The sequence below is a fragment of the Streptomyces sp. NPDC054849 genome (assembly GCF_053610945.1).
Window position 1 is genome coordinate 1 of the sequence record NZ_JBSGZI010000069.1, and the last position, 43,661, is coordinate 43,661.

At 71.2% G+C, this 43,661-nt stretch carries 40 protein-coding genes; 20 read left to right on the plus strand and 20 right to left on the minus strand.

Annotated features, from left to right (window positions below; all coding sequences use genetic code 11):
- Nucleotides 1-47: 47 nt before the first annotated feature.
- Together typA and ACWGIF_RS25730 are read right to left on the minus strand one after the other, a co-directional pair.
- Complete coding sequence (gene typA / locus ACWGIF_RS25725; RefSeq protein ID WP_453500870.1) at nt 48-1,952, minus strand: translational GTPase TypA; 1,905 nt, start codon at nt 1,950-1,952, stop codon at nt 48-50.
- Nucleotides 1,953-2,297: 345 nt separating this feature from the next.
- A complete protein-coding gene (locus tag ACWGIF_RS25730) occupies nt 2,298-4,646 on the minus strand; it encodes an ABC transporter family substrate-binding protein (protein ID WP_453500871.1) in 2,349 nt (782 codons plus the stop codon).
- Between the two features lie 348 nt (nt 4,647-4,994).
- Here ACWGIF_RS25730 and ACWGIF_RS25735 point away from each other — a divergent pair, with 348 nt between their 5' ends.
- The 6 genes from ACWGIF_RS25735 to ACWGIF_RS25760 all read left to right on the plus strand — a co-directional run bounded on the left by ACWGIF_RS25735 (nt 4,995) and on the right by ACWGIF_RS25760 (nt 11,923).
- Complete coding sequence (locus ACWGIF_RS25735; protein ID WP_453500872.1) at nt 4,995-5,216, plus strand: hypothetical protein; 222 nt, start codon at nt 4,995-4,997, stop codon at nt 5,214-5,216.
- Nucleotides 5,217-5,323: 107 nt separating this feature from the next.
- On the plus strand, nt 5,324-6,148 hold the full coding sequence (locus tag ACWGIF_RS25740; protein WP_453500873.1) for a hypothetical protein: 825 nt from the start codon (nt 5,324-5,326) through the stop codon (nt 6,146-6,148).
- 1 nt (nt 6,149) lies between these two features.
- Complete coding sequence (locus tag ACWGIF_RS25745) at nt 6,150-8,066, plus strand: fumarate reductase/succinate dehydrogenase flavoprotein subunit (RefSeq protein ID WP_453500874.1); 1,917 nt, start codon at nt 6,150-6,152, stop codon at nt 8,064-8,066.
- A complete protein-coding gene (locus tag ACWGIF_RS25750; RefSeq protein WP_453500875.1) occupies nt 8,063-8,839 on the plus strand; it encodes a succinate dehydrogenase/fumarate reductase iron-sulfur subunit in 777 nt (258 codons plus the stop codon). The genes ACWGIF_RS25745 and ACWGIF_RS25750 overlap by 4 nt, the downstream gene beginning before the upstream one ends.
- 195 nt (nt 8,840-9,034) lie before the next feature.
- Nucleotides 9,035-11,152, plus strand: a complete 2,118-nt coding sequence (locus tag ACWGIF_RS25755; RefSeq protein WP_453500876.1) for a TPM domain-containing protein — start codon at nt 9,035-9,037, stop codon at nt 11,150-11,152.
- Nucleotides 11,153-11,203: 51 nt separating this feature from the next.
- On the plus strand, nt 11,204-11,923 hold the full coding sequence (locus tag ACWGIF_RS25760) for a PspA/IM30 family protein (protein ID WP_453500877.1): 720 nt from the start codon (nt 11,204-11,206) through the stop codon (nt 11,921-11,923).
- Between the two features lie 192 nt (nt 11,924-12,115).
- Here ACWGIF_RS25760 and ACWGIF_RS25765 read toward each other — a convergent pair whose 3' ends face one another.
- The 7 genes from ACWGIF_RS25765 to ACWGIF_RS25795 form a co-directional block, all read right to left on the minus strand.
- On the minus strand, nt 12,116-14,734 hold the full coding sequence (locus ACWGIF_RS25765; protein WP_453500878.1) for a SpoIIE family protein phosphatase: 2,619 nt from the start codon (nt 14,732-14,734) through the stop codon (nt 12,116-12,118).
- A gap of 199 nt (nt 14,735-14,933) precedes the next feature.
- Nucleotides 14,934-15,362 (minus strand): ATP-binding protein, encoded by a 429-nt coding sequence (locus ACWGIF_RS25770; RefSeq protein WP_453500879.1) that lies wholly within the window; start codon nt 15,360-15,362, stop codon nt 14,934-14,936.
- Nucleotides 15,363-15,601: 239 nt separating this feature from the next.
- Nucleotides 15,602-16,006 carry a (deoxy)nucleoside triphosphate pyrophosphohydrolase gene (locus ACWGIF_RS25775; protein WP_453500880.1) on the minus strand — a complete coding sequence of 135 codons (405 nt, stop codon included), beginning with the start codon at nt 16,004-16,006 and terminating at the stop codon, nt 15,602-15,604.
- 39 nt (nt 16,007-16,045) lie between these two features.
- Complete coding sequence (locus tag ACWGIF_RS25780) at nt 16,046-16,231, minus strand: SPOR domain-containing protein (protein WP_030029543.1); 186 nt, start codon at nt 16,229-16,231, stop codon at nt 16,046-16,048.
- A gap of 696 nt (nt 16,232-16,927) precedes the next feature.
- Nucleotides 16,928-17,680 (minus strand): GntR family transcriptional regulator, encoded by a 753-nt coding sequence (locus ACWGIF_RS25785; protein WP_453500881.1) that lies wholly within the window; start codon nt 17,678-17,680, stop codon nt 16,928-16,930.
- Between the two features lie 137 nt (nt 17,681-17,817).
- Nucleotides 17,818-18,987: a DUF4190 domain-containing protein gene (locus ACWGIF_RS25790; protein ID WP_453500882.1), complete on the minus strand. Its 1,170-nt coding sequence runs from the start codon at nt 18,985-18,987 to the stop codon at nt 17,818-17,820.
- A 170-nt stretch (nt 18,988-19,157) separates the two neighbouring features.
- Nucleotides 19,158-20,729: a S8 family peptidase gene (locus tag ACWGIF_RS25795; RefSeq protein ID WP_453500883.1), complete on the minus strand. Its 1,572-nt coding sequence runs from the start codon at nt 20,727-20,729 to the stop codon at nt 19,158-19,160.
- Nucleotides 20,730-20,927: 198 nt separating this feature from the next.
- Between ACWGIF_RS25795 and ACWGIF_RS25800 the strand changes: the two genes are divergently transcribed.
- The 3 genes from ACWGIF_RS25800 (at nt 20,928) to ACWGIF_RS25810 (ending at nt 23,976) form a co-directional block, all read left to right on the plus strand.
- Entirely contained in the window at nt 20,928-22,040 is a 1,113-nt protein-coding gene (locus tag ACWGIF_RS25800; protein ID WP_453500884.1) for a threonine synthase, read from the plus strand.
- Between the two features lie 134 nt (nt 22,041-22,174).
- Nucleotides 22,175-22,993 (plus strand): isocitrate lyase/PEP mutase family protein, encoded by an 819-nt coding sequence (locus ACWGIF_RS25805; protein WP_453500885.1) that lies wholly within the window; start codon nt 22,175-22,177, stop codon nt 22,991-22,993.
- Nucleotides 22,994-23,037: 44 nt separating this feature from the next.
- Nucleotides 23,038-23,976, plus strand: coding sequence for an EamA family transporter (locus ACWGIF_RS25810; protein ID WP_453500886.1), 939 nt, complete (start codon nt 23,038-23,040; stop codon nt 23,974-23,976).
- Between the two features lie 193 nt (nt 23,977-24,169).
- Here ACWGIF_RS25810 and ACWGIF_RS25815 read toward each other — a convergent pair whose 3' ends face one another.
- From ACWGIF_RS25815 to ACWGIF_RS25830, 4 genes are all read right to left on the minus strand, one after another.
- Nucleotides 24,170-24,961 carry a trypsin-like serine peptidase gene (locus tag ACWGIF_RS25815; RefSeq protein ID WP_453500887.1) on the minus strand — a complete coding sequence of 264 codons (792 nt, stop codon included), beginning with the start codon at nt 24,959-24,961 and terminating at the stop codon, nt 24,170-24,172.
- The gene (locus ACWGIF_RS25820; RefSeq protein ID WP_453500888.1) at nt 24,958-26,049 is read right to left on the minus strand and encodes an alpha/beta hydrolase; all 1,092 of its coding nucleotides are present in this window, start codon (nt 26,047-26,049) and stop codon (nt 24,958-24,960) included. Before ACWGIF_RS25820 ends, ACWGIF_RS25815 begins: the two co-directional genes overlap by 4 nt.
- Before the next feature lie 272 nt (nt 26,050-26,321).
- A complete protein-coding gene (locus ACWGIF_RS25825; RefSeq protein ID WP_453500890.1) occupies nt 26,322-27,611 on the minus strand; it encodes an alpha/beta hydrolase in 1,290 nt (429 codons plus the stop codon).
- 230 nt (nt 27,612-27,841) lie between these two features.
- Complete coding sequence (locus tag ACWGIF_RS25830) at nt 27,842-28,279, minus strand: MarR family winged helix-turn-helix transcriptional regulator (protein WP_453500891.1); 438 nt, start codon at nt 28,277-28,279, stop codon at nt 27,842-27,844.
- 143 nt (nt 28,280-28,422) lie between these two features.
- On the opposite strand from ACWGIF_RS25830, the gene ACWGIF_RS25835 reads away from it, so the two are divergent.
- Nucleotides 28,423-29,433, plus strand: a complete 1,011-nt coding sequence (locus tag ACWGIF_RS25835) for an SMP-30/gluconolactonase/LRE family protein (protein ID WP_453500893.1) — start codon at nt 28,423-28,425, stop codon at nt 29,431-29,433.
- Between the two features lie 191 nt (nt 29,434-29,624).
- On the opposite strand, the gene ACWGIF_RS25840 is transcribed toward ACWGIF_RS25835, so the two are convergent.
- On the minus strand, nt 29,625-30,197 hold the full coding sequence (locus ACWGIF_RS25840) for a hypothetical protein (RefSeq protein WP_453500895.1): 573 nt from the start codon (nt 30,195-30,197) through the stop codon (nt 29,625-29,627).
- On the minus strand, nt 30,194-30,571 hold the full coding sequence (locus ACWGIF_RS25845) for a PadR family transcriptional regulator (protein ID WP_453500897.1): 378 nt from the start codon (nt 30,569-30,571) through the stop codon (nt 30,194-30,196). Before ACWGIF_RS25845 ends, ACWGIF_RS25840 begins: the two co-directional genes overlap by 4 nt.
- Nucleotides 30,572-30,748: 177 nt before the next feature.
- Between ACWGIF_RS25845 and ACWGIF_RS25850 the strand changes: the two genes are divergently transcribed.
- The 5 genes from ACWGIF_RS25850 to ACWGIF_RS25870 all read left to right on the plus strand — a co-directional run bounded on the left by ACWGIF_RS25850 (nt 30,749) and on the right by ACWGIF_RS25870 (nt 33,491).
- Nucleotides 30,749-31,873 (plus strand): hypothetical protein, encoded by a 1,125-nt coding sequence (locus ACWGIF_RS25850; RefSeq protein ID WP_453500899.1) that lies wholly within the window; start codon nt 30,749-30,751, stop codon nt 31,871-31,873.
- 127 nt (nt 31,874-32,000) lie between these two features.
- Nucleotides 32,001-32,144 (plus strand): hypothetical protein, encoded by a 144-nt coding sequence (locus tag ACWGIF_RS25855; protein WP_453500900.1) that lies wholly within the window; start codon nt 32,001-32,003, stop codon nt 32,142-32,144.
- A 164-nt stretch (nt 32,145-32,308) separates the two neighbouring features.
- Nucleotides 32,309-32,620: a hypothetical protein gene (locus ACWGIF_RS25860; protein ID WP_453500901.1), complete on the plus strand. Its 312-nt coding sequence runs from the start codon at nt 32,309-32,311 to the stop codon at nt 32,618-32,620.
- A gap of 345 nt (nt 32,621-32,965) precedes the next feature.
- Nucleotides 32,966-33,235 carry a type II toxin-antitoxin system Phd/YefM family antitoxin gene (locus tag ACWGIF_RS25865; RefSeq protein WP_030774626.1) on the plus strand — a complete coding sequence of 90 codons (270 nt, stop codon included), beginning with the start codon at nt 32,966-32,968 and terminating at the stop codon, nt 33,233-33,235.
- The gene (locus ACWGIF_RS25870; RefSeq protein ID WP_453500902.1) at nt 33,228-33,491 is read left to right on the plus strand and encodes a type II toxin-antitoxin system RelE family toxin; all 264 of its coding nucleotides are present in this window, start codon (nt 33,228-33,230) and stop codon (nt 33,489-33,491) included. Before ACWGIF_RS25865 ends, ACWGIF_RS25870 begins: the two co-directional genes overlap by 8 nt.
- Nucleotides 33,492-33,719: 228 nt before the next feature.
- On the opposite strand, the gene ACWGIF_RS25875 is transcribed toward ACWGIF_RS25870, so the two are convergent.
- From ACWGIF_RS25875 to ychF, 3 genes are all read right to left on the minus strand, one after another.
- Entirely contained in the window at nt 33,720-34,175 is a 456-nt protein-coding gene (locus tag ACWGIF_RS25875; RefSeq protein ID WP_453500904.1) for a hypothetical protein, read from the minus strand.
- A gap of 14 nt (nt 34,176-34,189) precedes the next feature.
- Entirely contained in the window at nt 34,190-35,830 is a 1,641-nt protein-coding gene (locus ACWGIF_RS25880) for a restriction endonuclease fold toxin-2 domain-containing protein (RefSeq protein ID WP_453500905.1), read from the minus strand.
- Nucleotides 35,831-36,030: 200 nt separating this feature from the next.
- Entirely contained in the window at nt 36,031-37,119 is a 1,089-nt protein-coding gene (gene ychF / locus ACWGIF_RS25885) for a redox-regulated ATPase YchF (RefSeq protein ID WP_453500907.1), read from the minus strand.
- Between the two features lie 258 nt (nt 37,120-37,377).
- Between ychF and ACWGIF_RS25890 the strand changes: the two genes are divergently transcribed.
- Entirely contained in the window at nt 37,378-37,770 is a 393-nt protein-coding gene (locus ACWGIF_RS25890; protein WP_453500908.1) for a DUF6542 domain-containing protein, read from the plus strand.
- A gap of 208 nt (nt 37,771-37,978) precedes the next feature.
- On the opposite strand, the gene ppgK is transcribed toward ACWGIF_RS25890, so the two are convergent.
- Together ppgK and ACWGIF_RS25900 are read right to left on the minus strand one after the other, a co-directional pair.
- A complete protein-coding gene (ppgK, locus tag ACWGIF_RS25895; RefSeq protein ID WP_453500910.1) occupies nt 37,979-38,716 on the minus strand; it encodes a polyphosphate--glucose phosphotransferase in 738 nt (245 codons plus the stop codon).
- A 21-nt stretch (nt 38,717-38,737) separates the two neighbouring features.
- Nucleotides 38,738-39,742 (minus strand): 4-hydroxy-3-methylbut-2-enyl diphosphate reductase, encoded by a 1,005-nt coding sequence (locus ACWGIF_RS25900; RefSeq protein WP_453500912.1) that lies wholly within the window; start codon nt 39,740-39,742, stop codon nt 38,738-38,740.
- A gap of 86 nt (nt 39,743-39,828) precedes the next feature.
- On the opposite strand from ACWGIF_RS25900, the gene ACWGIF_RS25905 reads away from it, so the two are divergent.
- From ACWGIF_RS25905 to ACWGIF_RS25920, 4 genes are all read left to right on the plus strand, one after another.
- Nucleotides 39,829-41,370, plus strand: coding sequence for an APC family permease (locus ACWGIF_RS25905; protein ID WP_453500914.1), 1,542 nt, complete (start codon nt 39,829-39,831; stop codon nt 41,368-41,370).
- Nucleotides 41,371-41,403: 33 nt separating this feature from the next.
- Nucleotides 41,404-42,648 (plus strand): exodeoxyribonuclease VII large subunit, encoded by a 1,245-nt coding sequence (gene xseA / locus ACWGIF_RS25910; RefSeq protein WP_453500915.1) that lies wholly within the window; start codon nt 41,404-41,406, stop codon nt 42,646-42,648.
- A gap of 54 nt (nt 42,649-42,702) precedes the next feature.
- The gene (locus ACWGIF_RS25915; RefSeq protein WP_319723379.1) at nt 42,703-42,921 is read left to right on the plus strand and encodes an exodeoxyribonuclease VII small subunit; all 219 of its coding nucleotides are present in this window, start codon (nt 42,703-42,705) and stop codon (nt 42,919-42,921) included.
- 96 nt (nt 42,922-43,017) lie between these two features.
- Complete coding sequence (locus tag ACWGIF_RS25920; RefSeq protein WP_453500917.1) at nt 43,018-43,608, plus strand: malonic semialdehyde reductase; 591 nt, start codon at nt 43,018-43,020, stop codon at nt 43,606-43,608.
- Nucleotides 43,609-43,661 lie beyond the last annotated feature (53 nt).

The following is a 43,661-nucleotide window of genomic DNA, read 5'->3' on the forward strand; positions in this document are numbered from 1 at the left end:
CCTCCAGCCCGGGCAGAACCCGGGCTGGAGGGCCCCAAAGCCATTACTTACTTGGCGGACTTGGCGCGCGACGCGGTGCGCGAGCGCTCCTTCTGGTCCAGGACGACCTTGCGGATGCGCACGGCCTCCGGGGTCACCTCGACGCACTCGTCGTCGCGGCAGAACTCCAGGGACTGCTCCAGGGAGAGCTTGCGCGGCGGGATCACGTTCTCCGTGTTGTCCGCGGAAGCCGCACGCATGTTGGTGAGCTTCTTCTCCTTGGTGATGTTCACGTCCATGTCGTCGGAGCGCGAGTTCTCGCCGACGATCATGCCCTCGTACACCTCGGTGCCGGGGTCGGTGAACAGGACACCGCGCTCCTGCAGGTTGATCATCGCGAACGGCGTGACCGAGCCGGCGCGGTCGGCGACCAGGGAACCGTTGTTACGGGTCACCAGCGGACCGAACCACGGCTCGTGGCCCTCGTGGATCGAGTGGGCGATACCGGTGCCGCGCGTGCCCGTCAGGAACTCCGTGCGGAAGCCGATGAGGCCGCGGGACGGGACGACGAACTCCATGCGCACCCAGCCGGAGCCGTGGTTCGACATGTTGTCCATGCGGCCCTTGCGGACGCCCATGAGCTGCGTGACCGCGCCCATGTGCTCCTCGGGGACGTCGATGGTCATGCGCTCGACCGGCTCGTGCACCTTGCCGTCGATCTCCTGCGTGACGACCTGCGGCTTGCCGATCGTGAGCTCGAAGCCCTCACGGCGCATCTGCTCGACCAGGATGGCGAGCGCGAGCTCACCACGGCCCTGGACCTCCCAGGCGTCCGGGCGCTCGGTGTCGAGGACGCGGAGCGAGACGTTGCCGACCAGCTCGCGGTCCAGACGGTCCTTGACCTGGCGGGCGGTGACCTTGCGGTCCTTGACCGCGGACTTGGCGTCCGCGCCCTTGCCGCTGCCGCCGCGGCCGACCATCGGGGAGGTGTTCGTGCCGATGGTCATGGAGATCGCCGGCTCGTCCACCGAGATCAGCGGAAGCGCGATCGGGTTCTCCGGGTCGGCCAGGGTCTCGCCGATCATGATCTCGGGGAAACCGGCGACCGCGCAGATGTCACCCGGGCCCGCCACCTCGGCCGGCTTGCGGGTGAGCGCCTCGGTCATCATCAGCTCGGTGATGCGGACGTTGGAGATCGAGCCGTCACGCTTGATCCACGCGACGGTCTGGCCCTTGCGCAGCTCACCCTGCTCGACGCGAACGAGCGCGATGCGGCCGAGGAAGTTGTCGGCGTCCAGGTTGGTGACGTGGGCCTGGAGGGGGGCCTCCTCGTCGTACACCGGGGCCGGGACGTGCTCCAGGATGGTGGAGAAGAACGGCTCCAGGCTGTCGCTGTCGGCGGGGACGGTGCCGTCCTCCGGCTTGGTCAGCGAGGCGACGCCGTCACGGCCGCAGGCGTAGACGATCGGGAATTCGATCTGGTCCTCGTCCGCGTCCAGGTCCAGGAAGAGGTCGTACGTCTCGTTGACGACCTCGTCGATCCGGGAGTCCGGGCGGTCGGTCTTGTTGATGCAGAGGATGACCGGCATCTTCGCCTGCAGGGCCTTGCGCAGGACGAAGCGGGTCTGGGGCAGCGGACCCTCGGAGGCGTCCACCAGCAGAACGACGGCGTCCACCATCGACAGACCGCGCTCGACCTCACCACCGAAGTCGGCGTGGCCGGGGGTGTCGATGATGTTGATCGTGATAGGGGCCCCGCCGTCCTTGGGGTGATACTTCACCGCCGTGTTCTTGGCGAGGATCGTGATGCCCTTCTCACGCTCCAGGTCGTTCGAGTCCATCATGCGGTCGTCGAGGTGCTGGTGGGCGGCGAAGGCACCGGCCTGCTTGAGCATGGCATCGACGATGGTCGTCTTGCCATGGTCGACGTGGGCGACGATGGCGACGTTACGGATGTCGTGGCGCGTGGGCACTTCGGCGCTTCTCCCGGGATCGTGGATGGCGTCGCGTACGGTCCGGCACGCGCGCCTCGACCGGGCGAAAACCTGCCACGGCCTTACCCCATGGTACGTCGCGCAGCGGGAACCGCCTGCCGGGGGGTCTGTCAAGAGGCCGGACGAATGAGTGCGACCGAGTGCGGGGTGGGGTGGCTCGACCGCCCATCCAGCCGGTATTCATGCGGGTCAGGCCGGGTCAATGGGTATGGCACGACCTTGCCCGCCGGACATCCGGCGGGCAAGGGACTTGAGTCACATCTGAGCTTGCGGACCCCCGGTCAACCTGACAGGCACCGCTTTGTCACCACTTCTTCTCCCCCGCTACTTCTTCTTGCCCTTCGCGGCCGACGCCTTCTTCCAGCCGATGTCCTGATAGCGGGGGGCGCCGAGGCCGAAGGCGCCTGCGTTGACCACACCCGGCTTCACGGCGACCAGCTCCGGGCGCTGGTAGAGCGGGATGGAGCCGGCGGCGGCCCAGATCCGGGCATCCGCCTTGCGCATCAGCTCGCGGGACTGCTCCTCGTCCAGCTCCCCGAGGGCCTGGTCGAACAACTGGTCGATGTGGTCGGTGCCGACCCGGGTGTAGTTCTGTTCGACGAGCAGCGAGCCGTCCGCGGCCGGCTCCGGCTTCGCGAAGATGGGCCGGGCGTCGGTGGCCGGGTAGGCGGTCGCGGGCCAGGAGTAGAGCGCCAGGTCGTACTGGCCCGAGGCGATGTGGTCCTTGAAGAAGCTTTCGTCGGCCACCTTGGTCGTCTCGGTGTTCACGCCGAGCTTCCGGAGCATCTCGGCGATCCGCTCGCCGACCATGCGCAGGGACTCCGAGCCGGGGCCGGCCGGGAGGACGAAGCGCAGGGTGAGCGGCTTGCCGTCTTTGGCGAGCATGGCGCCGGAGGTGCGGGTGGCCTGCTTGGCCGGAGCCGGGGACGTCTTGGCGGGATCGTCCGCGTCGCCGTCACGGGCGGGGCTGCGCTTGCCGTCGTCGACGGCCGCCGCCCGGGCGGCCTGGGCGAGGAGCGCGGCCTGCTGCTGGGCGCCGAAGGGTGCGGGGGCCAGTACCGGGGAGGTCCGGTCCGCGCCGCTGCCCGGCGCGAAGGCGTCGGCATCGACGATCTCGCCGTCGGGGGCGGCGGGCCTGCCCGCCGGACCGGCCTGCTGGCGCGGTGCGCTCGCGAGCGGATCGCCGTTGGCCTCGTCCTCGCCCACGATGTAGAGCCCGTCGTTTCCGGTGCCCGGGCCCGACGGGGTCTTCCCGTCGTCCTGCGGCGCGCTCTGCGGGCCGGCCTTGGCGCCCGGCGGCTCGGTGATCTTGCCGCCCCGGCGCCAGCCCGCGTCCGCCAGGAGGGCCTGGGCCGCCTGGGTGTCCTGGCCGCCGAGCGCCTCGCTGTTGTCGGCGTACGCCTGCTGCCCGGCCAGCGCCACGTGGCTGCCGACCGGCTTCGCGGGCAGGCCGAGCGGCTTCAGGACGCTCTCGGCGAGTGCCTTGCGGTCCAGGGCCCGGGCCACCGCGCGCCGCACCCGTTCGTCCGCCAGCGGGCCGGAGGACCCGTTCATGGCGAGCTGCGTGTAGGCGGGCTCCAGGGACTTGCGGACGATGAAGGTCCGCAGGGCCGCCTGCTCGTCCGCGTACCGCTTCACGGAGGCGAGGTGCTTGTCGCGGCTCACCTTCTCCGCCGCGGCCTTGTCCTCGTCCGTTCCGAAGGCGATCGCCCACGACAGCGTGGCCTGCGCCGGGGTCAGCGAGGCCCCGGGGCCGTGGGCCGGGGCCCCGCCGGAGCCCGAGCCCGCGCCGCTCTTGCGGGAGGCGTCACGGCGGGCCAGGGCGATCCGGTCGGCCCCGGCGCGGTCGATCTCCGCCAGATCGAGCTTCCCGGCGGCCAGCGCCGACGGGCGCTCGGCGCGCGGCACCGCCGTCAGGACGAGCGTGTCCAGCTTGGCCGGCCGGCCCCACCAGCGCGGATTGCGGGTCAGCGCCGCGGTGCCGGTCTTCTTGTCGATCGCCCCGAGGCCGAAGGGTCCGGCGGTGACCTTCAGCGCGCCGCGGGCGCCCTCGTTGAAAGCGTCCGGGGTGCCGGTGACCTGCTTGGGGTACAGCGGGGTGAACAGGGAGCGCCAGTCGGCGTACGGCTTGCCGAAGGTGACCCTGACCTCCAGGTCGGTCTTGCCCTTCTCGATCTTCTCGATCCGGTCGTAGCCGGCGTTGCGTGCCGTCCAGTACGCCGAGTCCTTGCCGTTCAGGGCCCTCCACTGAGCCACGAAGTCGGGCGCGCCGATCTCGCGCCCGTCGCTCCACACCGCCTGCTGGTTCAGCTTGTACAAGACGACCTGCTTGGGCTCCCGCTCGACGACCTCGGCCTTCTCCAGGTAGTCGGGATTGGCCACCGGCCGCCCCTTGGCGTCCATCACGAACAACTGCGGCAGCACGGCCCCGGCGATCCTGGAGGTGGTGGCGTCCGCGTCGGCCTGGAAGATGTTCAGGGTGTCCGGGAGGGTGTCCACCGCCCAGCGCAGCACACCCCCGTCGGCGACCTTGTCGCGGGCGGTGGCGGCGATGTCCTGTCCTGCGGCGGCCGCACCGCCCTCGTCGTCACCCGCGCCGCAGCCCGTGAGCAGCGGCAGTGCGAGGACTCCCGAGGTCAGGAGCGCCAAGGACCTGCGCCTTCTCTGGGACATGGGTGGTACCTCCGGGGCGGGGCGTGGGGGAAGCATGATCACGTTCGGCGGTATATGGAGCTGATCACACCGGTTGCCGGAACCCACTGAAATCGACGGTCCACCGCGCCCTTCGCAGCCGCCTCTCGCCACGCCGCGAACCCCACCCGTGCGGACCAATCCCACTTGCGCGGCGGACGGGCGCTTCCCCGTACGAGGGATGAGAATGGGGGGCAGGGAGGGGCGCACAGTTCACGCCTGCGCGCCCGCAATCGCTGCACGTCCCTTCACAACGGGGGACGGGAAGCGCGACACTCGCAGGCGCACATGAGCGTTGCCACCGCACCCTGGCGGAAGTGAGGGCAAATCATGTCCCTTCAAGACGATCTGAGTGCCGTACGGCGCAACCTGGACGAGCTGACGCGCAAGGTCGAGCGGCTGGAGCAACAGGCCGCACGGCAGAAGCCGACGGCGGCGTCCGCGCCGGACCCGTCCCGGATGGTGACGGTCCCGGACACGCCGTACGACAGCTCACTGTGGACGGACTCCGACGACGAGGGCCTGGGCGCCCGCGACCGCCGCGCGCCCTGACACCCGTTCGTCGCCCGACCGCACCACACCCACACCCCATCTGGCCCGGCCGCCCTGCGCGGCCGGGCCTCCTGGGCCACCCCGCATCACTCCTCCCGGAGTCCTCTTTGGCCACAGGCACACAACCACCCCAGCAGCGGCCCGGCGGCGTCCACGGCGCCTCCCGGGCCGCGATCGCCGCCCGGCACCTGCGGACCGACCGGTGGTGGCTGGCCCCCGCCGGCACCGCGGCCGGGCTGCTCGCATTCGTCGTCTACTCGACCTGGCGGGCCTTCGCGAACGCCGACTACTACGCCGCCCCGTACGTCTCCCCGTTCTACTCCCCGTGTCTCGCGGAGAACTGCGTCCCCATGAAGGGCGGACCCAACTGGGAGATCTTCGGCAGCTGGTGGGGCCTGTCCCCCGCGCTGCTGATCCTGATCTTCCCGCTCGGCTTCCGGCTGACCTGCTACTACTACCGCAAGGCCTACTACCGGGGCTTCTGGGCCTCGCCGCCCGCCTGCGCCGTCGCCGAGCCGCACGCGACGTACACCGGCGAGACCCGCTTCCCGCTGATCTTCCAGAACGTGCACCGGTACTTCTTCTACGCGGCGGTCCCGGTCGCGCTCATCCTCTCGTACGACACCGTGCTGACCTTCCGCGACGAGCACTACGAGTGGGGCCACATGGGCCTCGGGACGCTGCTGTTCCTGGTCAACATCGTGCTGATCTGGGCCTACACCCTGTCCTGCCACTCCTGCCGCCACATCATGGGCGGCCGCCTCAAGCACTTCTCGAAGCATCCGGTGCGCTACCGGCTCTGGGGCTGGATCAGTCGGCTCAACTCCCGCCACATGCAGCTGGCGTGGGTCTCCCTGATCAGCGTGGCCCTGTGCGACTTCTACGTGTACCTGCTGGCCAGCGGCGCCTTCACCGACCCGAGGATCTTCTGAGATGGCTCAAGTGGAACGGCAGCAGTGGGACGTGGTCGTGGTCGGCGCCGGCGGCGCCGGACTGCGGGCCGCGATCGAGGCCCGCGAGCGCGGCGCCCGTACGGCCGTGATCTGCAAGTCCCTCTTCGGCAAGGCCCACACGGTGATGGCGGAGGGCGGGATCGCCGCCTCCATGGGCAACGTCAACGAGGGCGACAACTGGCAGGTGCACTTCCGCGACACCATGCGCGGGGGCAAGTTCCTCAACCAGTGGCGGATGGCGGAACTCCACGCGAAGGAGGCCCCGGACCGGGTCTGGGAGCTGGAGACCTGGGGCGCGCTCTTCGACCGGACGCCCGACGGGAGGATCTCCCAGCGCAACTTCGGCGGGCACGAGTACCCGCGCCTCGCACACGTCGGCGACCGCACCGGCCTGGAGCTGATCCGCACCCTCCAGCAGAAGATCGTCGCCCTCCAGCAGGAGGACTTCAAGGAGTACGGGGACTACGAGGCCCGGCTCAAGGTCTTCCAGGAGTGCACGGTCACCAGGATCCTGCAGGATCGCAGCCTCGGGGACGGAGCGCGGGTCTCGGGGACCTTCTGCTACGAACGCGAGTCGGGGCGCTTCTTCGTGCTGGAGGCCCCGGCGGTGGTCCTGGCCACGGGCGGGATCGGCAAGTCCTTCAAGACCACCTCCAACTCCTGGGAGTACACGGGCGACGGCCACGCGCTGGCCCTGCTCGCCGGCGCGCCCCTGCTGAACATGGAGTTCGTGCAGTTCCACCCGACCGGCATGGTCTGGCCCCCGTCGGTGAAGGGCATCCTCGTCACCGAGTCCGTGCGCGGAGACGGCGGGGTGCTGCGCAACTCCGAGGGCAAGCGGTTCATGTTCGACTACATTCCCGACGTCTTCAAGGAGAAGTACGCCGAGTCGGAGGAGGAGGGCGACCGCTGGTACGAGGACGCGGATCACAACAGGCGCCCGCCCGAGCTGCTGCCGCGCGACGAGGTGGCGCGGGCCATCAACGCGGAGGTCAAGGCCGGACGCGGCTCCCCGCACGGCGGGGTGTTCCTCGACGTGTCCACCCGGATGCCGGCCGAGAAGATCAAACGGCGCCTCCCGTCGATGTACCACCAGTTCAAGGAGCTGGCGGACGTGGACATCACCGCGGAGCCGATGGAGGTGGGCCCGACCTGCCACTACGTGATGGGCGGGATCGCCGTCGACTCCGAGACCGCCGCCACCGTCGGGGTCCCGGGGCTGTTCGCGGCGGGTGAGGTCGCGGGCGGGATGCACGGCTCGAACCGGCTGGGCGGGAACTCCCTGTCCGACCTGCTGGTCTTCGGGCGGCGGGCCGGGCTGCACGCGGCGAAGCACGCCTCCGGCCCCGGCCCGCGCCCGGAGGTGTCCCAGTCCGAGATCGACGCGGCGGCCGAGGAGGCGCTGGCCCCCTTCCGCGCCGCCGAGGGCGCGGAGAACCCGTACACCCTGCACCAGGAACTCCAGACGACCATGAACGACCTCGTCGGCATCATCCGCCGGGAGGGGGAGATGGCCCAGGCCCTGGAGAGGCTCGCGACCCTGCGGCTGCGGGCCTCGCGTGCGGGCGTCGAGGGGCACCGCCAGTTCAACCCCGGCTGGCACCTCGCCCTGGACCTGCGGAACATGCTGCTGGTCAGCGAGTGCGTGGCCCGCGCGGCCCTGGAGCGCACCGAGAGCCGGGGCGGGCACACCCGCGAGGACTGCCCGGCGATGGAGCGGAGCTGGCGCCCGGTGAACCTGCTGTGCCGGCCGGTGGAGCCCGTACCGGAGGACCCGGCGGCCGACCGGATCGAGCTGGTCCGGGCCCGCACCGACCCCATCCGCCCCGACCTGCTCGCGCTGTTCGACAAGGAAGAGCTGGTCAAGTACCTCGCCGAAGAGGAGCTGTACGAATGAGTACGTACGACGCGAGCTTCCGGGTCTGGCGGGGTGACGCGGAGGGCGGGGAACTGCGGGACTTCACCGTCGAGGTGCACGACGGTGAGGTGGTCCTGGACATCGTCCACCGGCTCCAGGCCACCCAGGCCTCGGACCTGGCGGTGCGCTGGAACTGCAAGGCGGGCAAGTGCGGCTCGTGCAGCGCGGAGGTCAACGGCCGGCCGCGGCTGATGTGCATGACCCGCATGTCGACCTTCGAGCGGTCCGAGACCATCACGATCACCCCTCTGCGCGCCTTCCCGGTCGTCCGCGACCTGGTGACGGACGTGTCCTTCAACTACCGCAAGGCGCGGGAGGTCCCGGCCTTCGTGCCGCCGGAGGGAGTGCCCGCGGGCGCGTACCGGATGCAGCAGATCGACGTGGAGCGCTCGCAGGAGTTCCGCAAGTGCATCGAGTGCTTCCTGTGCCAGGACACCTGCCACGTGGTGCGGGACCACGAGGAGAACAAGGCCGTCTTCGCCGGTCCGCGGTTCCTGATGCGGGTGGCCGAGCTGGACATGCACCCCCTGGACGCGGCGGCCGAGGCGGGCCTGGACCGCAAGCGCACCGCGCAGGACGAGCACGGGCTCGGCTACTGCAACATCACCAAGTGCTGCACGGAGGTCTGCCCCGAGGGCATCAAGATCACCGACAACGCGCTGATCCCGCTGAAGGAGCGGGCGGTGGACCGCAAGTACGACCCCCTGGTGTGGCTGGGGAGCAGGATCCGGCGCCGTTCCGATCCCGCATAGCCCTCCCGCGAGGAACGATGCCCCCTGGAGGAACGTCGTTTGACGTGACGCCGGGGGGCTTCGCGGTACGGAGGGGGCCCGGGCCTCGGTCCGGGCGTGGCCGACGACGGTCCCGTGGGAGCAGGTGCCGGCGGGGCAGGGCGCTGGTGATCACTCCGGGTGCGGAGCCGCAGAGCCGCCCATAACCTCCCAAATGTGATTGCGCCGAGGAACAGGCCGCGAAGCAGGATCGTCGTACGGGCCGGGCTCGCCCTCTCCGCCGCGCTGCTGGCGGTCGGCGGCTGGGGCGCGCCCGGGGCGCCGCCCGCATGGGCCGAGGATCCCGTCACCCTCTCGCAGCAAGGGCAGATCACCGACCGCGTCGGCGCGCTGGGCGACCGGAAGGCGGCCGTCACCACCGCGCTCGACAAGCTGTACGCCGACCGGAGGATCCAGCTCTTCGTGGCCTACGTGCAGGACTTCTCCGGGCGCTCCGCCCAGAGCTGGGCCGACGCCACCGCGCAGCGCAACGGCCTCGGCCAGGACGACCTCCTCCTGGCCGTGGCGACCGGCGCCCGCCAGTACGCCTATTCGGCCGACGTCGACTCCGGTTTCACCGAGCAGCAGCTGGCCGACGTCGCGCGGACCGCCATCGAGCCCGCCCTGAGGCAGAACGACTGGGCGGGAGCCGCGATCGGGGCGGCGAACGGCTACAACGCCGTCCTCGGCGGGCAGCCCGTCCCCGTCCCGGCCATCACCCCCGGCCCGGCCGATCCCGGCGGCGGGGCGGACGGCACGAACGGGGCCGGCGACTTCGTGCTCCCGGTCGTCGCGATCGGTGCGGCCGGGGCGCTCGCGGCGTACGCGTACACCCGCCGCAAGCGCCAGGGCGGCGGCGCCGGCGCTCGCGGTACGACGACCGGTCCGGGCTGGCCCGAAGGGGCGCCGGACCGGCTCCCCCTGCCCGACCTGGACGGCAGGGCCAAGGCCCTGCTGGTCCAGACCGACGACGCCGTCCGCACCAGCACCGAGGAACTCGGCTTCGCCACCGCCCAGTTCGGCGACGAGGCGGTCCGCCCCTTCACCACGGCGCTGGAGTACGCGCAGGGCGAGCTGACACACGCCTTCCGGCTGCGCCAACAGCTCGACGACGCCTACCCGGAGGATGACGCGACCCGGCGCCGGATGCTGGACGAGATCGTCGCCCGCTGTACCGAGGCGAACCGGCGGCTCGACGCCGTATCGGAGGACTTCGACCGGCTGCGGGACCTGGAGAAGAACGCTTCGCAAGCCCTGGCGACCGTCGAGGAGCGGTACCTGGAGCTGACCGGGGCCGCCACCACCGCCGAGGCGACCTTGACCGCGCTGACCCGGCGCTACGCGGACTCCGCGTCCGCGCCCGTGGCCTCCCACCCCGAACAGGCGAAGGACCGCCTGCTGTTCGCGGCGACCAACCTGGGCCTGGCCCACGCGGCCCTCGACGCCGGCGAGAAGGGCAGGGCCGCCGTACACCTACGGGCCGCCGAAGGCGCGGTGGACCAGGCGGCGACCCTGGTGGACGCGGTCGAGCGGCGGGCTCAGGAACTGGCGGAGGCGGCGGGGAAGCTGCCCGGCGCGCTGACCGAGACCGAGACCGACCTCGCGGACGCCCACGGGCTGCTCACCGGCACCGCCGAGGGCACCTCGACGGCGGACCTGCGCGGGCGGATCGGCCGGGCCGAGGCCGTACTGGCCGACGTACGGCAGGAGGAGTCGGCCGGGCGGTACGACCCGCTCGACGCCCTGCGCCGGGTCGAGGAGGCCGATGCGGCCCTCGACGAGGCCCTCTCCGGGGCGCGGGAGCGGGAGTCGGGCCGGCAGCGGGCGGCGACCCTGCTCGACCAGGCCATGCTCGCGGCGCGCAGCGCGATCGGCGCGGCGACCGGCTACATCACCACCACCCGGGGCGCGGTGGGCAGCCAGGCGCGCACCCGGCTCGCGGAGGCCGGCCGGCACCTGGAGCGGGCCGTGTCGCTGGCGGCGGCCGACCCGGCGGGCGCGCTGGTGGAGGCCCAGCGGGCGGATGGGCTGGCGCGGCAGGCGCAGCAGCTGGCGGAGCAGGACGTACAGGCCTTCCAGGACCCGTACGCGGGCCGGCGCGCCGGCGGCGGCCGGGGCGGCGCCGTGCTCGGCGGGATCATCCTCGGCGAGATCCTGCGGGGCGGGCTGGGCGGCGGAGGCGGTTTCGGCGGGGGCGGCTTCGGCGGCGGCTTCGGGGGCGGCGGGGGCAGTGGCCCCGGCTCCTTCGGCGGCGGCGCGACCCGGGGCCGCATGGGCGGTGGCGGCCGCTTTTGAACCCATCGCGGTGCCGACCGGACAGACACCCCTCACCAGGAGAGACCGACCATGAGCAAGCAGACCATCCTCGGCCGCGTCACCCAGCTCGCCAAGGCCAACATCAATGCGCTGCTGGACCAGGCGGAGGACCCGCAGAAGATGCTGGACCAGCTGATCCGTGACTTCACGAACAACATCTCGGAGGCGGAGCAGGCCGTCGCGACGACGATCGGCAACCTCCGGATGCTGGAGGCGGACCACAGGGAGGACGTGGAGGCGGCCGCCGAGTGGGGCGGAAAGGCGCTCGCGGCGAGCAGGAAGGGGGACGAACTGCGGGCGGCGGGGGCGACGGCGGACGCGGACAAGTTCGACCACCTCGCGAAGGTGGCGCTCGGCCGGCAGATCCAGTCGGAGAAGGAGGCGAAGACGGCGGAGCCGACGATCGCGGCCCAGACGGCGGTCGTCGGCACCCTCAAGTCGGGCCTGGAGTCGATGAGGAACAAGCTGACCGAGCTGCAGGCGAAGCGCGACGAGCTGGTGGCCCGGGCGAAGACCGCGCAGGCACAGAACACCATGCTGGACGCGGTGAAGAACATCGACGTCATGGACCCGGCGAGCGACCTCAGCCGCTTCGAGGAGAAGGTGCGGCGGGAGGAGGCGATGGCGCTGGGCAGGCAGGAACTGGCCGCGTCCTCCCTGGACGCGCAGTTCGAGTCCCTCGACGACCTGGGCAAGGCCTCGGACATCGAGGCCCGCCTGGCGGCACTCAAAGAGAACCGCGCCGCGTAGCCCCCGCCGGGGGTTGGTTGGCCGCTGCGCGGGGGCTCTCCCCCGCCCCGCCCCTCCACCGTTCCCCGGGCTCCGCCCGGACCCGGTCCTCAAACGCCGGACGGGCTGAAGAATCCAGCCTCGCCGGCGTTTGAGGCGCGGGCCCTGGGGCGGAGCCCAGGAGGGCGGCGGTCAGCCGTACATGTTCAGCGGTCAGCCGTACATGTTCAGCAGTTGCTCCGCCGTGAACTCCGCCACCGCCTCCGCCGACGCACCGGGCAAGGGCAGCTCGAACCACACCGTCTTGCCCCGGTGGGTCCGCCGGGTGCCCCATCCGGCCGACAGCATGCCCACCAGTTGCAACCCCCGACCCCCCTCGTCCGTGTCCCGCGCCCGCCGCCGCCGCGGCTGCACCAGGTTCGCGTCCCACACCTCGCACACCAGGGTCCGGTCCAGCAGCAACCGCAGCCGGATCTCGCCCTCCCCGTAGCGCAACGCGTTGGTGACGAGTTCACTGACCAGCAGTTCCGTGGTGTCCAGCAGGCCCTCCAGACCCCACGCCGGCAGCTTCGTCCGGGCAAGCTCCCGCGCCCGTCCCACCGACCGGGCCTCGCGCGGCAGCTGCCAGTCCCCGACCGCGTCCACCGGCAGCCCCTGGACCCGTGCCATGAGCAGGGCGATGTCGTCCTCGCCGTGTCGGGTGTCGAGCGTGTTCAGCACGTGGTCGCAGACGTCCTCCAAAGGACGGACCGGGTCCGCGAGGGCCTCGCGGAGCCCGCGCAGGCCCTCCTCCAGCGGATGGTCCCGGGACTCGACGAGCCCATCGGTGTAGAGGGCCAGCAGGGCGCCTTCGGGCAAATCCACCTCGACCTCCTCGAAGGGCTCCCCGCCCACACCGAGCGGCATCCCGGGCGGCACCTCCAGCAGCAGCGCGGGCCTGGGCTTCCCGCCCTCGTCCGGCGGTTCGACCAGCACGGGCGGCATGTGGCCCGCGTTGGCGATCGTGCAGCGCCGCGTCACCGGGTCGTAGACGGCGTACACGCAGGTGGCCAGGTACACCTCCGAGCGGTCCGCGTCCCGCGAGTGCAGGGCCGCCCGCGAGGCCTGCTGCGAACCGCCGGGGGCCCCGAGCCCCCGGGCGATCTCGTCCAGGGCGGTCAGCACCTCCGCCGGTTCGAGGTCCAGCAGCGCGAGGGTCCGGACGGCGGTCCTCAGTTCCCCCATCGCGACGGCGGCCCGCAGGCCCCGGCCCATGACGTCGCCGACGACCAGCGCCGTGCGGTGCCCGGGGAGCTCGATGACGTCGAACCAGTCGCCGCCGACCTCCGTGGCCGCGTTCCCCGGCAGGTACCGGCAGGCGATGTCCAGGCCCGCCGCCTCCGGGTCGCCGGGCGGCAGCAGGCTGCGCTGCAGTATCAGCGCCCGCTCGTGTTCGCGGCGGTACAGCCGCGCGTTGTCGATGCACACGGCGGCCCGTGCGGCCAGCTCCACGGCCACCGCCCGGTCCCGTTCCCCGAAGGGTTCGCTGCCCTTCGTACGGGAGAACTGCGCCAGCCCCACCACCGTGTCGTGGGCGACCATCGGCACGACCAGCGTGGACTGGACGAGGTCCTCCGGTCCGCCGCCCTCGATCAGCCGCGGCCGAGCCGTGCGCAGGGCGAGCGCGCCCGGCGAGGCGGCCGGGTACCGGTGGATGTCGCCCACGGAGACCAGCGCGCCCGGACCGGACAGCGGCGCGTCCGAGACGGCGGAGCTGAAGGCCACCCGGCGCAGGGCGGCGGAGGGCGTCCGCGCGGGGCCCTGGCCGGGCAGGCTGGGCACCCCCGGCCCCTGCGGCCGGGCGGGCCGGTCGTCGTCGCCGAGCAGCAGCCCCTGGTAGAGGTCGACGGCGGCCAGGTCGCAGAAGCCCGGGACGGTCACGTCCAAAAGCTCCCGGGCGGTGGTCTCCAGGTCGAGGGAGTTCCCGATGCGGTGCCCGGCCTCGTTGAGCAGGGCGAGATTGCGCCGGACCCCGGCGGCCTCGCGGGCGGCGAGATGGCGGCGGGTGACGTCGGTGCCGATGCCGGCGACGCCGATGGGACGCCCGCTGCCGCCGTGGACGCGGTAGAGGTTGATGGACCAGTGCCGGTTCTCCCGGCTGCCGGGGGCGGCTCCGGTGATCCGGAGGTCGGTGACCGACTCCCCGGTGTCCAGCACCCGGCGCAGGGCGTCGGTCATCCGGTCGGCCTCGTGCGCCGGCAGGTAGTCGTGCACGGTCCGGCCCCGGTGCTCCTCGACGGCGCCTCCGAAGACGGTGGCGAACCGGCGGTTGGCCCGCTGCACGGTGAGGTCCGTACCGAAGAGCAGGAAGCCGAACGGAGATTGGCCGAATATTGCCTGTGAGGCCGCGAGGTCGGATTCGATCCGCCGCAGCGCGCGTACGTCGACGACGACACACAGTGCGGCCCGCTCGGCCGTCTCGGTCTGGGTGGGCATCACATAGATCTCGGCCACTCCGTGCGCGCCGTTCCCGCCCGGGATCCGGAAGGGGATCAGTCCCGTCCATTCCTTGCCGTCGAGGATCTCGGCGACCCGGCGGTGCGCGTCGGGGCGCAGCTCGGGCGGCATGAACGCGTCGACCGGGTCGCGGCCCACGGCCTGGGCGGCCGTCAGCCCGAACAGTTCCTCGGCGCGCAGACTCCACTGATCGATGTACCCGTCGGGCCCGATCGAGAAAGAGGCGACCTTTATGTAGTCATATATCGAGCCAGGCGGACTGCTGTGCCACAGGGCGTCGTGCCATGTCTCGCGCGGCACGTTGGCCTGATGTGCCTGCGCAGGTATTTCGCTCACGCGACCGTCCCCTCCAGCTCACCGCAACCGGACCGGCCATGACGGCAGTATTCAGCACCACGGGCCCGGACGGCACGGCGTTCACGATCACAGCACGGTCTCGATGATTTCGAGCCATGTCGCATGATCTCCCCCGGACTCCTCCCCCAGCTACCGCTGAGGGGCGCCCCCGGGAGGTCCCCCGTCACCGTTCACCTTGTTACTCACCAGGAAGAGCCAATTCGAACCACACTGTCTTGCCCGATTTCCCGTGGCGGGTCCCCCAGCGCTGCGAGGAGACGGCGACGAGGTGCAATCCGCGGCCCCTCTCGTCGTCCGGCTTGGCCGCCCGCTCACGGGGAGGATCCGGAAGCGGATCCGAAACCTCCACGAGCAGTGCGGGGCCGCCCGCGGTGCTGTCGACGGCTGGATTGCGCCGTTCCAGGCGGACGCCGATGGGGCCGGACGCGTAGCGCAGGGAATTGGTGACGAGCTCGCTGACCAGCAGGACGGTCACATCGCCGACGGCTTCCAGACCCCAGTCACGGAGAGTGCTGCGTACGGCGTGACGTGCGGTGCGGACGGCACCGGGCTCGGCTGGGAAGGCCCACTCGGCGCACTCGCCGTCTGTGTCGATCACGCCGATCACTTCCCGGGGCGGCAGCGACCCCAGTCCGGTTCGTCTGGGACGAAAGAGGGACGAGATAGGGATTAATAGCGACATACCCGATATTCGGGGCGTCGTACCACTCGATCCCGGCTCACCGGCGCACGGTGGCGCAGACGGCCTAGAGCACGAGCGTCACGCGCCCCCGCCCCGCCCCGCCCCGCCCCGCCCCGCCCCGCCCACGTCAATCTCACTGTCACCGCTCACCGTCAACCGCTACTTCAGCCACCGTCGTCCGCGCGCAGCCGGCGTCCCGCCTCGGCGACCGCGGGCCGGTCCTGGTCGAGCCAGTCCACCGACTCCAGCTCCTCGGGCCGCAGCCAGCGCAGTTCGTCGTGATCCTCCAGCGGCGCGGGCACTCCGGAGAGCAGCCGCGCGGTCCACACGTGCAGGACGAGACCGGGCTTCAGCGGCCACTCCCCCGGGATCCGCTCCAGCGGCTCGGTCTCCACGCCGAGTTCCTCGCGCAGTTCGCGCACCAGCGCCTCCGGGACGGACTCACCCGGTTCGGCCTTCCCGCCCGGCAGCTCCCAGCGTCCGGCGAGCTCCGGCGGCGCACTGCGGCGGGCGGCCAGCAGGCGCCCGTCATGACAAAGGGCTCCGCCCACGACCACTCGTACCGTCATGGGCGGAGCCTATGTCAGCGTCGTCAAGCGCTGCGACGCTCAGTTCATCGTGGCGGTCTGACCGATCCGCTCGACCCAGTAGAGCTGCTTGTGTCCTCGGTCGTCGAGACTGTCGACGACCTTCTGGGCCTCGGCCCGGGTGGCGTACCGGCCCACCCGGTAGCGGTTGCCGTTGTCGTCCTGACGTATGACCAGCCACGGGAGCAGGGCACCGCTGTCGTTCATCGCGTTTCACCCTCCGCCGACGTATCTGCACGGGAAACCGCATTGCGCATATGCCCGAGCTTACGCCCGACCTTTACACAGCGGATACGGTTTTTCACGAAGAGGTACCTAGGGGGCGTACGCATCCGGCCATGTGTACGAGTGGGCCGTGCGCGCCGGCTCAGAGCGGGCGCACGAAGGGCGACGGCGCGACCGCCGCGCCCGCCCCGCGACCCCCTCGCCGCAGCCGTTTCCGCAGGTCGCGCCGCGACACGACCGGGGGGTCAACAGGTGTAGGGGGCAGGCGAGTCCGCTCGCGACGGAGGGCAGGACGGAGGGGAGGAACGCCCCGGCGCACGGGCCGGACTGCTCGAAGAACGCGAGGAAGGGAACGGTGCGGACGATCAGCATCGCGCCGAAACCCACCGGGCGGGCATCGGCTCACGCGCCATGGGGCCGGGCGTTGACATGGCCGCCCGCCGGCACATGAGGGGCGGGCGGGCGTTCCGGCGGGGCGGCAGGTGAGGGGCGGGCGGGCATGTCAGCTCCGCCGGCGTTCGAGGCGCGGGCGCCGTAGGGTCCGGGGCGGCGCCACGGCAGCAGCGCCCCATGTATGGCCGAGCCCCCACCGCCGCCGGGCGGCTTCCGCACCGCGGAGCCTCCACCCTTACCGCGGAGCGGCCGGCACCGCCGGGCGGCTACGGCATCGCGGGTCGGCTACCTCACCGGGAGGTGGTACGCCAGGCGGTAGCGGTCCGCCGGGACGACCACGTCGGCTGTTTCCACGGCGCGGCCGGAGGCGAAATAAGTGCGGCCGATCACCAGCACCACGTGCCCCGGAACCCCGCCGAGGAGGAAGAGCTCCTCCGCCAGGCCGGGTCGCGCGCCGACCTCCTCCACCACGTTGTCCACCACGACGTCGATCGCGGCCATCCGGTCGACCACCCCGGAGCCCCCCAACGGCCCCTCCTCCGGCAGCATCACGGGAGTCCGGCCGGTCACGGCGAGCGGCTCCCAGGAGGTCGACAGCATCATCGCCTCCCCCGCGTCGCGGAACACGTACCGCGTCCGCATCACCCGCTCGCCTGGCTCGATGCCCAGCCGCGTCGCGATCTCCGCGGGCGCGCCGGTCTGCTCGCTGCTCGACTCCCACGTGCCGCGCGCACCCGCGTCCGCCTGCTCCTGGCGGAACGGCGTCGAGGCGCCTGCCGTGCGGTAGCCGGAGCGGGCGACCCGCCGCGGGACCGGCTGTTCCCGTACATACGTACCGGACCCGGACCGGCCCTCGACCAGCCCCTCCGCCATGAGGACCTTGCGCGCCTCCAGGGCCACGGTGTCGGAGACCCCGTACTCCTCGCGGATACGGGCCTGGGAGGGGAGCCGGGCGTGCGGGGGCAGAGAACCGTCGACGATCTTCCGTCGCAGATCCCCGGCCACGCGCAGATAGGCCGGCTGCTCACCGAAAGTCACTGGCCACTCCCATCAGCTTGACAGACAGCTACACCCTGGCAACCGACGGTTGAAGACCGCAAGCAAGGGCCAGAGTTTCACCCGAAGTGATGAAGCCAGGTCACTCAAACCCGTTACCGCGCGTTACCCCGTCGACGTCACACCGACTCGGATGAGGGCCCCCTGCCGGGGCCGGCGTCCGGGTCCTCCGGGTCCTGGTGGCCGTCCTCCAGCCACGGCGGGATCGCCATCGAAAGCCCGTACGCGCCGCGCAGCACCTGCTCCGTCGACGCGGTCATCGCGCTCAGCGCCCGGTCCGACTGGCGGTCGAAGTCCGCCGGTGTCCTCGCCTGGGAGGCGCGCTGCCACGCCGCGCGGGCCGCCTCGATCTCCTTGAGCTGCGCCGGGACGGCCTTCTCCATACCGGGCCGGGCCTTGTCCCCCTGGAGCACCTTCGCCTCTTCGCCCAGCGCCGCGTGCACCTCGCGCGCCCACGCCTGGTACTCCTGCAGGGCGTCCTCGACGTCGTCCTCGGGAGCCCGGCTCATGGCGAACTCGACGGCGTTGGCGGCTCGCAGGAAGGCTGCCTGTTCGGGCTTGAGCATCCCGGAGTCCCGACGCAGGCTGCCGCGCCAGTCCTGCTCCGTCGTGCCCACCACGCAGACCAGGAGGCGGTCCCCCTGGCGCCACGACTGGCGGGAGGGCGCGTAGTAGAACATCTCCGCGTAGTCGGGCAGCGCCCACGTGTCCATCGCGTACTCGTCCTGGGCGCGCCAGCACGTCTCCTCGGACGCGCGGTCCGCCTCGGCCGATTCGGGGACGTCCGCCACGTCGAGCCGCTTCGTCGCGGTGACCTCGCCGTGGTGCACCTCCGCGCAGTCGATCCTGTACATCAGGGGTCGCTCGTCGAGCAGATCCCCGCCCTGGACGTTGAAGCAGTCGCCCGCCTTCAGGTCGTCGACATCCGTGAGCGCGCCGTCGACCTCGGGCACCTGGCTCAGCGCGTCGAACCGGTCGCCGACGGCCGTCGCGACCCGCTCCGCGGTGAAGACCAGCGCGCCCGTCATCGCCACGGACACCGCCAGGCCCACGATCGCCAGGACCCTGCCCCGCTCCCGCTTCTTCGCGATCTGCACGAGGGCCACGATGCCGAAGACGATGCCGAGCGGCGGAAGGCAGAGCAGCCCGACGAGGAGCGAGGCGAGCGCGAAGCCGTTGAGCCCCGGCCGCTGTTGTCCGTAGCCGGGCGGCGGGGCCCACACCGGCAGCGGGGACGGCGGGGGCCAGGAGTGGCCCGGTCCGGAGGGAGGACTCGGCGGGGTGCTCACGGGGGCGGACTCCATCGCAGGGGGCAGCACGGGGGCGTCACGAGGGACACCGCGGAGGGCGCGAACGCATGCGCGAACGAACGCGCGAATAGTACGCAGCGGGGGCGCCCGACAAGTCGGTCGCCCCCGCTGTTGTTCGCGGCTCGGTCAGTGCCCGCGGTTCCGGCCCCTCAGAACTGGAGCGCCCAGGAGTCGATCTTCCCGGTGTCGCCGTTCGCGTTGTCGTTCACGCGGAGCCTCCAGGTGCCGTTCGCCGTCTCGGCGGAGGCGTTCACCGTGAAGGTCCTGATGATGTTGTCGGTACCGCCGTTGGCCCGGTTGTGCAGGGTGTACACGGTGCCGTCCGGTGCGACCAGGTCGATCTTGAGGTCACCGATGTACGTGTGCTTGATGTCGACCGGAACCTTCAGCGTCGCCGGCGCGTTGCCGACGACACCGGTGACGGTGATCGGGGACTCGACGGTCGCGTTGTCGTTGACCGCGTAGTCGGCGGTGTTCTCGAAACGCTTGCCCGGCGGGACGGGGCCCTGGGCGACGACGTGGAGCAGACGGTTCGGGGAGCCGGTGCCGGGGCTGGTCACGACGTTCGGGGTGGAGGAGGTCACCAGGGCCGTGGCCACCTGGGCCGGGGTGCTCGCCGGGTTCTGCGAGAGGTAGACGGCGGCCGCGCCCGCGACGTGCGGCGAGGCCATCGACGTGCCGTCGATCGTGTGCGTGGCGGTGTCCCCCGTGAACCACGTGGAGGTGATGGAGGAACCCGGCGCGAAGACGTCCAGGCTCGAGCCGTAATTGGAGTAGTACGCCTTCGCGTCGCTGCTGGTGGTCGCACCGACGGTGATGGCCTCGGTGACGCGCGCCGGGGACTTGGTCGAGGCGTTGACGGAGTCGTTGCCCGCGGCCACGGCGTAGGTGATGCCGGAGGCTATGGAGTTGCGGAGCGCGGCGTCGAGCGCGGAGTCCGCGCCGCCGCCGAGCGACATGTTCGCCACGGCCGGCTTGACGGCGTTGCGGGTCACCCAGTCGATGCCCGCGACGACCTGGGCCGTCGTGCCGGAGCCGCTGTTGTCGAGCACACGGACGCCGACGATCTTGGCCTTCTTGGCCACGCCGTACTGGCTGCCCGCGACGGTGCCGGCGACGTGCGTGCCGTGGCCGTGGCCGTCCTGGGCCGTGCTGTCGTTGTCGATGGCGTCGTAGCCGTGGGAGGCGCGGCCGCCGAAGTCCTGGTGCGTGATGCGGACACCGGTGTCGATGACGTACGCGGTGACGCCCTCGCCCGCCTGGTCCGGGTAGCTGTAGCTCTGGTTGAGCGGCAGCGCACGCTGGTCGACGCGGTCCAGGCCCCAGGACGGCGGGGTGGGCTGGGAGGCGTTGACGGTGAAGGTGCGGTTCTGCACGACCGACTTGACCGCCGGGTCGCCGGCGAGCTTCCTGGCCTGCGCCTCGGAGACCTCGATCGAGTAGCCGTTGAGGGCGGCGCTGTAGACCCGGTCGATCTTCGCCCCGTAGCGCTTGGCGACGGCCCGGCCGCTCGGGTCGGTGGAGCGGGCGGCGGCGTCCTTCAGGGTCACGATGTAGCTGCCGGGTACCGATCCGGGGGCTCCCGCGTTCTGGATCGCGCCCCGCACACCGATGCCGGCGGCCGAGGCGGGCAGCGCGGCGGCGGCGCCGAGCGCGAGGGCCACGACCGCGGTCGCGCTGATGCCGGCGATAGTCCGGCGTGTGTGACGCATCACTGGCATGTGACGGGTCCTCCTCTTAGGTGGTGCATTGCGGGGGGTGTACTGGTGCCGCTCAAGCGTGGCCATGACAACGCAGATGGCCCAACGGGCTGCCGCGTCCGAAAGGTTGACCCACCTCCGGCGCGACCCACAGGAGAACAACGGACGCGTAACATCCGTGCCGTACACCAGCCATGAAAGAGCAAAGGCGCTCCGCACATGACGCACGCACCCCCCGGTTACGTCTGTTCAGAGGACGGTACACGCGCGGACGTCCGCACTGCTCCTTGGGGGTGCCCTGTCTGCGGCGGACCCTGGGACCTCGATTTCACGCCGGACCCGGCCGCGGCGCTGGAACCGGCCGCCGGGCCGAATTCGCTGTGGCGGTACGGGTCCGTGCTGCCTCTGCCTGGGGCGTTCTCCGTCTCCCTCGCGGAGGGGCACACTCCGCTGATTCCGCTGGCGGAGCGGGTTCACGCCAAGCTCGACTTCCTGATGCCGACGCTGTCGTTCAAGGACCGGGGCGCCGTGATGCTCGTGGAGCTGGCCCGGCGGCTCGCTCCGGAGCGCGTCGTGGCGGACAGCAGCGGCAACGCCGGGACGTCGGTGGCGGCGTACTGCGCACGGGCCGGGCTGCGCTGTGAAATCTTCGTACCCGAGGGCACGTCGGAGAAGAAAACCGAACAGATGCGGGCACACGGGGCGGCGGTCCGCGTGGTACCGGGCGGCCGCGAGGCGGCGGCCCGGGCCGCGCGCACGGAGGCGGACTCGCCCGGGGTCTTCTACGCGAGCCACGTCTTCAACCCCTACTTCCTGCACGGGACCAAGACGTACGTGTACGAGGTGTGGGAGGAACTGGGCGGCCGGCTGCCGGAGGTGCTGGTGGTCCCGGTGGGCAACGGCACGCTGCTGCTCGGGGCCGCGCTGGCCGTGGAGGAGCTGGCCCGGCGCGGGGTCAAGCCGCCGGTGCTGATCGCGGTCCAGGCGGAGGCGGTGGCTCCGCTGGCCACGGCGTTCGCCGCCGGGGCCGAGGATGCGGAGCCGGTCGCCCAACGGCCCACCCTGGCCGAGGGGATCGCGATCCCGGCGCCGCCGCGTGCCCGGCAGATCCTGGCCGCGGTCCGCAAGTCCGGCGGCACGTTCCTGACGGTCCCGGACGAGCGGCTGCGCGAGGCCCAGCGGGACCTGGCCCGCCGCGGCCTCTTCGTGGAACCGACGGCCGCGGCCTGCTGGGCGGCGGTGGGCCCGTCGTCCCCGACCGACCCCTTGCAGGGCCGCACGGCCGTCATCCCCCTGTGCGGCGCGGGCGCGAAGACGGGCCTGACCCCGTAACCGAGTGCGGGGTCCGGGGCGGAGCCCCGGTGTTTGCGGCCTAGCCCCGGCAGTGGCGCGGCCCGACTCCGCACCCCCACCTGCATGTCGGAAATCCGCGAGCCCAAACCCGCGCCGTCTGGTGAACTGGCCCCATGACCACCACCCTTGACCTCACCGCCAAAGCCACGGCATTCGCGGCCCTGCACACCCCCTCCGCCCCCCTCGCCCTCGCCAACGCCTGGGACGTCGCCAGCGCCCGCATCGTCGAGGCCGCCGGCGCCCCCGCCGTTGCCACCACCAGCGCCGGCGTCGCCTGGTCCCTCGGCTCCCCCGACGGCGACGCGCTCGCCCGCGACCGGGCCCTCGACCTGATCGCCCGCGTGGCCGCCGCCGTCTCCGTCCCCGTCACCGCCGACATCGAGGGCGGCTTCGGCGCCGACCCGGCCGCCGTCGGCGAGACCGTCACCGGGGTCCTCGCCGCCGGCGCGGTCGGCGTCAACATCGAGGACGGCAGCCGCGACCCCGCCGAGCAGGTCGAGCGCCTGGCCGCGGCCCGCGCCGCGGCCGACGCCGCAGGGGTCCCGCTCTACATCAACGCCCGCCTCGACACGTACCTCAGGGGCATCGGCGACCCCGCCACCCGCCTCGATGAGACCCTGACCCGCGCCGCCGCCTACCTGCGGGCGGGAGCCACCGGCATCTTCGTGCCCGGCGTCGTCGACGCGGACACGGTCGCCGAGCTCGCCAAGGGCATCGACGCCCCTCTCAACATCCTCCTCGGCCCCGGAGCCCCGCCCGTGTCCGCGTTCGGCGCCCTCGGCGTGTCCCGCGTCAGCCTCGGCTCCTGGGTCGCCGAAGCCGCGTACGCCGTGGTCCGCCGCGCCGCCGAGGAGCTGATCTCCGACGGGACCTACGGCGCGCTCGCGCACTCCCTCCCGTACGGCGACCTGAACAACCTGCTCAAGGGCTGAGATACCCGGAAGCCTGCATGGGCCAACGACCATAGGATCCAGGCATGAGCACCTCAACTCCGGTGGACGGCAAGGCCACTGCCGCCCCGCGCGGCAGGATCAGCGGCGCGGTGTGGACCGCCCTCGCCCTCGTCTACGTCGTCTGGGGCTCGACCTACCTCGGCATCCGGATCGTCGTCGAGACCATGCCGCCCTTCCTCTCCGCCGGTGCCCGTTTCATCACCGCGGGCCTGCTGCTGGCCGCCGCCGTCGCCTGGCGGTACGGGCCCTCCGCGCTCAGGGCCACCCGTACACAGCTCGGCTCGGCGGCCCTGGTCGGCCTGCTGCTGATCCTCGGCGGCAACGGCCTGGTCGTCCTCGCCGAGACCTCGGTGCCGTCCGGCCTGGCCGCGCTGCTGGTGGCGGCGGTGCCGATGTGGGTCGTGGTGCTGAGGGCGAGCACCGGTGACCGGCCCCCGCTGCGCACGCTGGGCGGGGTGCTGGTCGGCCTGGCCGGGCTCGCCGTGCTGACCAGCCCCGGGCTCAGCGGCTCGGTGCGGCTGTCGGGGGTGCTGATGGTGGTCGCGGCGTCGGTGCTGTGGTCGCTCGGCTCGTTCTCGGCGTCGAAGCTGACGCTGCCGGGCAATCCGTTCACGGGCAGCGCGTACCAGATGCTCGCCGGCGGAGCGGCCGCGGTGGTCGTCGGGCTGCTGCGCGGCGAGCAGCGCGGCCTGGACCCGGCGGCCTTCTCCACCGCCTCCTGGCTGGCCCTCGGTTACCTGGTGCTCTTCGGCTCGCTCGTCGGTTTCACGGCGTACGTGTGGCTGCTGCAGGCCGCGCCGCTGTCGCTGGTGTCCACATACGCGTACGTCAATCCGGTCGTCGCCGTCGCGCTGGGCACGCTGATCCTCGACGAGGCCCTGACCTGGCCGATCGTGGTGGGCGGCGGGATCGTCGTGGCGGCGGTCGGGGTGATCGTCAGCACGGAGCGCCGGAAGAAGTGAACCCGGGACGGGCGGCCCCTCGGCTCGCACCGCCGCCTCAAGCCCCGCACCGCCGGCTCGAGCCCCGAGCCACCGCCTCAGGCCCGAGCCACAGTCTCAGGCCCCGACCCACCGTCTCAACCGCGCCCGCCGGCTCACCTCCACGCGGCCTGCTCTCGCCCGGCTCTCGCCCCGCTCAGCCCCGCGCGGCCGCTCAGCCCCGCGCGGCCCGCTCGTACAGCGCCTTCGCGTGCTCGTCGAACAGCGCGGCCGTGGAGTCCACGTCCGTGTCCCCGCCGCTCAGTACGCCGATCAGCCGCCCGGCGTGCTCCGGCCCGCCCCGGTCGGCGATCCAGGGGCTGCCACTGGTCCCCGTCCAGAATCCGGCGCAGCCCATGTAGAGCATGTCGGGGTCGTCCTCGTCGTGGCGGGTCTGCGTCGTGCAGGAGACGGGCTTGTTCTGCGGGTTGTGCTCGGACTCCGGGTAGCCGACGACGGTCACGTCCCGCTCGTACCCGGAGGTCCATTCGGGCTTCGGGGCCTCGGCGCGGCCGCCGACGGCGTCCTGGAGGCTGCGCCCGTCCTCGTCCGCCGCGATGGTGAGGAAGGCGAAGTCGGCTGTGTCCTCGCCCCACTTCGTCCAGCGGTCGTCCACATGGATCGAGCGGACCTTCCACACCCCCAGCGGCTGGGTGCCTGCGCCCTCGCCGGAGAAGGCCGGGGCGAAGGAGAGCTCGCCGATGGCCAGCCCGTCGTGGGCCACCTCACCCGGCTGCCCGTCCTCGCCGGCGGGGGCCACGCAGTGTGCGGCGGTGGCGACGACGTTGCCCTTCGGGCTGTCGACGACGCTCGCCGTGCACCAGTGCTCGCCGCCCGCCATGAGTACGCCGACGGTGGGGAAGGGGAGCACGGGCCGGTCACCCGGCGCCTTGACGAACGCGACGGCGCACACCGCCGCGATCCCCGCGGCGGCGGCCGCCGACGCCCCCTTCACCACCGTGCTCACTGCACGCCGGGGTCGGGTGTCGGTGCCTTCATCACCTTGCTGATCCACTCCAGGGAGCCCTCCCTCATGCCGCGCACGTAGGACTTTCCGTTGTGCTCACCATCCTGGATCACCTGCAGCCTGGTGTGCACGGGGCCCTTCCCGTACTCCTTCATGAACTTCTCGGCCTTCTCGCGGCCGGTCTCCGCGGTCCCGATCTGGAAGTTGACGTAGACGTCCGGGCCGCCCGCCTTGATCAGCTTCTCGGCGAGCCTCTCGGGGTTGTTCTCGGCCATGGCCTGCGTGTTCCCCTGCCACAGCGGGGAGTCGGGGACGATGTCGACCCCGCTCGCGATGGCCGCCTTGAACCGGTCGGGGTGCTTCAGGACGTGCTTGAAGGCGCCGAAGCCGCCCGAGGAGGAGCCCATGAAGGCCCAGCCGTCGCGGGAGGTGAAGGTGCGGAAATTGGCCTTCGTGAAATCCGGGACGTCATCGGCCATCCAGGTGCCCATCTTGGGCTGGCCGGGGATGTCCGAGCCGTCGAAGTGGTGCTTGGTGTCGCCGTTGATCACCGGCATGACGAGGATGAAGGGCAGGCTCGTGCCGGCCTTGACCCCGTCGCTCACGGCCTGCTGCAGGCCGAGGCCGGGGCCCGTCCCCCAGTAGTTCGTCGGGTACCCACGGCCACCGGGCAGGGAGATCAGGACCGGGAAGCCGCTCTTGGCGTACTTCGGGTCGTCGTACTCCTTGGGCACCCACACCCACACGTCGCCCGTGAACCCGGACTTCTTGCCCGTGAGGGTGGTCTTGGCGATCTGGGTGCCGTCGGGCAGCCGGTTGGTGCGGACGAACTCGGCCGCCGGCCCGGTGGGCATGCGCACCTCCGGCGGAACGTCGGCGGCGGTGGCGGCGGTGGCGGTCTTCTCCTGGACCTTCCCGAAGGCGACCGGATCCCCTATGTCGGAGAAGAGGCCGAACTTGTACGCCGCCGCGCCGCCCCCGGCGAGGGTGAGCGCGAGCCCGCCGCTGATGAGAAGCAGGCGCAGGCGGTGGGGGCGACGGCCGCCCTGGGTCATGGGGCTGCCGTCGCCTTGCTGGTCATGCTGCACGGTTTTGTCCCGTTCCTTCTCCGGCGCTCACCTCGGAGCGCGGGCCGGACCGATCGGTCCCCCTTACACCCCTTACAGAGGTGTGAACGACGGGATGGGTTGCCTGGGACCGGCGGGACGTGGCGAGCACCACGTGACGGCCGGCACACCTGCCGGGGCACGCCCGGTCTGGCCCGGCCCAAGCCCGCCCGGCCCGGTACGGCCCGGCACGCCCGGCCTGGCACGGTCAGGCCCCCGGCCTGGCACGGTCAGGCGCGCGCGCCGGTTCGCGGTCAGCCGGCGTCGGGCTTCGGAGCCTTCAGGACCTTGCTGATCCACTCCAGGGAGCCTTCCTTCATGCCCCGGACGTAGTGCCAGCCGTTGTGCTCGCCGTTCTGGATGTCGCGGATGGTCGTCTTGACGGGCCCCTTGCCGTACTGCTGCTGGAACTTCGTCATCCGCTCCTTCCCGCTCTCCTTCGTGCCGATCTGGAAGTTGATGTAGACCTCGGGGCCGTTGCCGTCGATCAGCTTCTTGGCGAGCTTTTCAGGGTTGTTCGCGTCCATCTCCGCCTGGTGGCCCTTCCAGAGCGGGGAGTCGGGGACGATCTCGCCGCCGCTGGCGATCACGGCCTTGAACTTGTCCGGGTGCTGCAGGACCGTCTTCATGCCGACGAACGCGCCGGAGGAGGAGCCCATGAAGGCCCATCCGTCACGGGACTTGTACGTGCGGAAGTTGGCCTTGGTGAAAGCCGGGACGTCCTCGGCGATCCACGTGCCCATCTTGGCCTGGCCGGGGATGTCGGAGCCGTCGTAGTAGAACTTGTTGTCCGGGTTGAGCACCGGCATGATCACGATGAACGGCAGGCTGGTACCGGCCTGGACGCCCTCGCTGATGGCCTTCTGGAGGCCGAGGCTGCGGTCGGACCAGTAGTTGGCCGGGAAGCCGTTGCCGCCGGGGAGCGCGATGAGCACCGGGAAGCCGCTCTTGGCGTACTTCGGGTCGTCGTACTCCTTGGGCGCCCACACCCACACGTCGCCCTCGAAGCCGGACTTCGCGCCCGCGAGGCGGGTCTTGGCGATGATCGTGCCGTCGTCGAGCTTGGTGGTCTGCTTGAAGTCGGACTTCGGGCCGGTCGGCATGAGCACGTCCGGGTCGCCGGAGGGCTTGGCCGCGGTCGACGGAGCACCCGGGTCGCTCTTCCCGCCGGCCGGGGGCGGGGTCTTGCCGAAGCTGACGGCCTCGCCGTTGCCGGAGAACCAGTCGAGCTTCCAGGCGGCGAAACCGCCACCGCCGAGCAGGAGCGCCAGGGCGAGGACCGCGCTGATCCATATTCGGCGCCGGGGCCGCTTGCCCTGCGGGGTCTCCGGGGCCGGGGGCTGCTCGCCGTAGTGCTGGTGCGGCGGCTGCGGCCGGCGCGGCGGCTCCCCCGGGTAGTCCCGGTAGTCCTGGTAGTCCGGATACTCCTGAGGGTGCTGCTGCTGATATTGCTGCTGCGGGTGGTTCGGGTGGTGGCCCTGGGGCGGGTACTCCTGGTACGACGGCTGGTCATCAGGCCGCGGGCGCTGCGGGTACTGGTGCACGGACTTCGCTCCGAACGGTCTTGACTGCCGCAAGGGCAGAACGGCTGGGCTCCCCTAGTCCTGATGCGCGAAACCCCCGCACAGTTCCAAATGCCAGCAAAAACATGAGGCGAAGCCCGGCGGAACGCGCGGGGCAGGCGCGGGGCAGGCACAGCAGGCACGGGGCAGCACAGGGCGGGCGCGGTGTCGGCACAGGGCAGGCGCGGTGTCGACACAGGGCGAAGACCGGGCTAGCGCTGGGCGTCGAGCACTTCCGCGCAGCGGCCGAGCAGCTGGATGAGCAGCTCCCGCTCCTCCCCGGTGAATGCGGCGGCGAGCGCCCGTTCCACCCGCACGGCGCCGGAATCCGCCAGCTCCATCACCGCGCGCCCCTCGTCCGTGAGCCGGGTCTCCAGCACGTTGCGGTGCCACTCGTGCGGGGTCCGCTCGATGAGTCCGCGCTCCTGGAGGTTCTTCAGCACGGTGTTCATGGTCGGCGGCGTCACCCCGCACAGCCGTGCGAGCGCGGCGGCGGAGATGCCGGGCTTCTCGGCCAGCCAGAGCAGCGCGGCGTACTGCGGAACCGTTACTGCGGCCGGCTTGCACGCGGCGTTCTTCGCCGCGAGAAGCGCCTGCTCAGCGCGCTTGAGGTGCGAGCCGATGCGCTCCTCGGGGGCCATGGACGTCATTCCCGCATCCTACGGCCCTTGCATGCATTAGAGCTCTAACATACATTCGCCTCCACCCGCACAGTAGAGGACACATGATGCTGCGCGCTGCGAAGAAGACGACGCACCCGAACACGACGCCGAGGACGAGGACGAACACGGTGATGACGAAGAAGAGGAAGCGGCTTCCGGCCCCCTCCTTGACGGCTGCCCTGACGGCGATCCTGACCGGCGCCCTCACCCTGGGAGCGGCCCCGGCACAGGCGAAGGCCCCGGCGGCCGACGCGCGGATATCCACGGCCTTCGCGATACCCGGCGCGAAGGTCTACCCCGAGGGCATAGCCACGGACCCGCGCACCCACAGCGTCTACGTCGGCTCGTACGCGGACGGCACCGTCTACCGGGCCCGCCCCGGCCGGCCCGAGGCGGAGGTGTTCCTGCCCGCCGGCACCGACGGCCGCCGCACGGCGAACGGCCTGCGGGTCGACGCCCTCGGCCGCCTGTGGGTCACGGACTCCACCACCGGCGTCGCGGTCTACGACACCGCCACCGGGGCCCGCCTGGCCCACTTCGAGGTGGCCGACGGTGCCCCGGCCCACTTCGTCAACGACCTGACCCTCACCCCGGACGGCGCCGCGTACCTGACGGACAGCATCCGCGGCGTGATCTACCGCGTAGGCCCGGAGCAGCTGGCCGCGGGCAGCGGCGTCCTGACCGAGGCCTACGACCTCACCCCGGCCCTGCGCCCGCGGCCGGCCGGCGCCTTCAACCTCAACGGCATCGTCTCCGACCGGGCGGGCCGCTACCTCCTCACCGTCGACATGACGGCGGGCGACCTCTACCGCGTCGACCTGCGCACGGGCGCCGTCCGCCGCGTCATCCTCACCGGAGGCGACCTGAAGGCCGCCGACGGCCTCGACCTCTCCCCCGACGGCACCCTGCGCGTGGCGCACAACGTCAGCAACACGCTGACCCGGTGGCGGCTCAGCGCGGACGGCACCCACGCCCGGCTCACCCGCACGATCACGGACTCGTCCCTGCAGATCCCCACGACCCTCGCCCACACCCGAGGCCGCACGCTGGTGGTCCGCTCCCAGTTCGACAAGGGCGGCCCCATGACCCCCGGAACCGGCACTCCCACCACGTTCACGGTCGCCGCGGTCCGCGGCCTCTGACCCCGGCGGCGACACCCCGGGCCCCGCCGGCCGTGCCCCGCAACGGCCGCAGGGCCGGCCCGGGCCCGGTACATACGCCCCGAGCCCGAACCCGAGCCCGGGCGTGGCGGCGGCGGGGGGCGGAGGCGGGGGCGGGGCCGGGGAATCACCTCAACGGGACGTCAATTCGCTCTCCACCTGAGCCGGACCAGTCAGCCGACCGACGCCCCATCGAGGCGGCTCCTCCTGGCACGCAGGTCTGCGACGGCGTACGGCAGGCCGGGCAGCAGCAGGAAGGGCGCGGCCCACAGCGGCAGGGTGAACAGCACCCCGTCGCCCGCCAGCCAGTCGGTGAGCGCCATCACGGGCAGGCCGACGAGGAGGGCCGCCCCCCAGGACTCGAGCAGGCCCATGCTCCCCCGCCGCAGCTCCCAGGTGACCGTGACCGCACCGAGGGCCACCCAGAAGGCGATCAAGCGGGCGGTCACCTCCAGCTGAGTGGTCCAGCGCGGCAGGTACGAGGCCAGCAGGACACTGCCGAGCACAAGGCTGGTCAGGCAGACCATGCGCAGCACGCGGCGGGAAAGGGGGGCGCGCGCCCGCGCCCAGGACGCGGCGAACCCCCGGACGTCCCGGCCGACGACGTCCTGCGCCGTGCGGCCGGCGGCCTCCGCGTCCTCCAGGTGCGCGGAGAGTTCGTCGAGCATCTCGCGCACGGACGCGTCATCGATCCCCCGGTACTCCCAGTTGCTGCGGCAGGCCGCGAGTATCTGCGCGTTCGTCATGGTGTGGCTTCCCTCGTGGATTCCGTGCCGGTCAGGATGCGGCCCACCTGCCCGGCGAAGGCCTGCCAGTCGGCCCGGCCGCCGCTCAGTTCGGTGTGCCCCGCCTCGGTCAGGCGGTAGTACTTACGCGGGGCGCCGCCACTGGGCGACGGGGCGCGGTACGAGGAGATGAGCCCCGCCCGCTCCATCCGGGCGAGCAGCGGATAGATGCTGCCGTCGCTGACCAGCTGCAGCCCGCCGCCGGCGAGCGCCTCCGCGAACTCGAAGCCGTATCGCGGCCGTTCGGCGATGAGCGACAGAAGACACAGGTCGAGCACCCCGCGCAGGAGCTGGCTGCGCCGTTGGTCACCGGTCGCGGGCAGTTCCTTTGTCATGCGGTACAAGATAGTCACCCACTACCTTGCACCGCAAGACACACCCCTTGAACCGCACCCGCAGCCGACCACCCCCAACCACCCACGCACCACGACCTGTTGAGCTAAGCCGCCCTCATCGGCGGCATGCGCGCGCCGGACTCCGGCCAAGGTGCATCTCCCGCACATGCCTCGGCCGTGACGGACAAGGGCCTCAGGCTCGCGCATGCCATCGTCGTTCCCTGTCAGGGGCCGGTGTGGGCGGGAGCGCACTCTGCCCTGGAGGCCGGGATGGTAAAGGACAGTGCGCGCAAGCGTGTCGTGCGAAACGCAGCTTCGCTGAGCGGTACCAAATACACCATCGCCCTGAGAGAACTCGAGGACCGGCGACACCGTTCGCCGTCCGTGGTGCACCCAGGTTCTCGCCAATACCTGCATCGGGAGCGCCGCAGGACTGCCTTGCTGCGCAGCAGCTACACGGGCGAGGATCACAGTGCCGCGATGGCGGGCGTCAAGAGCCGGGGTGACCTCGGCCTGGACTCCACCACTGCCCGGCAACAGGAATTCCGCGCCCTGCTGGCGCTCGCCCTCCTCAACAAGGGACGGATCGTCCCGGCGGGAATGCAGTGGGAGTGCAGCACGTTCAGCGCCTACGACCCCGTCATCTCGTCGCGTGAAGACGAGCTGGTCGTCACGGCGGCACGGGCCCCTGACAACATGACGGCGTGGATCCTGCCGAGGCGGTCGCCCGGTTGGCCGGTGCGCGTCCCGGGGCTACGTCTCGAATCGGTGTTCACCGCTGACCACGAGACCTACGTGCTGCGACACATGCCTACCGGGGGACGCCTCGTCATCACGTCGAGCCCCACAGGAGAAGTGCCGCCAGATGCCGAGCGCTCAGCATCCGCAAGGGACTACCTGACGGTTGACGACGAACTGACGCCCAGAGAGATCGACGCGCTCAGCACGGTACCCACCATGACCGGCGACGCCAGGCGGCTGCTGGCGAGCCTGGTGGCGCGCTACACGTTGGAAGACCCCGCAGGCCAGTGGGCCACCAGCTGGGACGGCGACCCTTTGGATCGTCCGGGAGACCTCCGAGAGGAACGCCTCCCCTTCCGAGAAGGCGTCCAGCGAAGGCTGTGGGGGGCGGGTGACCAATGGGAATTGCAGTGGACGGGCTATCCCTACCCAGAAGATCTGGCCACCGCCCTGACCGACCCGACGGTGGGGGTGAGCGGCGCCCGGCTCGGCCGACTCCGCCATGGGTACGAGGTGAGTCTGGGGGACGCCGTCCTCGAGCTGCGGTCCTGGAGGGCGTGACATGGAGTGGGGAGCATGGGGCGCTGCTTGTGCCGCACTCGTCGTGGGCGTACTGACGTGGTCGCAATCGCGCGCGTCGAACCGGCGGGCGGATTTCATTGCGATCACCGATCGAATGGATCGCGAATTGACGATCGAGCGAGAACAGCGAAGGCTCCTGGCCGGCTACGTCCTGGAGCTGCGCCGCTGGGCCAGGACCGCGGAATCGAGCAACCGCGTCGACCCGCCGCCGAGCCCTCCGGCAGAACTCGACCTGGCGCCCTGGCTGTAACCGGTACGCAGAGACCCGCAGGACTTGCGCGTGCCTGCGGAGTGGCTGCAGCCGTCGCACCGCAGGCTCCCCGGAGTCCTGGCAGCGCCTCCGAGCGGGGAGCATCCAGGGGTTAGGTCCGAATCCCGCAGCGCGCTGTTCGGCCCGCGGGCGAGACTGAGTGGGTGACCCGCCGCGGCACGGGAGCGACATCCCGGGCACCGCCCGCCTCGCATGAGCGGCTAGTAGCGGTACCGGGCCGCGAGCAGTGCGGCTGGCGCGGGAAGGTTCCCGGACTGGCCGGCATCTCCCTGCTCATCGATCGCGACCGCGGCAGAGCTGCCGTCGGCGCGCTCTACGCCGACCGCGACGCACTCGTGGCATCCCGTGGCGCCGTCGCAGCGGTCCGCGGAGAGGCCACGGCGAAGGCTCGCGCAACCACCCGCAGCCTCGAGGAATTCGAGGTGGTCCTCGCCACGGCGGTACCCCACGCCTGACCCTGCTTCCGGTTCCGCGATCGCGAGTCAGCACCAAGTCGGCATGCATGCAGAACGGGTCGAACTCGACGAGTCCGGCCCCTTCCTCATGCACGTTTGACCAAACCAAACACACCTGCGAAAACGCTGCGAAGGGCCGGCTCCGGGAGGAGTCGGCCCCTTCTGACCTGCATGCTTGCGCAGTTGGTCCATCGGCCGGGGGCGTGGCGTCGCACACGGGGCCCTGCGGGGGCCGCAGGGCCGCGGGATCTCTGTCCCCGGAATTAGCCACCCAATCGGCGGCTCATCCAACGAGTGCATGCAAACCGGATTGTGTACACATGGCACACTCGGTACCCTTGAGGCGTGACTCAGCCGCTGCCCATAGAGTCCATCCGCGACGTACGCGCTCACTTGGCCGAAGTCGTCGAACGGGCCGACCGCGACGACGTGCCCACTGTCATCACCCGTCGCGGCAAGCAGGTCGCCGCCGTGGTGTCGATCGAGGTCCTGCGCAAGTACCAGGAGTGGGAAGAGCGCGAGATCAACCGCATCATCGACGAGCGCATGGCGAGCCCGGCCGTCGGCGTCCCGATCGAGGACGTGATGAGGGAGACACTGGCACGCAGTGAGTGACTACCGCACGGCGTTCCGGCCCGAGGCTCAGGCCGAGCTGCGCAAGATCCCGCGTGACATGGCACTTCGCATCCTGGCCAAACTGACAGAGCTGGAGACCGACCCCTTCGGCTTCAACACCACCGCACTCGTATCCCAGCCTGAGCGCCGCCGCCTACGGGTCGGCGACTACCGTGTCGACTACACGATCGACAACGGGGAGCTTGTGGTGTGGGTCGTACACGTCGGACACCGCTCCACGGTCTACGACACGTAGCTGCTCCAGGTTCTGCGGACTGCTGCGGACAGCACAACGGCCTGACCTGCCTTCTCGCAGGTCAGGCCGTTATTCACGTCCAATCAGACGTTGAAGCGGAATGCCTGCCAACCAATCCTGACCTGCGACGGAACCACATACAGCGCCCTGACCAGGCACTCCTCCGTTGAAGTGCGTTAAGTCCCGACGGTCGGTTACGGGAGTCCTGCGGACTGTCTGCGGACTGGCCTACGGGGTCTCGACGGAGTCGAGGTGCCTGCGCAGCTCCGCCGCGATCTCGTCGTCGCCACCCTCGGCCGACAGCGGCCACGGGTCCAGATCGCCATTCGCCACAGCGAGGCTGCTCGCGAACCAGACGAGGTGCGGTGCGGGCACGAAGAAGTCCCGGAGCCACCGGGCGAAGACAGCGGCTTCGCCCGCGGTCACGTCGGTCAGAGTGATGTAGGCATAGTCGGGCTTGGGCACCGACGCCGTCCCGTCGATCCATACGCCAGGCGCCAGCTCGATCTCAAAATCGAGGACGGGGACGCTGTGGATCCCCGACATCCGATACTCCACGACCGGCTCGGGGAACGCCTCCCTCAGAGCCCTCTCCAGAGACTCGGCCGTGGCGCGCCAAGCTCCGCCGTCGCCCTGGGGCGGGTAGAAGGCGAAATTGGTTCGGATATTCCGTTCAGTGGGCACGGTCTTCCTCTGTCTCACGGCACGTATCGCGTCGAGCCCGGCGTACCCGACATCGCCATCATGGACTGCCAGTAGGCAGCGTTGTCCTTGCCGTTCGTGACGATCTCCAGCCCCCGTATCTCGCTGTTCGCGGGGTTCTCCATGGCCTGCTTGTAACGGACGAGCTCCTTCTCGTCACCGGCGTACATGGAGTCGATGACGGGATCCCAAGCGATCTTTCCCTGCGAGTCCACCTTGACCGGTTTGGTCAAAGTCTCTTCCAAGCGGTCAAGGGATCGGAAGCTCTTCTTCTTGCAGTCGGGATCACGAACGTGCTTAGCCTCGACGAGGTAACCGTCAACGGGCCGTATGCCGTCCACCATCAGTCCACGGTTCTTCCCGGCCAGTGGCACCTCCCGTTCCGGATACCCGGAAGTGCGCAGCTGGTAGGCGTTGTCCGGGGCGCTCGGGCCTCCGCCACCGGCGAAGCCGCCAGGCGTGAGCGAGTTCATCCACATACGGAATTGCTGCTGCTCTGGGGCGGTGAGCAGCTTGGTAGTGCCAGGAACCGGGGCGATGGGATCAGCGAACGGGATGCCGGGGTCGACAGAGTTGACCATCGGCAGGAGGGCAGGGGCCCCCGCGTACGACGCGAGCCTGATCGGCAAGGGAACGGGCACGCGAATGAGCGGGGGCAGGAACGGCACCCCGGGAATCCCGGGGGCCGCAGGGCCTCCTGCATCGGGGAGCGTGACTCGCGCTGCGGAAGAGTCGAGCGCGTGGGCGACGTCTCCCAGGTCGTGTATCCAAGAGTCGCCGAGAACGGCATCGTGTAGCCCGCCGTCGTAGCCGTTGCCTCCGAACATGGGCGTGTCCCAGGGCATGTCCACTTCGAACAGGTCGTTCTTGTGGTCCCGGATCTTCGCCTTGGCGGCGTCCACGTGATCGGCGTACCGAGCACATGCCTTCGCGAGCTGAGAGCACGCGGCCACCAGGTTCGTCACCAACGGTTCGTCCTGCTGCGCCTTTGCTGGCGGGCAGGTAAGACCCACACAGTGCTTGAAGTACGACTGGAAGGCATCCGCTGCCTCCCCCGAGTGCGCTTTGCTTGCGGTCGAGGCGTAGGTCTGGGCATCCTCCAGGAACCGCTGCAGGAGGGAACCAGCGTGCTGCCAGGACCTGGCGACGTCGCGGATCTTCTCCGGTGAACCACGGAACCTATCGCTACGTCCTCCCGGCGCGTACTGGTCGTACCAAGCGGTTTCGCCCACTACTCCGGGAAGCTCCTGCCCGAGGCCGAGGTAGCTCTCCGTGCAGTCGGCGCCCGGGTCACCCATGCCCACGGTCAGGTCGACCTGCTTCCCCAGGAACGCCGACGCCGTGCGGCTCTCCTGAGCCATGAATTCACGGGCATTACGCATCAGACCACGGCTCGTGGCCCCGAGGATGTAGGAGCTGAAGCCCATCTTGTCCAGAGTCGTGGACGCCGCCGGCCCGTAGACCTTGGCAAACGAGCGTCCGGCGTCGTCGTCGCCAGCCATCCCCTGCTGCCGCGCCAGCTCGTGCCCCAGCGCGATGGCGGTGTCCCGAGCCCCACGCATCGTCTCGATCAACCCCATGGAACCGCGGATCATGCCCTCCGCGATGAACTCCCAGTCAGGCGCAAGCCCACTCACGACGCCCCTCCCCACTGCAGACGTGAACGATCAAGCTAACGCACGAATACAGCGACGTCTGCGCGACATTGCGCCTACAGTTCGAAGGACTCAGCGGCGTACTGCTTCCCCCTCCGGCTCGACCCGTTCTGCGGACTGTTGCGGACAGCAGAACGGCCCGACCCGCATCCTCGCAGGTCAGGCCGCCTTTGGGTGCGCGATCAGACGTTGAAGCGGAACTCGACCACGTCGCCGTCCTGCATGACGTAGTCCTTGCCCTCCATGCGGGCCTTGCCCTTGGCGCGGGCCTCTGCGACCGAGCCGCAGGCGACCAGGTCCGCGAAGGAGATGACCTCGGCCTTGATGAAGCCGCGCTGGAAGTCGGTGTGGATCACGCCGGCCGCCTCGGGGGCGGTCGCGCCCTGCTTGATCGTCCAGGCGCGGGTTTCCTTCGGGCCGGCCGTCAGGTAGGTCTGCAGGCCCAGGGTGGCGAAGCCGACGCGGCCCAGGGTGGCCATGCCCGGCTCCTCCTGGCCGACCGACTGGAGAAGCTCGAGGGCCTCCTCGTCGTCCAGCTCGACGAGGTCCGCCTCCAGCTTGGCGTTGAGGAAGATCGCCTCGGCCGGGGCGACCAGGGCGGACTGCTCCGCCTTGAAGGCGTCGTCCGTCAGCTCGTCCTCGTCCACGTTGAAGACGTAGAGGAAGGGCTTCGTGGTGAGGAGGTGGAGCTCGTGGAGGAGGTCGCCCTGCTCCGTGCCCTTCGTGATCCCGCGGGAGAAGAGCGTGTGGCCCTCCTCGAGGATCTTCTGGGCCTTCTCGACGGCGGCCAGGACCGCGACCTTCTCCTTCTGGAGGCGGGACTCCTTCGTCAGGCGCGGCACCGCCTTCTCGATGGACTGGAGGTCCGCGAGGATCAGCTCGGTGTTGATCGTCTCGATGTCGTCCTTCGGCGAGACCTTGCCGTCGACGTGGACGACGTTCTCGTCCTTGAAGGCGCGGATGACCTGGCAGATGGCGTCCGACTCGCGGATGTTCGCGAGGAACTTGTTGCCCAGGCCCTCACCCTCCGAGGCGCCGCGCACGATGCCTGCGATGTCGACGAAGTCGACCGTCGCCGGGAGGACCCGCTGCGATCCGAAGATGCCCGCGAGGACGGCCAGGCGCTGGTCCGGGACGCCGACGACGCCGACGTTCGGCTCGATGGTGGCGAACGGGTAGTTGGCCGCCAGCACGTCGTTCTTGGTCAGGGCGTTGAACAGGGTCGACTTGCCGACATTCGGCAGACCGACGATTCCGATCGTGAGCGACACGTTGGCGACTTCCCGTAGCTGGAGGGGGCGGCGGCCCGGGAGTGGGCCGTCGGACAGTTTACTTTCCGCTGAGTGGCGGTGGATGTACGCGTGTCCAGGGCCCGATACGACGGCCTTCCCACCTAGTTTGGTGAGGTGGAGCAATACAGGACGCGACCGGCGCCTCACCCCCAGCGACCCCCCGCCCAGCGACGGGGCACGCGGGCCCCGGGGGTGCCCGCGCAGGGCCGCGGCCCGCGGCCCGGGATCGCGCGGCGCATGCCGCGACCCCGGCTGACCGGGCTCGGCGGCGGGCTGTTCTCGTGCGCGGCCATGGTGCTGGTCGCCGGGATCTGCTGGCTGCTCTTCGGCTCCTCGCTCTTCGTCTACGGGCTGCTCTTCCCGCCCGTGGCGGCCGCCACCGCGCTCTGGGTGCGGCCCGCCGACCTGATCACCGCGCCGATCAGCGTCCCCATCGCCTTCGCCGCCGGGGTGTGGCCCATCTCGGGCGGCTCCGGCGGTTTCGGCGGGCAGCTGATGGGGCTGGTGTCCGCGCTGTCCCTGCATGCGGGCTGGCTGTACGCGGGGACGCTCGTGGCGGCCCTGATCGCCGTCGTACGCAAGGCCGTGCTCATCGGCCGGCGGCGACTGCCGCGGCGCGTCACCCAGTGATCCGAACGGGCCCCGGCCCCTTCCCGGCCTGAGCCCGCTCCGCGCCGGCCGCTTCACCATCCCGGCCCTCCGCAGCGCCGGCCCTCCGCAGCGCCGGCCCTTTCCCGCGCCGGCCCGTCGCCGCGCCGCCCCGACGCCACACCAGCCCTCTTCCGCGCCGGGCCCTCCGCCCCGCCGCCGGCCCTATGCCGCGCCGGCCTGCGCCGCGCTACTCCTTCGCCGCCATCGCCGCTCCCACGATGCCGGCGTTGTTCTGGAGCTTCGCCGGGACGATCTCCGCCCGGACGCCCTCGATCAGGGGCAGGAACTTCTCCGGCTTGCGGCTGACGCCGCCGCCGATGATGAAGAGGTCCGGGGAGAACAGCATCTCCACGTGTGCGAGGTACTTCTGGACCCGGTGGGCCCACCGCTCCCACGTGAGGTCCCCGTCCTCCTTGGCCTTCACGGACGCGCGGGTCTCCGCATCATGGCCGTGCAGCTCCAGGTGCCCGAGCTCGCTGTTGGGGACCAGCCGGCCGTCCGTGAAGAGGGCGCTGCCGATGCCCGTCCCCAGGGTGAGCAGGATGACCGTGCCGTCCCGCCCGCGCCCGGCCCCGTACGTCATCTCCGCGACCCCCGCCGCGTCCGCGTCGTTCAGGACCGTGACCGGCAGGCCGCCCAGCTCGCGTGTGAGCAGCGCCGCCGCATCGGCGCCGACCCACGTCTTGTCCATGTTGGCCGCCGTCCGGGTGACGCCGCCCGTGACCACGCCCGGGAACGTGACCCCGACCGGGCCGTCCCAGCCGAAGTGGCGCACCACCTCGACGACGCAGCCGGCCACCCCGTCGGGGGTGGCCGGCTGCGGTGTCAGTACTTTGTGGCGCTCCTTTGCCAGGTCGCCGCGCTCCAGGTCAACGGGAGCGCCCTTGATTCCGGATCCGCCGATGTCCACGCCGAAGATCTGCATGGACACACCGTACGAAAGCGATTACTTGTCGGCGACCAGTTCCGCGGCCTCCGCGCGCAGGTCGCGACGCAGTTCCTTCGGCAGCGAGAAGACGATCGACTCCTCGGCGGTCTTGACGATCTCCACGTCGGCGTAGCCGCGCGCCGCGAGCCACTCCAGGACCTCCTCGACCAGGACCTCCGGCACCGAGGCGCCCGAGGTGAGGCCGACGGTGGTGACGCCCTCCAACCAGGCCTCGTCGATCTCGCTCGCGAAGTCGACCAGGTACGCGGCGCGCGCGCCCGCGTCGAGCGCGACCTCGACCAGCCGGATCGAGTTCGAGGAGTTCTTCGAGCCGACCACGATGACCAGGTCGGAGTCGGCGCCCATCGCCTTGACCGCGGCCTGCCGGTTGGAGGTGGCGTAGCAGATGTCGTCGCTCGGCGGCGAGACGAGGAGCGGGAACTTCTGCTTCAGCGCGTCGACCGTCTCCATCGTCTCGTCGACCGAGAGGGTGGTCTGCGACAGCCAGACGACCTTCGACTCGTCTCGCACCTGGACGGCCGCGACGTCGTCCGGGCCGTCGACGATCGTGATGTGGTCCGGGGCCTCGCCGGAGGTGCCGATGACCTCCTCGTGGCCCTCGTGGCCGATGAGGAGGATGTCGAAGTCCTCGTTCGCGTACCGGATGGCTTCCTTGTGCACCTTGGTGACCAGCGGGCAGGTCGCGTCGATCGTCGCGAGCTTGCCGCGCGCGGCCTCCTCGTGCACCACCGGCGCCACACCGTGCGCGGAGAACATCACGATGGAGCCCTCGGGGACCTCCTCCGTCCGCTCGACGAAGATGGCGCCCTTCTTCTCCAGCGTCTGGACGACGTACTTGTTGTGCACGATCTCGTGGCGGACATAGACCGGTGCACCGTACTGCTCAAGGGCTTTCTCGACGGCGATCACGGCTCGGTCCACGCCCGCGCAGTAGCCGCGGGGCGCGGCGAGCAGGACACGGCGGGAAGCAGGAGCGGGGGCGGGAGCAGTCATGGGCTCCATCGTACGGGGGTCTCCAGAAGGCCGGGCGTCGGCCGTACGGCACAGACTTGCCCGAAAGCCTGTCTCCCCTGTCGCCCGGAGGACGGATGGCGTCCGTGACGGATTCCAGTGAGGCGGGGCCCACGGCACTGCGGCGGAGCCTCGGCTTCCGGGATTTGGTCGTCTACGGGCTGTTGTTCATCGCGCCCATGGCCCCGGTGGGGGTCTTCGGCACCCTGGACGCCACATCGCACGGCGCCGTCGCCCTCGTCTACCTCGCCGCGACCGTCGCGATGGCCTTCACGGCCTTCTCCTACGCCCAGATGGTGCGGGTCGCCCCGCAGGCCGGCTCGGTCTTCACCTACGCCCGCAAGGGCCTGGGCGAGGGGCCCGGGCTGATCGCCGGGTGGATGGCGATGCTCGACTACCTGTTGATCCCGGCGGTCGCGTACCTCTTTTCGGGGATCGCGATGCACGCGCTGGTGCCGGAGGTCTCCCGGTGGGTGTGGACGGCTCTGGCGGTCGTGGTGACCACCCTGCTGAACCTGTGGGGTGTACGGGCGGCGGCGCGCGTCGGCTTCGCGGTGCTGGCCGTGGAGATGGTGGTCCTGCTCGTCTTCGTGGTCGCCGCGGTGACCGTCCTGGTCCGGGACGGGGCACGGCGCGGCTGGCTCTCTCCGCTGACCGGCGACGGCTCGGTCGGCTTCAGCGTCGCCGCGGTGCTGGGCGCGGTGTCGGTCGCGGTCCTCTCGTACCTCGGCTTCGACGCGATCGCCTCCTTCGCCGAGGAGGTGACGGGGGGATCGGAGCGTGTGGCGCGGGCGGTGCTGTCCTGCCTGGCACTGGCCGGGGCGCTGTTCATCGCCCAGAGCTTTCTGGCGGCGCTGCTCATGCCCGTGTCCGCTGCCGAGCTGGCGGCCGACCCGGTGCGGCAGGGGCCGGCCTTCTACCACGCGGTGGAGTCGTCGGTCGGCTCCTGGCTGCACGACCTGGTGGCGGTCAGCAAGGCGGTCGGGGCGGCCTTCGCGGCGCTGGCCGGGCAGGCGGCGGCCGGCCGGCTGGTGTTCGCGATGGCCCGGGAGCGGCGGCTGCCGCGGGCTCTCGCCCGGACCTCGGGCGGCACCCCGCGCCCCGCACTGCTGGTGGCGGCCACCGTGACACTGGTCGCCGCCGTGTGGGCGGCCCGGCGCGACGACGGGCTGGACCACCTGGTGTCCGTCGTGGACGTGGGGGCGCTGGTGGCCTTCACCCTGCTGCACGCGTCGGTGGTGGGCTGGTTCGTGGTCCGGCGGCGGGAGGGGGCGCCGAGCTGGTGGAAGCACCTGGTGCTGCCGGTGCTGGGCGCGGTGGTGACGGTCGCGGTGATCGTCGAGGCCTCGTGGGAGGCGCAGCTGGTGGGGGCGGTCTGGCTGACGGTGGGTCTGGGGGTGCTCTTCGCCCAGCGCGGGCGGCGCGGCTTGCACGAGGGGCCCGGCCAGGGCCCGTACGAGGGACCCGGCGACGGCCCGCACGAGGGACCCCGCGGCCCGCACGAAGGGCCCGGCGGCCCGCACGACGGAACCGGCGACGGCCCGCATGAGGGGCCCGGCGGTGTTGCGGCCCGGCCGCCCCGGACCCACGACGGGACCGACACCGGCGCCGGCGCCTGAGACGCTGTCAGTGGAGCCGGATAGCCTGCGTCCATGGGTCTGAATACGTCGGCCGAGGCGCCGCTGCCGGTAGGCCAGGTGTCCCGGCTCATCGGGGGCTGGATCGAGCGGCTCGGCCAGGTGTGGGTGGAGGGGCAGATCACCCAGCTCTCGCGGCGACCGGGGGCGGGGGTGGTCTTCCTGACGCTGCGCGACCCGTCGCACGACATCTCGGTCAGCGTGACCTGCTTCCGCCAGGTCTACGACGAGGTCGCGGACGTCGTCTCGGAGGGCGCGCGCGTCGTCCTGCTGGCCAAGCCCGAGTGGTACGCCCCGCGCGGCCAGCTGTCCCTGCGGGCCACGGAGATACGACCGGTCGGCATCGGGGAGCTCCTGGCGCGGCTGGAGCGGCTCAAGCGTTCCCTGGCCTCCGAGGGTCTCTTCGCGCTGGACCGCAAGAAGCCGCTGCCCTTCCTGCCGCAGCTGATCGGGCTGGTGGTGGGGCGGGCCTCGGCTGCCGAGCGGGACGTGCTGGAGAACGCCCGGCGGCGCTGGCCGGCGGTCCGCTTCGAGGTGCGCAACGTCGCCGTGCAGGGGGTGCACGCGGTGCCCCAGGTGGTCCGGGCGGTCAAGGAGCTCGACGCCCTGGACGAGGTCGACGTGATCATCGTGGCGCGCGGCGGCGGCAGCGTGGAGGACCTGCTGCCCTTCTCCGACGAGGAGGTCGTGCGGACGGTCGCGGCGGCCCGCACCCCGGTGGTGTCGGCGATCGGCCACGAGCCCGACTCCCCGCTGCTGGACCTGGTCGCGGACGTGCGGGCCTCCACACCCACGGACGCGGCGAAGAAGGTGGTCCCGGACGTGGGCGAGGAGCTGGAGCGCGTACGCCAGCTGCAGTCCCGGGGGCTGCGCGCGGTGACCGGGCTGCTCGACCGGGAGGAGCGGGGGCTCGCGCACGCCCTGGCCCGGCCGGTCTTCGTCCACCCCCAGCGGATGGTGGAGATGCGGGAGGACGAGCTGGACGCGCTGCTGGCGCGCAGCCGGCGCACGCTGGGGCACCTGCTGGACCGGGCGGACTCCGAGCTCGCCCACACCCTCGCCCGGGTGGTGGCGCTGTCCCCGGCCGCGACCCTGGAGCGGGGGTATGCCGTACTGCAGCGAGCCGACGGCCATGTGGTGCGCTCCCCGCAGGAGGTCTCGGCGGAAGAGGTGCTGCGCGCACGGGTGGCGGAGGGCACCTTCTCGGTACAGGTCGCCCCCGTGGAGGCCCCTTCCGCAGCGACGGTCGCTTCGGACTAGCGACAGACGGCCGCAATCAGCCGGCCGCACGACACACACAGGGTGGAAAAGGGAATGGCAGAGGCCGAGACGGCGCTGGGATACGAGCAGGCACGCGACGAGCTCATCGAGGTCGTCCGCAAGCTGGAGGCGGGCGGGACCTCGCTGGAGGACTCCCTCGCGCTCTGGGAGCGCGGCGAGGAGCTGGCGAAGGTGTGCAGGCACTGGCTGGAGGGGGCCCGGGCGCGGCTGGACTCGGCGCTGGCGGCGCGGGAGCCGGCCGAGGAGGAGTGATCCCGCTCACCACCGGAGCGGTTTAGTTGAAAATTCATCTATCTCGGCCGTAGAGTCGGTGACATCGCTTCACCTCCGCATGGAAGGCTTTTTTCGATGTCTCTCGTTCTCGACTCCGCCGCCCAGGACCTCCTGTTCCGCGAGGCCCGCACGGCCAACACGTTCTCCGACGAGCCGGTCACCGAGGAGCAGGTCCAGGCGATTTACGACCTGGTGAAGTACGGCCCCACCGCCTTCAACCAGACCCCGCTGCGCATCACCCTGGTCCGCTCCCCCGAGGCCCGCGAGCGCCTCGTACAGCACATGGCCGAGGGCAACCAGGCCAAGACCGCCACCGCGCCGCTGGTCGCGATCCTCTCCGCGGACAACGAGTTCCACGAGGAGCTCCCGCAGCTGCTGCCGCACTTCCCGCAGGCCAAGGACATGTTCTTCGCCGAGCGTCCGGTGCGCGAGCACTCCGCGCTGGTCAACGCCTCGCTGCAGGCCGCGTACTTCATCGTCGGCGTCCGCGCCGCCGGTCTGGCCGCGGGCCCGATGACCGGTCTGGACTTCGCCGGCCTCCAGAAGGAGTTCCTGGACGACGACCACACCCCGCTGATGGTCGTCAACATCGGCAAGCCGGGCGAGGACGCCTGGTTCCCGCGCTCCCCGCGCCTGGCGTTCGACGAGGTCGTCACCACCGTCTGAGCGCAGACCCGGCCCTCGGCCGGAATGCGTACGCGGAAAGGGCCGTGCGTTCC

Coding starts and splice junctions, on each gene's coding strand:
- ACWGIF_RS25795 (WP_453500883.1), bottom strand. CDS start 20,729: ATGCCAGTGATGCGTCACACACGCCGGACTATCGCCGGCATCAGCGCG.
- ACWGIF_RS25760 (WP_453500877.1), top strand. CDS start 11,204: ATGAGCAAGCAGACCATCCTCGGCCGCGTCACCCAGCTCGCCAAGGCC.
- ACWGIF_RS25775 (WP_453500880.1), bottom strand. CDS start 16,006: ATGACGGTACGAGTGGTCGTGGGCGGAGCCCTTTGTCATGACGGGCGC.
- xseA (WP_453500915.1), top strand. CDS start 41,404: ATGGGTCTGAATACGTCGGCCGAGGCGCCGCTGCCGGTAGGCCAGGTG.
- ACWGIF_RS25915 (WP_319723379.1), top strand. CDS start 42,703: ATGGCAGAGGCCGAGACGGCGCTGGGATACGAGCAGGCACGCGACGAG.
- ACWGIF_RS25920 (WP_453500917.1), top strand. CDS start 43,018: ATGTCTCTCGTTCTCGACTCCGCCGCCCAGGACCTCCTGTTCCGCGAG.
- ACWGIF_RS25735 (WP_453500872.1), top strand. CDS start 4,995: ATGTCCCTTCAAGACGATCTGAGTGCCGTACGGCGCAACCTGGACGAG.
- ACWGIF_RS25810 (WP_453500886.1), top strand. CDS start 23,038: ATGAGCACCTCAACTCCGGTGGACGGCAAGGCCACTGCCGCCCCGCGC.
- ppgK (WP_453500910.1), bottom strand. CDS start 38,716: ATGCAGATCTTCGGCGTGGACATCGGCGGATCCGGAATCAAGGGCGCT.
- ACWGIF_RS25750 (WP_453500875.1), top strand. CDS start 8,063: ATGAGTACGTACGACGCGAGCTTCCGGGTCTGGCGGGGTGACGCGGAG.
- ACWGIF_RS25840 (WP_453500895.1), bottom strand. CDS start 30,197: ATGACGAACGCGCAGATACTCGCGGCCTGCCGCAGCAACTGGGAGTAC.
- ACWGIF_RS25900 (WP_453500912.1), bottom strand. CDS start 39,742: ATGGAGCCCATGACTGCTCCCGCCCCCGCTCCTGCTTCCCGCCGTGTC.
- ACWGIF_RS25830 (WP_453500891.1), bottom strand. CDS start 28,279: ATGACGTCCATGGCCCCCGAGGAGCGCATCGGCTCGCACCTCAAGCGC.
- ACWGIF_RS25780 (WP_030029543.1), bottom strand. CDS start 16,231: ATGAACGACAGCGGTGCCCTGCTCCCGTGGCTGGTCATACGTCAGGAC.
- ACWGIF_RS25905 (WP_453500914.1), top strand. CDS start 39,829: ATGGCGTCCGTGACGGATTCCAGTGAGGCGGGGCCCACGGCACTGCGG.
- ACWGIF_RS25730 (WP_453500871.1), bottom strand. CDS start 4,646: ATGTCCCAGAGAAGGCGCAGGTCCTTGGCGCTCCTGACCTCGGGAGTC.
- ACWGIF_RS25805 (WP_453500885.1), top strand. CDS start 22,175: ATGACCACCACCCTTGACCTCACCGCCAAAGCCACGGCATTCGCGGCC.
- ACWGIF_RS25745 (WP_453500874.1), top strand. CDS start 6,150: ATGGCTCAAGTGGAACGGCAGCAGTGGGACGTGGTCGTGGTCGGCGCC.
- ACWGIF_RS25800 (WP_453500884.1), top strand. CDS start 20,928: ATGACGCACGCACCCCCCGGTTACGTCTGTTCAGAGGACGGTACACGC.
- ACWGIF_RS25890 (WP_453500908.1), top strand. CDS start 37,378: ATGCCGCGACCCCGGCTGACCGGGCTCGGCGGCGGGCTGTTCTCGTGC.
- ACWGIF_RS25835 (WP_453500893.1), top strand. CDS start 28,423: ATGACGAAGAAGAGGAAGCGGCTTCCGGCCCCCTCCTTGACGGCTGCC.
- ACWGIF_RS25845 (WP_453500897.1), bottom strand. CDS start 30,571: ATGACAAAGGAACTGCCCGCGACCGGTGACCAACGGCGCAGCCAGCTC.